At 67.3% G+C, this 57,312-nt stretch carries 48 protein-coding genes and 1 pseudogene (1 of these 49 running past the window's edge); 22 read left to right on the plus strand and 27 right to left on the minus strand.

Annotated features, from left to right (window positions below):
* Window positions 1-84 precede the first annotated feature (84 nt).
* The 3 genes from W5W_RS0101730 to W5W_RS0101740 all read right to left on the minus strand — a co-directional run bounded on the left by W5W_RS0101730 (window position 85) and on the right by W5W_RS0101740 (window position 3,259).
* Window positions 85-1,482, minus strand: a complete 1,398-nt coding sequence (locus W5W_RS0101730) for an LssY C-terminal domain-containing protein (protein WP_029574006.1) — start codon at window positions 1,480-1,482, stop codon at window positions 85-87.
* Between the two features lie 73 nt (window positions 1,483-1,555).
* Window positions 1,556-2,605: a hypothetical protein gene (locus tag W5W_RS0101735; RefSeq protein WP_081486178.1), complete on the minus strand. Its 1,050-nt coding sequence runs from the start codon at window positions 2,603-2,605 to the stop codon at window positions 1,556-1,558.
* 81 nt (window positions 2,606-2,686) lie between these two features.
* Window positions 2,687-3,259, minus strand: a complete 573-nt coding sequence (locus W5W_RS0101740; protein WP_017194095.1) for a dihydrofolate reductase family protein — start codon at window positions 3,257-3,259, stop codon at window positions 2,687-2,689.
* Window positions 3,260-3,362: 103 nt separating this feature from the next.
* On the opposite strand from W5W_RS0101740, the gene W5W_RS0101745 reads away from it, so the two are divergent.
* Window positions 3,363-3,908: a TetR/AcrR family transcriptional regulator gene (locus tag W5W_RS0101745; protein ID WP_238533220.1), complete on the plus strand. Its 546-nt coding sequence runs from the start codon at window positions 3,363-3,365 to the stop codon at window positions 3,906-3,908.
* Window positions 3,909-4,104: 196 nt separating this feature from the next.
* Here the strand turns inward: W5W_RS0101745 and W5W_RS0101750 are convergent, their stop codons facing one another.
* Genes W5W_RS0101750 through nrdF form a run of 3 tightly spaced genes read right to left on the minus strand, consistent with a single transcriptional unit; the run spans window position 4,105 to window position 5,772 of the window.
* On the minus strand, window positions 4,105-4,518 hold the full coding sequence (locus W5W_RS0101750; protein WP_017194097.1) for a type II toxin-antitoxin system VapC family toxin: 414 nt from the start codon (window positions 4,516-4,518) through the stop codon (window positions 4,105-4,107).
* Complete coding sequence (locus W5W_RS0101755; RefSeq protein ID WP_008732349.1) at window positions 4,515-4,766, minus strand: type II toxin-antitoxin system prevent-host-death family antitoxin; 252 nt, start codon at window positions 4,764-4,766, stop codon at window positions 4,515-4,517. Before W5W_RS0101755 ends, W5W_RS0101750 begins: the two co-directional genes overlap by 4 nt.
* A 31-nt stretch (window positions 4,767-4,797) precedes the next feature.
* Window positions 4,798-5,772 carry a class 1b ribonucleoside-diphosphate reductase subunit beta gene (nrdF, locus tag W5W_RS0101760; RefSeq protein ID WP_008732333.1) on the minus strand — a complete coding sequence of 325 codons (975 nt, stop codon included), beginning with the start codon at window positions 5,770-5,772 and terminating at the stop codon, window positions 4,798-4,800.
* Window positions 5,773-5,969: 197 nt separating this feature from the next.
* Here nrdF and W5W_RS0101765 point away from each other — a divergent pair, with 197 nt between their 5' ends.
* Together W5W_RS0101765 and budA are read left to right on the plus strand one after the other, a co-directional pair.
* Window positions 5,970-6,659, plus strand: a complete 690-nt coding sequence (locus tag W5W_RS0101765) for a nucleoside/nucleotide kinase family protein (protein WP_017194098.1) — start codon at window positions 5,970-5,972, stop codon at window positions 6,657-6,659.
* A gap of 59 nt (window positions 6,660-6,718) precedes the next feature.
* A complete protein-coding gene (gene budA, locus W5W_RS0101770; protein WP_017194099.1) occupies window positions 6,719-7,453 on the plus strand; it encodes an acetolactate decarboxylase in 735 nt (244 codons plus the stop codon).
* A gap of 49 nt (window positions 7,454-7,502) precedes the next feature.
* On the opposite strand, the gene W5W_RS0101775 is transcribed toward budA, so the two are convergent.
* Window positions 7,503-9,368, minus strand: coding sequence for a hypothetical protein (locus W5W_RS0101775; RefSeq protein WP_017194100.1), 1,866 nt, complete (start codon window positions 9,366-9,368; stop codon window positions 7,503-7,505).
* The gene (locus tag W5W_RS0101780; RefSeq protein ID WP_017194101.1) at window positions 9,332-10,087 is read right to left on the minus strand and encodes a hypothetical protein; all 756 of its coding nucleotides are present in this window, start codon (window positions 10,085-10,087) and stop codon (window positions 9,332-9,334) included. Before W5W_RS0101780 ends, W5W_RS0101775 begins: the two co-directional genes overlap by 37 nt.
* A gap of 226 nt (window positions 10,088-10,313) precedes the next feature.
* On the opposite strand from W5W_RS0101780, the gene W5W_RS0101785 reads away from it, so the two are divergent.
* Together W5W_RS0101785 and W5W_RS0101795 are read left to right on the plus strand one after the other, a co-directional pair.
* Window positions 10,314-11,345 (plus strand): carboxylesterase family protein, encoded by a 1,032-nt coding sequence (locus W5W_RS0101785; RefSeq protein ID WP_017194102.1) that lies wholly within the window; start codon window positions 10,314-10,316, stop codon window positions 11,343-11,345.
* A 494-nt stretch (window positions 11,346-11,839) separates the two neighbouring features.
* The gene (locus W5W_RS0101795) at window positions 11,840-13,564 is read left to right on the plus strand and encodes an ATP-binding protein (protein WP_238533221.1); all 1,725 of its coding nucleotides are present in this window, start codon (window positions 11,840-11,842) and stop codon (window positions 13,562-13,564) included.
* A 527-nt stretch (window positions 13,565-14,091) separates the two neighbouring features.
* On the opposite strand, the gene nrdE is transcribed toward W5W_RS0101795, so the two are convergent.
* From nrdE to nrdH (W5W_RS0101815), 3 genes are read right to left on the minus strand one after another with little or no spacing between them, the layout of a single operon-like run.
* Complete coding sequence (nrdE, locus tag W5W_RS0101805) at window positions 14,092-16,248, minus strand: class 1b ribonucleoside-diphosphate reductase subunit alpha (RefSeq protein WP_017194106.1); 2,157 nt, start codon at window positions 16,246-16,248, stop codon at window positions 14,092-14,094.
* The gene (gene nrdI / locus W5W_RS0101810) at window positions 16,233-16,658 is read right to left on the minus strand and encodes a class Ib ribonucleoside-diphosphate reductase assembly flavoprotein NrdI (protein ID WP_017194107.1); all 426 of its coding nucleotides are present in this window, start codon (window positions 16,656-16,658) and stop codon (window positions 16,233-16,235) included. Before nrdI (W5W_RS0101810) ends, nrdE begins: the two co-directional genes overlap by 16 nt.
* 5 nt (window positions 16,659-16,663) lie before the next feature.
* On the minus strand, window positions 16,664-16,909 hold the full coding sequence (gene nrdH / locus W5W_RS0101815; RefSeq protein ID WP_017194108.1) for a glutaredoxin-like protein NrdH: 246 nt from the start codon (window positions 16,907-16,909) through the stop codon (window positions 16,664-16,666).
* Window positions 16,910-17,555: 646 nt separating this feature from the next.
* Here nrdH (W5W_RS0101815) and W5W_RS0101820 point away from each other — a divergent pair.
* The 4 genes from W5W_RS0101820 (at window position 17,556) to W5W_RS16880 (ending at window position 20,709) form a co-directional block, all read left to right on the plus strand.
* The gene (locus W5W_RS0101820; RefSeq protein ID WP_008732358.1) at window positions 17,556-18,056 is read left to right on the plus strand and encodes a transcription repressor NadR; all 501 of its coding nucleotides are present in this window, start codon (window positions 17,556-17,558) and stop codon (window positions 18,054-18,056) included.
* A gap of 168 nt (window positions 18,057-18,224) precedes the next feature.
* Complete coding sequence (locus tag W5W_RS0101825) at window positions 18,225-19,382, plus strand: PTS sugar transporter subunit IIC (RefSeq protein ID WP_009406924.1); 1,158 nt, start codon at window positions 18,225-18,227, stop codon at window positions 19,380-19,382.
* Window positions 19,383-19,620: 238 nt separating this feature from the next.
* Entirely contained in the window at window positions 19,621-19,968 is a 348-nt protein-coding gene (locus tag W5W_RS0101830) for a helix-turn-helix domain-containing protein (RefSeq protein WP_008732320.1), read from the plus strand.
* Between the two features lie 393 nt (window positions 19,969-20,361).
* Window positions 20,362-20,709: a transposase gene (locus W5W_RS16880; RefSeq protein WP_369423551.1), complete on the plus strand. Its 348-nt coding sequence runs from the start codon at window positions 20,362-20,364 to the stop codon at window positions 20,707-20,709.
* Here W5W_RS16880 and W5W_RS0101840 read toward each other — a convergent pair.
* The 3 genes and pseudogenes from W5W_RS0101840 to nrdH (W5W_RS0101850) form a co-directional block, all read right to left on the minus strand.
* Window positions 20,702-20,899: pseudogene (locus W5W_RS0101840) on the minus strand (hypothetical protein); the annotation flags it as partial. The gene W5W_RS16880 and the pseudogene W5W_RS0101840 overlap by 8 nt on opposite strands.
* Window positions 20,884-21,309 (minus strand): class Ib ribonucleoside-diphosphate reductase assembly flavoprotein NrdI, encoded by a 426-nt coding sequence (gene nrdI, locus W5W_RS0101845; RefSeq protein ID WP_017194111.1) that lies wholly within the window; start codon window positions 21,307-21,309, stop codon window positions 20,884-20,886. The gene nrdI (W5W_RS0101845) and the pseudogene W5W_RS0101840, both read right to left, overlap by 16 nt.
* 5 nt (window positions 21,310-21,314) lie before the next feature.
* Window positions 21,315-21,560 carry a glutaredoxin-like protein NrdH gene (gene nrdH / locus W5W_RS0101850; protein ID WP_008732315.1) on the minus strand — a complete coding sequence of 82 codons (246 nt, stop codon included), beginning with the start codon at window positions 21,558-21,560 and terminating at the stop codon, window positions 21,315-21,317.
* Between the two features lie 780 nt (window positions 21,561-22,340).
* On the opposite strand from nrdH (W5W_RS0101850), the gene W5W_RS0101855 reads away from it, so the two are divergent.
* From W5W_RS0101855 to W5W_RS0101885, 6 genes are all read left to right on the plus strand, one after another.
* Window positions 22,341-23,237 carry a DUF4956 domain-containing protein gene (locus W5W_RS0101855; protein ID WP_017194113.1) on the plus strand — a complete coding sequence of 299 codons (897 nt, stop codon included), beginning with the start codon at window positions 22,341-22,343 and terminating at the stop codon, window positions 23,235-23,237.
* Between the two features lie 224 nt (window positions 23,238-23,461).
* The gene (locus tag W5W_RS0101860) at window positions 23,462-24,280 is read left to right on the plus strand and encodes a polyphosphate polymerase domain-containing protein (RefSeq protein WP_017194114.1); all 819 of its coding nucleotides are present in this window, start codon (window positions 23,462-23,464) and stop codon (window positions 24,278-24,280) included.
* 802 nt (window positions 24,281-25,082) lie between these two features.
* Window positions 25,083-25,877, plus strand: a complete 795-nt coding sequence (locus W5W_RS0101870) for an SDR family NAD(P)-dependent oxidoreductase (protein ID WP_008733033.1) — start codon at window positions 25,083-25,085, stop codon at window positions 25,875-25,877.
* Window positions 25,878-26,194: 317 nt separating this feature from the next.
* Window positions 26,195-26,929: a DUF4956 domain-containing protein gene (locus W5W_RS0101875; protein ID WP_017194116.1), complete on the plus strand. Its 735-nt coding sequence runs from the start codon at window positions 26,195-26,197 to the stop codon at window positions 26,927-26,929.
* 31 nt (window positions 26,930-26,960) lie between these two features.
* Entirely contained in the window at window positions 26,961-27,824 is an 864-nt protein-coding gene (locus W5W_RS0101880) for a polyphosphate polymerase domain-containing protein (protein ID WP_017194117.1), read from the plus strand.
* A 108-nt stretch (window positions 27,825-27,932) separates the two neighbouring features.
* Window positions 27,933-29,702 (plus strand): carbohydrate-binding domain-containing protein, encoded by a 1,770-nt coding sequence (locus W5W_RS0101885; RefSeq protein ID WP_017194118.1) that lies wholly within the window; start codon window positions 27,933-27,935, stop codon window positions 29,700-29,702.
* Window positions 29,703-29,811: 109 nt separating this feature from the next.
* On the opposite strand, the gene W5W_RS0101890 is transcribed toward W5W_RS0101885, so the two are convergent.
* The 3 genes from W5W_RS0101890 to W5W_RS0101900 form a co-directional block, all read right to left on the minus strand.
* The gene (locus W5W_RS0101890; RefSeq protein WP_017194119.1) at window positions 29,812-31,704 is read right to left on the minus strand and encodes a glycoside hydrolase family 13 protein; all 1,893 of its coding nucleotides are present in this window, start codon (window positions 31,702-31,704) and stop codon (window positions 29,812-29,814) included.
* A gap of 52 nt (window positions 31,705-31,756) precedes the next feature.
* The gene (locus W5W_RS0101895) at window positions 31,757-33,070 is read right to left on the minus strand and encodes an MFS transporter (protein WP_238533222.1); all 1,314 of its coding nucleotides are present in this window, start codon (window positions 33,068-33,070) and stop codon (window positions 31,757-31,759) included.
* Window positions 33,071-33,189: 119 nt separating this feature from the next.
* Entirely contained in the window at window positions 33,190-34,173 is a 984-nt protein-coding gene (locus tag W5W_RS0101900; RefSeq protein WP_017194121.1) for a quinone oxidoreductase family protein, read from the minus strand.
* A gap of 169 nt (window positions 34,174-34,342) precedes the next feature.
* Between W5W_RS0101900 and W5W_RS0101905 the strand changes: the two genes are divergently transcribed.
* Window positions 34,343-35,332 carry an aldo/keto reductase gene (locus W5W_RS0101905; RefSeq protein WP_238533223.1) on the plus strand — a complete coding sequence of 330 codons (990 nt, stop codon included), beginning with the start codon at window positions 34,343-34,345 and terminating at the stop codon, window positions 35,330-35,332.
* Here W5W_RS0101905 and W5W_RS0101910 read toward each other — a convergent pair.
* Entirely contained in the window at window positions 35,271-35,903 is a 633-nt protein-coding gene (locus tag W5W_RS0101910) for a MarR family winged helix-turn-helix transcriptional regulator (RefSeq protein WP_100219556.1), read from the minus strand. The two genes, W5W_RS0101905 and W5W_RS0101910, sit on opposite strands and share 62 nt — an antisense overlap.
* Before the next feature lie 106 nt (window positions 35,904-36,009).
* Here W5W_RS0101910 and W5W_RS0101915 point away from each other — a divergent pair, with 106 nt between their 5' ends.
* From W5W_RS0101915 to W5W_RS0101925, 3 genes are all read left to right on the plus strand, one after another.
* Window positions 36,010-36,588 (plus strand): TetR/AcrR family transcriptional regulator, encoded by a 579-nt coding sequence (locus tag W5W_RS0101915; RefSeq protein ID WP_017194124.1) that lies wholly within the window; start codon window positions 36,010-36,012, stop codon window positions 36,586-36,588.
* Window positions 36,585-37,184, plus strand: coding sequence for an NAD(P)H-dependent oxidoreductase (locus W5W_RS0101920; protein WP_017194125.1), 600 nt, complete (start codon window positions 36,585-36,587; stop codon window positions 37,182-37,184). The genes W5W_RS0101915 and W5W_RS0101920 overlap by 4 nt, the downstream gene beginning before the upstream one ends.
* Before the next feature lie 342 nt (window positions 37,185-37,526).
* Window positions 37,527-38,813, plus strand: coding sequence for a DUF418 domain-containing protein (locus tag W5W_RS0101925; protein ID WP_008732163.1), 1,287 nt, complete (start codon window positions 37,527-37,529; stop codon window positions 38,811-38,813).
* A gap of 324 nt (window positions 38,814-39,137) precedes the next feature.
* Here the strand turns inward: W5W_RS0101925 and W5W_RS0101930 are convergent, their stop codons facing one another.
* From W5W_RS0101930 to W5W_RS0101965, 8 genes are all read right to left on the minus strand, one after another.
* Window positions 39,138-40,376, minus strand: coding sequence for a type II toxin-antitoxin system HipA family toxin (locus tag W5W_RS0101930; protein WP_017194127.1), 1,239 nt, complete (start codon window positions 40,374-40,376; stop codon window positions 39,138-39,140).
* Window positions 40,377-40,378: 2 nt separating this feature from the next.
* Window positions 40,379-42,025: a DUF262 domain-containing protein gene (locus W5W_RS0101935; protein ID WP_017194128.1), complete on the minus strand. Its 1,647-nt coding sequence runs from the start codon at window positions 42,023-42,025 to the stop codon at window positions 40,379-40,381.
* 220 nt (window positions 42,026-42,245) lie between these two features.
* Window positions 42,246-43,910 (minus strand): L-serine ammonia-lyase, encoded by a 1,665-nt coding sequence (locus W5W_RS0101940; protein WP_420794955.1) that lies wholly within the window; start codon window positions 43,908-43,910, stop codon window positions 42,246-42,248.
* Between the two features lie 134 nt (window positions 43,911-44,044).
* On the minus strand, window positions 44,045-46,111 hold the full coding sequence (locus tag W5W_RS0101945) for an alpha-amylase family protein (protein ID WP_017194130.1): 2,067 nt from the start codon (window positions 46,109-46,111) through the stop codon (window positions 44,045-44,047).
* A 236-nt stretch (window positions 46,112-46,347) separates the two neighbouring features.
* A complete protein-coding gene (locus tag W5W_RS0101950) occupies window positions 46,348-50,166 on the minus strand; it encodes an ATP-binding protein (protein ID WP_017194131.1) in 3,819 nt (1,272 codons plus the stop codon).
* Window positions 50,163-51,017, minus strand: coding sequence for a DUF4194 domain-containing protein (locus tag W5W_RS0101955; protein WP_017194132.1), 855 nt, complete (start codon window positions 51,015-51,017; stop codon window positions 50,163-50,165). The genes W5W_RS0101950 and W5W_RS0101955 overlap by 4 nt, the downstream gene beginning before the upstream one ends.
* Window positions 51,014-52,489 carry a DUF3375 domain-containing protein gene (locus W5W_RS0101960; protein WP_017194133.1) on the minus strand — a complete coding sequence of 492 codons (1,476 nt, stop codon included), beginning with the start codon at window positions 52,487-52,489 and terminating at the stop codon, window positions 51,014-51,016. The genes W5W_RS0101955 and W5W_RS0101960 overlap by 4 nt, the downstream gene beginning before the upstream one ends.
* Window positions 52,490-52,625: 136 nt before the next feature.
* Window positions 52,626-53,030, minus strand: coding sequence for a winged helix-turn-helix transcriptional regulator (locus W5W_RS0101965; protein WP_017194134.1), 405 nt, complete (start codon window positions 53,028-53,030; stop codon window positions 52,626-52,628).
* Window positions 53,031-53,186: 156 nt separating this feature from the next.
* Between W5W_RS0101965 and W5W_RS0101970 the strand changes: the two genes are divergently transcribed.
* The 3 genes from W5W_RS0101970 (at window position 53,187) to W5W_RS0101980 (ending at window position 56,773) form a co-directional block, all read left to right on the plus strand.
* A complete protein-coding gene (locus tag W5W_RS0101970; protein WP_017194135.1) occupies window positions 53,187-53,798 on the plus strand; it encodes an NAD(P)-dependent oxidoreductase in 612 nt (203 codons plus the stop codon).
* 147 nt (window positions 53,799-53,945) lie between these two features.
* On the plus strand, window positions 53,946-54,794 hold the full coding sequence (locus tag W5W_RS0101975; RefSeq protein WP_017194136.1) for a hydroxymethylpyrimidine/phosphomethylpyrimidine kinase: 849 nt from the start codon (window positions 53,946-53,948) through the stop codon (window positions 54,792-54,794).
* Between the two features lie 245 nt (window positions 54,795-55,039).
* Window positions 55,040-56,773: a DUF5635 domain-containing protein gene (locus tag W5W_RS0101980; RefSeq protein WP_017194137.1), complete on the plus strand. Its 1,734-nt coding sequence runs from the start codon at window positions 55,040-55,042 to the stop codon at window positions 56,771-56,773.
* Window positions 56,774-56,991: 218 nt separating this feature from the next.
* On the opposite strand, the gene W5W_RS0101985 is transcribed toward W5W_RS0101980, so the two are convergent.
* A protein-coding gene (locus W5W_RS0101985) for a hypothetical protein (protein WP_017194138.1) crosses the window boundary here: on the minus strand, window positions 56,992-57,312 show its 3' end. 471 nt of this gene lie beyond the right edge of the window; 321 of the gene's 792 nt are visible here — the last part of the coding sequence; the start codon falls outside the window, past its right edge; it ends in the stop codon at window positions 56,992-56,994.

Consider the following 57,312-nt stretch of genomic DNA (forward strand, 5'->3'; position numbering starts at 1 on the left):
GAGTCCACGGAGCCCCCAAAGACACACGGCGGACTCTCGGTTGCGGGGCATTATGAGGCGCACTGCTCGCTATCGCCTCAGGCCCTAGTTCCCCGATCGCGCTGTCGCCCACGCCTGCCGCTCGGCCTTGCGCGAGCGCTCCCAGCGCTGGACCGGTCGCGCGGTCAGCGCCAGGAGAGCCAGAACCCCCAGCCCCGACGTCACGATGAGGGAGGCCGTGGCGGCCCGCACTCCGACGGCGGAGACCTGGGACATGTCTGTCAGAACGGCGAGCGTCAGCGTCGCGAGGAGGGCGATCCGGCCGCGCGGGTGCCCGCGCCAGGCCGCCAGCCCCAGTGCCGCCACAGTCGCAATCATGGCGGCCGAGAAGAAGCTGATCACCCCGTAGACGAGCCCGGTGGCCCCGGCTACGCCCTCATCGGCGAGTTCCGCCGCCACACTCCCCACATCAGGATCGCGGATGAGTTGAGCCGACTGCACCCCGACCAGCAGCATGATGAGGATCAGGGCCACGAGCAGCTGAGGAGGCCGCTGACGGTTCGCCTGGGCGTCCGCCGCTCGCGCCCGGGCCAGCTCGACGGAGTCCACCGACTCCGGAACGACGGCGTCCAGGTCCAGCACGTAGAGGTCGCCGTCGGTCTCCACCCGGTCCCCGCCGCCGTTCTTGTCGTGGTAGGCAGTGAAGAAGTCCGGCCACACCCCCAGGTCCGCCTCCGCATTGGCCCAGCGGACGTCGTCGACGACGAAGTTGCGCTCGATGTCGATATCCGCATCGATCTTGTGGGTGACCTGGAAGGTGAGGGCGCTCAGCCCCACGGAGCGGTCGTAGGTCGCGCCGGCCAGCCAATCCACGCTGCGCCCGCCGGGCAGGACCCAGCCGGCCGGGGTGTGCCAGAAGCGCACGTGGTGGCGCTGGGAGGGGTTGCCCTCGACCTCCTTCTGGTAGGCGAAGTCCTGGCCGCGCCCGAAGAGCACCAGGGTGGAGACCGGGGCCGCCGGGTAGGAGCGGCGCAGCAGGGAGGAAACGACGATGCGCAGGGCGGAGCGCGGCGTGATCGCGTCGGCGCGCACCCAGCCGGCTGCTCGCATCGCCGCATGGATATCGTCCTCGTCCCCGTGAACCGCCAGGTTGACGGGGTCGCCCAGGAGACCGTCCGGAGTGCGCGTGCGACCGATGAAGTAGTCGGGCACGTACAGCCAGGTGAGGACCTGGTGAACGCGAGGGATGGCCAAATAGGCCAGCACCGCCCAGAAGAGCACCGAGTTGAGCGCCAGCCAGGGGTCCAGGTGCCACCCCGAACCGATGAGCAGCCAGGCCAACCACAACGTGGCAGCGGCGGCAACGGCGAAGAACACCGCGTCAATGATGTCGTCCAGACCCCAGCCGCGCGCCTTGACCTCCGTGACCTTCCCGGACGCGCCGGGGCGGCGGTACACGGGCGGCGCAGTCGGCCGCGGCCGGGTCGTCACGGGATCACTCATAGGTGCCAGGCTACCGAGCGATCACACCCTCGGGCGGGAAGGCCGGGTGCCCGACGGCGGGGCGCGGCGCCCGCTAGGCGCGTGCGGCGTCGAGCAGCTCCTGAGCCAGGACGGGGTCAAGGTCCTCGTCATAGTCGGCCTCCCGGTCGACGCTCAGAGTGGAATCGGTGCAGGCGTAGGCCGCCACGCTCGTGCGGCTGGCCACGCTCCCGGTGGACAGCTCGAGGGCGCTCAGGCCATTGCAGTCGGCGACGGCGCGGATGAGGCCAGTCGTCTCGTCGGAGGTGAGCCGATGGTCCTGATCGCCGTTGAGTTCGCAGACGCTGATCCTCGTCAGGCCGCTCTCGCCACCGTAGGCCTGCAACGTGCTCCCGTACTTGCTGCGCTCCTCCGTGGCCAGGAGCGCATTGATAGGCGTGGTGTCGATCGCCTGCCCAGGCTCGAGATAGAGCTCGACGGACCGCTTCCCGCTGGAGAAGGTCTGCTTGTAGTAGAGCGTCGCCTCGCCACTGCTCTCGCCGCTCCCGCCACTCCAGCCGCTCTGCGGCGCCTGAAGGTCCTCCGGTATCTGAAGGTCCAGGTCCTCCGGGACCGTGTCGTGCTTGTCGTAGTCCACCTCGACATGCTTTCTGTCCAGGGTCACCGACCGGGCGCTGGTACCCGCACGTGTCAGCGCAAGAGTCAGGGCCGGGCGGGCCAGCTCGTGCTTGTTGTCGCCCAGCTGAGTCTCCATGCGCAGGGGGAGGCCGCCAACCTTCCAGGACAGCGCAACCGTCACGTTTGACGCGGCGGCTGCGGCGATCTCGTTTGCCAGCTCCTGCTCCGCTCCGGTGAGCAGGGTGATGACCTCCTCCGCTCCGGTCTCCGCGCGAAGATCCGCGGTCGTCATGATTCCCGTGTTGTTCCAGTACCCGGCCTGTGCGTCACAGGTGGTGACGGCCTCCTGCGCGCAGAAGTAGTCCCGGGCGGCCTGGGCGAGCGCCACGTCCTCCTGAGGAGGATCTGGCCGCGGTTTTGGAAAAGGGGCCAGCCATAGGTGCCGCGCGCAGACGACCAGCACCAGCGCTGCGACCACGAGCAGCACCAGGAGGATCCGGGCCCACACTGAAACGCGTGTGAACATAAGCCCAGCATAGAGTTGCTGGAAGGGCGGCACGAGTCTTAGCTCACATGCAGCTTCCTTCTCGGCCTCCCGAGTCGCTCGCTATTGGATCGCGCGGGCGTATTCCTCGATCACGACACCGGATTCGAAGGCGCGAGACCCCACCAGGCGGAAGCGCTGAATCGTGGCCCCGGTCGTGCCGAACAGCCGGATGCCGCTTCCGAGGACGACGGGATTGCGCTTGAGGATCAGCCGGTCGATCTCGGGCAGGAGCGCCCCGGCGAGGTCGCCGCCCCCGCAGAGGTAGATGCCCTGTCCGGGCTGCCGCTTCAGCTCGCGCACGGTGGCGAGGGCGTCGGCGGTGAAGGTCACCCCCTCCGGTGCGACGGCCTCGGATCGTGTCGCCACGTATTCGTGCAAATGTGCGTAGGGGCGATCGATGCCCGCGGCGCGCGCGACGTCGTAGCTGGCCCGACCCTGGATCACCGTGTCGAAGCGATCGAGCGGCGCCTCCACCCCGAGGGCCGTGAGCACGTGGGCGGGGAGGGCGTCGGCGAACTCGCCGAGATAGACCTCCATGTGATCGCCCTCGATGGGGAAGGCGTCATAACTGCCGTCCGGTGCGGCGATGTAGCCGTCGATCGACACCGCGACGTAATAGACCAGTTCACGCATCCTCTTCTCCAATCACTACGATTGTTGTGGTTGATTCAGAGTACCACGACAGCAGTAGTGGTCAACGGTAGGATGCGATATGGCCCGAAACACCGAGAGACGCATGCGCCTCGCCGATGCCGCCGTGCGGGTACTGGCACAGCGAGGCCCGCACGGTCTGACTCACCGCGCGATCGACGCGGAAGCCGACGTGCCCAAGGGCACCGCATCGAATTACTTCGCATCGCGTGACGAGATCATCGACGCAATCCTGCTCCGCATCAGCGAGCGCCTGCAGCCCGACCCGGGCGTTCATGCGGACCTCGCCGAAGAGTCCCCAAGCGTTGACCTATTCGCGGCATATCTGCGCGACATCGTGCACCGGCTGACCTCCGACCGAGATGCTGCGATCGCGCTCTTCGAACTGCGACTGGAAGCCACCCGACGCCCAGCCGTCGCCGACGCCCTCGCCACCTGGCGGCGCAACGGGCTGCGCGCCGACATCGAATTCAACACGAAGATGGGCCTGCCGGGCGAGCCTGCTGACATCGTGCTCTTCCACTACGCCCTCGACGGGCTGATCCTCGACCAGCTCACTGTTCCCATCGACGACGACGCCGATCCCGAAACGTTGGCAACGACCCTCGCCCACCGGATACTCCAAAGGTGAGCCGGGTGAATCGGTCGCGTTCCGGCACTTCCGCGACCTTCCCGGAAATACCGGGGCGGCGGTACACGGGCGACGCAGTCGGCCGCGGTTAAGCCGTCACGAGGTCGGCTCACTCATGCCATCACGCCAGTGGGTGCACGACGGCGGGGCGCGGCACCCGTGGGCCTGAGACGGGGACGAACGGAGGAGGTGACGATCATTCTCCCCTTCGAGGGTCGAGCAGACGTATGCCCGTCCGTTCGAAATCTTTTGTGTTATGCGTGACCAGGATCAAATCGTGGACGATAGCTGTCGCGGCGATGAGTGCGTCCATTTCCGGCATTGGGTCAGGAACGTGCAGACCAGCAGCAGTCCGCGCCACGGATACGTCGATGGGGAGAATGAGCCCGGAGAACGCCGGCATGATCTCCGCCTCGAGCCAGGCCCTCAGATGCTGTCCTGCGGACGCATCACGACGCTCAACTTGCAGGATGCCCCGCTCAATTTCCAGCAAGCTGATGATGCTGATCGTCAGATCAGCGCGAACCTGGCTGGCCAGCCAGGCATTGAGCTCCGGAAACGTCTGTCGGCGAGCATCGCTCAGAACGTTCGTGTCGAGAAGATATCTCACAGGTCAAGCCCACGCGGAGGCTCAAGCCCGCGTTCCGGCAGCGGCAGTTCGATATCGGGGTCCTGTCCCCGCCAGAGCCGATCCCCAAGCAGCTCCTTTCCTGCGGTGAGCCGGTCGAAATCCTCCACCGTCATCAGCACATGGGAACGGCGCCCGTGATCGGTGATCGTCACCGGCCCGGATTCGGCGGCCCGCTTGGCCGCCGAAACGTCCCGGTTGAACTCACGGCTCGTGATGGTCACACTCATGGAAGTTTCCTTTGAAAGGAATCAGGTCTTCCTAGAACTCCCAGTCCTCGTCCTGGGTGGCCTCGGCGGTCCCCATGACGTAGGAGGAGCCCGAGCCGGAGAAGAAGTCGTGGTTCTCGTCCGCATTAGGGCTCAGGGAGGCCAGGATCGCCGGGTTGACGTCGACGGCGTCGGCCGGGAACAGCGCCTCGTAGCCCAGGTTCATCAGCGCCTTGTTGGCGTTGTAGCGCAGGAACTTCTTGACGTCCTCGGTCAGGCCCAGCTCGTCGTAGAGGTCCTCGGTGTACTGCTCCTCGTTGTCGTAGAGCTCCATGAGGAGCTCGAAGGTGTAGTCCTTGAGCTCGTCCTGGCGGGACTGGGAGGACTCGCGCACCGCCAGCTGGTACTTGTAGCCGATGTAGTAGCCGTGCACGGCCTCGTCGCGGATGATCAGCCTGATGAGATCGGCCGTGTTGGTCAGCTTGGCGTGGCTGGACCAGTACATGGGGGCGTAGAAGCCGGAGTAGAAGAGGAAGGACTCCAGCATGGTGGAGGCCACCTTGCGCTTCTCCGGGTCGTCACCGCGGTAGTAGTCCAGAATGATGCGGGCCTTGCGCTGAAGGTTCTCGTTCTCCTCGCTCCAGCGGAAGGCCTCGTCGATCTCGGCGGTGGAGATGAGGGTGGAGAAGATGGAGGAGTAGGAGCGCGCGTGCACCGACTCCATGAAGGCGATGTTGGTGAGCACCGCCTCCTCGTGGGGGGTGCGGGCGTCGGGGATGAGGGAGACCGCGCCGACAGTGCCCTGGATGGTATCCAGCAGGGTCAGGCCGGTGAAGACGCGGGTGGTCATGTTCTTCTCGGCGTCGTTGAGGGTGGCCCACGACTGCACGTCATTGGACAACGGCACCTTCTCGGGCAGCCAGAAGTTGCCGGTGAGGCGGTCCCAGACCTCGAGGTCCTTGTCGTCGTCGAGGCGGTTCCAGTTGATGGCCTGGACGCGGTCGACCAGCTTGATGGGCTCGTGCATGGGGCTCCTCCGAGAGTGCTCGCCTGCGGCCTGCCGCAGTGCACCCATGCTAACGACGGTGCGCCCAAGGGCGCGACGGCCTCGCCGCGTCATCGCGCACACACCCGGCGCACATCAGAGTCGCACAGAGGCCGCCTTTGCCGGGACCGCGATCGCGCACCGGGCCAGACGACCGGGGCTAACGGGACAATGGGCCCATGAACGGACACGCGAGCACGCCCCCACGGCTCACCGGCGCGGCACCCGACCTCCTGAACCGGCTCATCGACGCCGCCGTGCGGCTGACGAAGCAGGCCGAGTCCGGTCGCGCCGTCGTCGGCATCACCGGGGCGCCGGGGGCTGGCAAGTCCACACTCGCCGCCGAACTGGAGACGGCACTGAGACGGCGGGGCCTGCTGGCCGGGAGCGTGCCCATGGACGGATTCCACTTCTCCAACGCGGTCCTCGACGAACTCGGCCGTCACCAGCGCAAAGGTGCACCGGACACCTTCGACGTCGACGGCTATCTGGCAATCCTGGACCGGGTGCGTCAGGCCGCTCCGGAGGGCGAACCCCGCGAGGTCCTGGCGCCGGTGTACCGGCGCGATCTGCACGAGCCGGTGGCGGCAGGCACTCGCGTCGCGGGCCGCGGGATCGTCGTGACCGAGGGCAACTACTTGGCGCTGAATTCACTGGGCTGGGAGGGTGCCCGGGAGCGGATCGATCTGCTCATCATGGTGGAGGTGGACGAGGCCGAGCTCATTCGGCGCCTGGTGGCGCGGCACATGTCCTTCGGGCGGCATCGGGCCGATGCCGGGCACTGGGTGCGCGCCGTCGATCTGCCCAACGCCCGGCTGGTGGCGGACTGCGCGAACCGCTGCGACGAGGTATGGCGGATCGGCCGATAGCGCCAGAGCCCACCTGTCAACACCGCTTCATGCCAATGCGACTGCCTTACCCTGGACGCATGACGTCTTCGCGGTCGCATACCGTCACCCGCCACCAGATCTTCCAGACCAGCCTCATCACGGCCCTGGCCCAGGGAGTCTATGAGGATGAGATGACGCTGGCCGAACTGCTGGGGCACGGCTCCTTCGGAATCGGCACCTTCAACGGACTCGACGGGGAGATGGTGATCCTGGGCGGCACCTGCTACCGGCTGCGCGGCGACGGCTCCGTGAGCGTGCCGGACCTGGGCGAGCGCACGCCGTACGCCGTCGTGACGAACTTCGTGCCGACCCTCCGCCAAGACGTGGACGGCGGACTCAGTCGCCAGGAGTTCTCAGAGATCATCGACACTCTCGTACCGAGCTCGAACTACATGTACGCACTGCGGCTGACGGGCCGCTTCGCATGGGCAAGCGCCCGGACCGTCGTCAAGCAGGAGCGCCCCTATCGGCCTCTGATCGAGGCCACCGGCGGCGAAGAGGTGGTCCGGCACGAGGACTTCGAGGGAACCGTCGCCGGTTTTCGCACGCCCCTGTATGAGCAGGGGATCTCCGTGGCCGGCTGCCACGCCCACGTCATTGACGAGGACCGCAGCTGGGGCGGCCATCTTGTGGACTTCGAACTGACCCGGGGCGTCGCGGAGCTCTGCCTGGGCACCGACTTCCGGCTGAGACTGCCACTGACCGAGGAGTTCGAAGAGGCGGATCTGAGCGAGGATATGAGCGAGGAGCTCCGGCAAGCCGAGCATCACTGAGCCGGGCCGCACCGGCGGCGTCATCCGCATCAGCACGATCACCGGGACCTCACCACCCCCGTCCCCAGCCGCCCCCTCCCATCGTCGAGGTTGGCATCCCGAGCACCCGCCAGCCCGGAATCGTCGTCGTGGTTCGCCCATCCGTCCCGGCATGCTCCTGGACCCCGGCATGCTCCTGGACATGGTCCTGCACCCGCCATTTTCCGGGCAGGCCGACCGCCAGCCGGGCGCGGTGCGCGCCCGCCGCCAGAGGCATGAGCTTGACCACGCCGACGAGCCACGCCAGCAGCGGCAGACCCATGAGAATCATCGCGGCCGCATCGGGTGCACCGCCCGTCGGCAAGAGCAGCCACCACAGGACCGCCGTCTCACCCATGATCAGGAAGAAGGACGCCGGCTTGGCGCTTCCGTCAACAGCCCACCAGGCCGCGAGCGCGCTTCCGCTGCTGTCGCCGTCCTGGCCACGGGCCCCCGGCCAGATCCAGGGACCGCATGCCTCCCGCGCCCAGCTCATCAGGGCGCGTCTCAGCCGGGCGTCATAGCCGACGTCCCGCAGGAAGGAGAGCGACCCGCCGATCATCATGAGTCCCCCCAGCACCGCCACGAGAACGCCGAGAATCCACCCTTGCCCTGCCCCGAGCCGAGTGACTGCCAGAGCGAACAGCAGCAGGCCGGCGTGGAGGGGGAGCCAACCGCCCGAGGAACTGCGATGGCGGTCGGCGGCCAGGCGGCTGAGCCGTTCAACGGCCACCCCGCACTCCCATGGCGTGACGACACCCGTCGATGCGGCAGAGGTGACCGCGGACCATGCCCCCGGTCCGGCGATGAGAGCCTCATCGGGCGCCTCCAGCACCGCCGTCGAGCCCAGCGCGGACAAGGACGATAGCGACGATAACGGAACCCCGGTATCGCCGATGACCACGAGGCCGTCAGCGCCGACGCGCGCCAGGCCATCTGCCAGAAGCTCATGCTCCAGGCGCCCGATCCGCCGCCCCCAGCGCAGACGCCCCAGCACCGTGAACGCCCAGACGCCCAGGCCGGTGGCGAGCAGGAGGCCGAGCTCGACGTACCCGAGCCCCCAGGAGCGAAGGGTGGCGACAGTCAAGAAGCGAACGGAGCGTCCCAGGCTCGCCGGCGTCTCCCCCGCCGAGCAGCCCACAATAAGGACGCCGACGGTCAGGAGGATGAGTATCCACAGCCCCATCCCCCACAGGCCCGCACGAACCGACTGATGACGGACGCGGCGCCACAGCCCTTCCCGTATCCACGCCGGCAGCGTCGAGTCATGGGCCGGGTGGAGGCGGCAGGAGTCGGCCCAGGCCCTCAGCGCCCGCAGGTGCAGCCGCTCGGCGACGGCGCCGTCGATGAATGCCGGCAGCTCCGAGCCGAGGATGGCGGTCCCCAGGAGCGCGGCTGTGGCGCTGAGGAGCACCGGCGTCGCAGTGCGCCAGGCGAGGGCGTCGCCACTGACCCAGGGCCTGGCGCCGACATAGAGGATCATGGCGGCGGTGAACAGGACGCCGACATCGAAGGCGCGCTGACCGTAACGGGCCACGGCGCGCGCCGAATCCAGCAGGTTGGCCAGTGCGGTCCTCGCCCGGATCACGTCCCCGACTGCACCTTCCCGAGACCGCCCCGCCCACGAGGTGCCGGGGCCGGCGATGTCCGCGGCGGCCTTGGGCAGGAGGGCCACCTGGGTGTCCAGGAGCGTGACATCGACGAGTCCGGAGCGGTTGGGGCGAGTCCTCGTACCGGCGAAACGGGCGCATACCGCTCCGGCACCGCCGGAGCGCGGCATCACCGGCTCATCCTTCGGCAGCACCATGGGGTCGTCGGTGAACCGCTGGGCGAGATTCCAGGGGTCGGCTTCCAGGCCCGTCAGCCCGATGAGGGAGCGGACGCGCCTGAGCCGCATTGATAGCACAATATTACTGAGCAGGCCGCCGAGGACGACGCCGAGCACCAGGACCGTCCCCACCAGGCGCGCGCTGTCCTGGAAGGGGCCGGCGCATAGGCGCGCACAAGGGACGTCACGACCGAGGGTGCCAGGACCGCCCACACCAGGCCGGGCAGGCGGCGGGGCAGTGCGGCTCGCAACCACTGGCCGATAGCGGACGGGCCGCCGCGGCGGACGGCATCGTCATCGGGAGCGCCCGTTCCGATCGAGGAGGTCCGCGGACCCCCATGATGGTCCCCGGATCGCCGGGGCATTGGGGCGCTGCGCGCCCAGACGGCGGCGGCGCGCACGTGAACGCGGCTCGACTTCCACTGCCAGTAACTGACGTAGAGGGCGATGAGGCAGGCGAGAATCAGAACAATGAGAAGCGGAAGGGAGCCGGTGGCGGGGTCGTCGTCAATCACGGCGAGGACCTGAATGCCCGTCATGAGAAGGATCAGCGGAGTGAAGACCTCGCGTATGAGCGGGAGGGCCGCTGGGCGGTGAAGGAAGGCGGCGGAGAGCATCTCGACGGCGACTTCGGCTCTCCACGGAGCGCATTCGGCTTGCTGGGTCGGGGTCGGGCCATCGAGGTACGGGGTACTCAGGGGCGTACCACCGGGATGGATGGAACCGTTGTTCGCGACAGTGGGCCGATCGACATAGGGGCGGGGAATGTCGGCGGCGGTGATGCTCATGCCCTCACGCTACTGGCCCGGTGCGACACGCAAACCCGTCACTACTACCCACACGTACCCGCGCCGCTACTCGACCCCAGCGCCTCCGCAGCCGAGAGCAGCGCCTCTTTCCACTGGAACAAACACTTGAGAGCACTGCTGTGACCAGCATAAGAGAAATTCATGAATTACCTGTCAAAAGTCTTGCACTCCACAATAGTCACTGGCATTCGCGTAGATTGCACAAATGGTTCGTTACTCAGCACATGTATCGCGTCGCTCCATCCTGGGCACCGCCTCCATCGGGATCGCGGCCTCGGGGATCGCCGCATGCTCTCAGGCGTCCTCGCCGAGCAGCGAAGGCACGCGCACCACGGAAGACGCGCAGGGAGGCAGCGGTTCAGCCGGCTCCACAGCGAGCGCTCCAGCATCGGGCGAGCCGGATGCTCCCTCTCTCGACGATCTTGTCGCGGAGGCGCAGGGCAAATTCACTCAGGAGGCGTACAGCGATCCGGATACCGGCAAAGAACTCGCTTTCAATGTATTCCTACCCGAGGGGTATTCCGGCTCGGGCTCCTATCCACTGGTGCACTACATCGCGGACGCCAGCACCGTATCCGACGACCCCACCACTCCGTTGTCGCAGTACGGCGCGCTCATTTGGGCGAGCAGCGTCACGCAGGCGACCGACCCCTGCATTGTGGTGGTGCCCTCCTACACCGAGACGGTTCTGGACGACCATGACGGTTACACGACGACCGATTGGCTCGACCTCACCGGCCGCTTCGTCACATGGCTTCAGAGCCAGTACGCCATTGATCCCGCCCGCGTCTACGGAACCGGGCAATCGATGGGGTGCATGATCCACTTGGTTCTGGCCGGTAAACAGCCCGATCTGTTCACTGCTCTCATGTTCGTCGACGGGCAGTGGGATCCCAGTCAGCTCTCCGGTCTGGGCGAGTCCACATTCATTTACCATGTCGCGGGCGGTGACGACAGGGCCCTGGAGGGTCAGACCGCCACCAAGGACATGCTGACCCAGGCGAGTGTGGATTTCGCGGTCGCCGATGAGGAGTGGGATGCGACGGCGGGCCCCTCCGCGCTTCTCCAGCAGACGCAAGCGCTATTCGGCAAGGGGAAGCAGCGGAACTTCTCCTCCTTCGTCGCGGGCACGGTGCTGGAGGCGAACCCGCAGTCGATGGAGCACATGGCCTCCTTCGAGCCCGCCTACAAGCTGACGGGCGTGCGGAACTGGCTGCTGGCCCAGCGCAGCGCCTGATCGACCCGCACCGGGCACGCCGCTAGAGGCTCGCCGGAGGAAGCCGATGGGCCGGCGGCCCCTCTCCCATGCGCATTCAGTTCCGGCAGCACTCAGAATGCCCACGCCAGCCTGGCCGGCCAGGTCGGTTGGGCCAAGACGATGGCCGTCAGAAGGATCTGCGGAATGCTGTGTCGATGACGAAGTCGGGAGTGGATCTGACTGTGCGGCATGCTCTCGACCGTACGCGAGCTAGCGCGGGTCGAGAACGGGTAGAGCTCCCCTGATAGAGGAATCGGCAGGGACGTCGGGATCCGGCCGATTCCGCCCAGCGCCGGGAGCGATGACCATAGTTGAAGGTCTTGCGACAAGACGACAGAGGCGACCCGCCCGACCCTCACCAGCATCCTCACTGTAGAAACTGAGCGCCTCACTCTACAAAGTGACGACCTCACTGTAGAAACTGAGCGCCTCACTCTACAAAGTGACGACCTCACTGAGGTACAGTGACGACCGTGAACGCCGACGAACTGCATCAGCATGTCGCACGCATGCGCCGCCAACGCAGCGACGACGCCTCCGTGGAAGCGAAGGCCGCTGTTCGCGACCTGCCGAAGAGCATCTGGGACACCGTGTCCGCCTTCGCCAATACAGATGGCGGAACCATCATCCTCGGCCTTGATGAGCGCGAGGACTTCCAGCCGGCCAAGGGGTTCACCGAGGCGGTGGCCAAACGTCGGATTGACGCCCTGATCTCAGGACTCGATGCCTCGCCGCAGGGAAGCGCCAAAGTAGCACCGGTGCCGGACTGCGTCCCAGAGCGCGACACCGTGGACGGCCGTCCCGTAGTCGTCCTCAACGTGCCATCCCTGCGCGAGCGTCTGGACATTGACATGCCATGCTATGTCATTGTTAAAGGGATTCTGAACGGCAGTTTCAAACGTATGGACGATCATGACGTCCGCCTGTCTCCTTACGAGGTGCACGTCCTGAGAACCCGTCGGATCGAGGATCCCACAGACCGTGAGCCAGTGCTTGGAACAACCATTGAGGATCTCAACCCCCAGAGCGTGGATCGCCTCCTCAGTGAGCTTCGCAGCAGCAGCTCTCACATCCTTGACCACATCAACAAGGACGACCGGGAGACGGCCCTCAAGCGGCTCAACATCCTCACGTCCGACGGTGTTCCGACCTTCGCCGGATATGCAACGCTAGCACCCTATCCGCAGCAAGAATTTCCACGGCTGGTGGTTGATGTAGCGGTCCACCCTGGCACGCAGAAAGCCCAGGACACCAGCGTGCGATTCCTCGATAGACAGGTGTGCGACGGCCCTATTCCGCTCATGGTGGAGGATGCCGTGTCCGCAGTAACGCGGAATCTGCGCCACCGACGAATTACGAAGGGAGCGTTGGCTGAAGATATTCTCGAAATTCCAGAAGATGTTTTGCGCGAGGCCATCACAAACGCAGTAATGCACCGCGACTACTCCGCGCACGCTCAAGGTCAGACAGTTGCTGTGGATATCTATCAGGACCGAGTTGAGGTCGGGAATCCCGGCGGTCTCTACGGAGGCAGGACCATCACCAACATTGACGAGGGGCTTCCCGTCTCTCGCAACAAGGTTCTTGCGAACCTTCTGCGCAGCGTCCCCAGACCTCATAGCAGGGGTATGGTCGCCGAGGCCGCCGGAACCGGCGTTCCTCGCATGATCAATGCCATGCGCCAACAAGGTCTTCCCGCTCCGGACTACGATGCGACAACGATCGACCGCGTGACGGTGAAACTCTCCCGTTTCGGTCTCCTTGACCCCGATGTGCGAGCGTGGCTCGACAGTCTTCCCGGCGGGCCGCGGAACACCGCCGCGGATTCCGTTCTGGCGCTGACCCGTAGAGACGGGAAGGTGTGGGTAGTGGATATACGGCGAAATCTCGGCCTCGACTCCGACGACGTACGGGATCTCCTCGGCGAGCTCGTAGCGGAGGGACTTCTGATCGGCATGAATGACGGCCCTTATGTACTCGCCGATCCGAAGCTGGGCATGCCGTCCACCGGAGCCAGGTGGGAGGTCCTGTCCGTTCTCGACTCCCGGGAGCCACTGAAAATTCAGGAGATCGCCGAGCAGACGGGCAAATCCCTCTCCGCCCTCCGCCCGCTTCTGCGCGAACTGGTTGGTGACGGGCTGATTACCGCAACCGCACCGCCTACCAGCCGCAACCGCGCTTACCTGCTCGCCGAGTAGGAGGCTCCAAACACTGGAAGCACTGTAAACACCGTCTGTCCATATCGGAGGTTTAGAAACATCTCCGACGCCGGCAACCGGGTCAGGTCCCGCGGAATCATGCCGTTCCTGGGCCGTGCCAGTCTTTATTCGACCTTTACTCCGAGCGCTATACCGCCGCGTTGGACAGCAGTGGACGTTACCGAGTCAGCAAACCCGGTAACGCCAGCGTTGCCAGCAATGCTGACGTATCCTGATCGTGCTCAGGGCAGTAGCCTTGCGAAGTGAGCCCGGTAGCCTTCCGGACGGTGGGTGAGCCGGGTTTCGCGTTGTCTCAGGTGATGTCGACCTTGATCGTCGTGATGTGGAGCCTCTCGACCGCCGAGCGCCAGTCACCTCCACGATGCCACGCCCACGCAACACCATCGGCAAACGACAGCAGCGGTTCCTCGTGGTCATGAAGATGATCATATGCCCCAGAGTCGCGCACATGAGCAACTACCACGTTCTACCCGCTTCCATGCGCGGCTCGAACAAGGACCAGAGCCTCACAACATGCAGGAGACGCAGCCCTCGACCTCGGTGCCGGTCAGGGCCGCCTGGCGCAGGCGGATGTAGTAGAGGGTCTTGATGCCCTTGCGCCAGGCGTAGATCTGGGCCCGGTTGACGTCGCGCGTGGTCGCGGTGTCCGGGAAGAACAGGGTGAGGCTCAGGCCCTGGTCCACGTGCTGGGTGGCCGCGGCGTAGGTGTCAATGATCTTCTCCGGGCCGATCTCGTAGGCGTCCTGGTAGTACTCCAGGTTGTCGTCCGTCATGTAGGGAGCCGGGTAGTAGACGCGCCCGATCTTGCCCTCCTTGCGGATCTCAATCTTGGCCACAATGGGGTGGATCGACGACGTCGAGTGGTTGATGTAGGAGATCGAGCCGGTCGGCGGCACCGCCTGCAGGTTGCGGTTGTAGATGCCGTCGCGCCGGATCTTCTCGGCCAGCTCCGCCCAGTCCGCGCGCGTGGGCACGTGCACGCTGGAGGACTCGAAGATCTCTCGGACGCGATCCGTCGCAGGGACGAAATCCTGAGTCGTGTACTTCTCGAAGAACTCGCCGGTGGCGTACGCGGAATCCTCGAAGCCGACGAAGGTCCGGCCACGCTCGACGGCGAGGTCGTGCGAGGCGCTCAGGGCCGCGAAGAGCACGCAGGCGAAGTAGACGTTGGTGAAGTCCAGGCCCTCCTGGCTGCCGTAGAGGATCCTCTCGCGGGCGAGGAAGCCGTGAAGGTTCATCTGCCCCAGGCCGATGGCGTGGGACTCGCGGTTGCCGCGGTCGATCGAGGGCACGCTCGGCAGGTGGGTCTGCTCCGAGACGGCGGTCAGTCCCCGCACCGCGGTCGCGATCGTCTTAGCGAAGTCTGGGGAATCCATCGTCTTGGCGATATTGAGGCTGCCCAGGTTGCAGGAGATGTCCTTGCCGACGTGCGCGTAGGACAGGTCCTCATTCAGCACGCTCGGCTCGGAGACCTGCAGGATCTCCGAGCACAGGTTGGACATGACCACCTTGCCCTTGACCGGGTTGGCGCGGTTGACCGTGTCCTCGAACACGACGTACGGGTAGCCCGACTCGAACTGGATCTCGGCCAGGGTCTGGAAGAACCTGCGCGCGTTGATCTTGGTCTTCTTGATGCGCGCGTCGTCGACCATCTCGCGGTACTTCTCGGTGACATCGAGGTCCGCGAACGGCACCCCGTGGACGCGCTCGACGTCGTAGGGGCTGAACAGGTACATGTCCTCGTCATTCCGGGCCAGCTCGAAGGTGATATCGGGAATGACGACGCCGAGCGACAGGGTCTTGATGCGGATCTTCTCATCCGCGTTCTCGCGCTTGGTGTCCAGGAACCGCATAATGTCGGGGTGGTGGGCGTGCAGGTACACGGCCCCCGCGCCCTGGCGCGCCCCCAGCTGGTTGGCGTAGGAGAAGGAGTCCTCCAGCAGCTTCATCACCGGGATGACGCCGCTGGACTGGTTCTCAATGCGCTTGATGGGCGCGCCCATCTCACGCAGGTTGCTCAGCAGCAGAGCCACTCCCCCGCCCCGCTTGGACAGCTGCAGGGCGGAGTTGATGCCCCGGGCGATCGACTCCATATTGTCCTCGATGCGCACGAGGAAGCAGGAGACGGGCTCACCGCGCTGGGCCTTGCCCTCGTTGAGGAACGTGGGCGTGGCCGGCTGGAAGCGGCCGGTCATCATCTCCTCAATGAGGTCCAGGGCCAGCCGCTCATCGCCGTCGGCCAGCGCCAGGGCCACCATGGTGACCCGGTCCTCGAAGCGCTCCAGGTAGCGCTTTCCGTCGAAGGTCTTGAGCGTGTACGAGGTGTAGTACTTGAAGGCGCCCAGGAAGGTCTCGAAGCGGAACCTGTGCGCGTAGGCGGCCTTGAAGGCGGCCTTGACGAACTCCGGGGAGTAGCGCTCCAGGACGCCCCCCTCGTAGTAGCCCTCCTCGACCAGGTAGTCGAGCTTCTCCTCGATGTCGTGGAAGAAGACCGTGTTCTGGTTGACGTGCTGGAGGAAGTACTGGCGCGCGGCCTGGCGGTCCGCGTCGAACTGGATCCTCCCGCTGGCGTCGTACAGGTTCAGCCTGGCGTTGAGAGCGTGGTAGTCGAGCTCCGGGGAGGGGGCGGGCTCCAGCCCGGTGTCCGTCAGCGTGTCTGCCAAAAGTCTTCCAATCCTTGTCTGACGCGTGCGACGTCGGTGGGCGTCCCCAGCAACTCGTAGCGGTACAGGAACGGCACCCCGAGCTTGCTCGCGATAATGTCGCCGGCGAGGCAGTACGCCTCACCGAAGTTGGTGTTCCCCGAGGCGATCACGCCCCGGCACAGGGAACGGTTGCGCGGGTCGTTGAGGAACGCGATGACCTGCTTGGGCACGGCCCCCCTTGACGGACCCCCGCCGTAGGTCGGCACGAACAGGACATACCCCTCGCCGACCGTAAGCGGCTCATCCCGACGGCGCAGCGGAATACGCGCACTGCGATAACCGAGCCTGCCCACGAAGCGATGCGTGTTCTCCGAGGCGGAGGAGAAGTACACCAGGAGCGGACCGCCCCCGGGACTCGAGGAGGGCACGCCCCTCAGACCGCGAGGGCCTCGACGGCGACGGCCAGAGCCTTGATCTTGTCCGGACGGAAACCCGACCAGTGATCCTCCCCGGCCACGACCACAGGGGCCTGGGCATAGCCGAGGGCCCTGACCTGCTCCAGGGCCTCGACATCGAGCGCGACGTCCACCGTCCGGTAGACCAGACCCGCCTTGTCCAGAGCGCGGTAGGTAGCGCTGCACTGCACGCAGTTGGGCTTGGAGTAGACGATGATCGCCATATCGGTCACTTCCTCGGGTTCCGGTGGCGAGCCGGACGTATCACCCCGCAGGGGGATCGCGCCGGTGTAACCACACATCTGTCATTCGCGGAAGGCCATGGCGGCCCCGCGAGACAAGACACTACCCCTAGGGGCCCACCGGGTCCACCACCCCAACATGCTGTGTCTGGCGCCGACCTGTGCACAATGACCTCCTCGCCTGTGGATAGCTCCGGGACCGCTTGTGGTGGGACCGTGGATAGTCGCCCCGCGCGCCTCGGAGCGCCGTCCCGGGGCTCCCGCTCCGATCCACAGAACCATGGTCCTGCGGGGGTGTGACACGAAAGAGGGCCCCTTAACCACAGCACCGCCGTCCCGCTCGGAGCACACCGGCCCCCACCCTGGGGACAAGTCCGGCAAATCTCGGTTGCGTCACACCCGCCTTCCGCGTGTCGCCACCGCCGCCAGCCCACCAACCAGCAGCCGCCAGCCCACCAGCCCTCAGCCCGCCAACCGCAAGGCGCCAGTCACCGCCGCACAGGCTCCGCCGCTCGCCCTCCCCGCAGCCCCCTCACCGCGCATAGGCTTACCGCCACGGTCCCCGCGCTGGCCACCGCAGGGCGGCCGCACCACGAGCCTGAGAGGGGCCGAGAAGAAAGGACCGCCCATGGACGCCGGGATACGCCGTCAGGAGATCCTCGACCGCCTCGCGGCCACGCGCAGGCCCCTGGCCGCCACCCGCCTGGGCGCGCAGCTGGGCGTCTCGCGCCAGGTCATCGTCGGCGACGTCGCCCTCCTGCGCGCCGAGGGCCACCCCATCCGCGCCACCAACCGCGGCTACGTGCTGGCCCGTCCCGCCACCCGGCCGCACCGCTCCATCTTCGTCCAGCACACCCGCGAGGACATCGCCATCGAGCTGAGCGCCATCATCAAGGTCGGGGGGAGCGTTCTGGACGTCTCGGTGGAGCACCGCCTCTACGGGCAGATCACCGTCGACCTGCTCATCCGCAGCCCCGAGGACCTCGCCCACTTCCTGGCGCGCCTGCCCCGGTCCACGGCCCTGTCCGAGTTGACCAACGGCTGGCACACCCACACCATCGAGGCCGACGACGAGGCCGCCCTCGATGCGGTCGAGGCCCGGATGGGGGAGCTCGGCTTCCTGCGGTAGTGCCCCGCCCGTTTCCCGCAGCGCACTCCCCCACGCCCCAGGCCACCCCTGCCTCCGTGACACGCATCCCACCCATGTGTCATGACACTGACGGCATCCGAGGGATAGGCTGCCAGGTGTCTTGACACCCATGGGCCTCGCGCCCCCCTTCGACTCCAAGGCAGCCCCGTGACCACCAACCGCACACCCGCCACCAGCGCCGCAAGCACCGCCACCACCTCCGCAGCCTCCCTGCTGCGCCACCTCCTGCCCGCACTGCGCGCCCTGGCTCACCGCGTCCTCATCGACGCCATGACCGGCATGGCCCACGGCCTGTTCGCCTCCCTCATCCTGGGAACGATCCTGGGCCAGCTCGGCAGGCTCCTGCCCGGCGCCGCCGGCACCTGGCTCACTCTCCTGGGGGCGATCGCCACCTCACTGACCGGGGCGGGCATCGGCGTCGGTGTGGCCCACCGCCTCAAGGCGCCAACCTTCGTCGTCGTGGGCGCCATGGTGGCCGGGCAGGTGGGCGCCCGCGCCGCGGCCCTGCTGTCGGGCACCGCCCTGCAGTCCGACGGCGGAGCACCGGCCCTGGTTCTCAACGGCCCCGGCGAGCCACTGGGCGCCTTCATCGCCGCCTGGGCAGCAGTGGAGGCCGGGCGCCTGGTGGCGGGCCGCACCAGCCTGGACATCCTCGTCACCCCCACCCTGTCCGTATGCGCCGGCGGCAGCGCGGGCCTGCTGGTGGGCCCGCCGATCTCGCGCCTCATGATCAGCCTGGGCCAGCTGGTCAACTGGGGTACCGAGCGCCAGCCCCTGCTCATGGGCATCATCGTCTCTGCCCTCATGGGCATCATCCTGACCCTGCCGATCTCCTCGGCGGCCCTGGGCATCATCCTGGACCTCTCGGGCCTGGCGGCCGGGGCGGCCACCATCGGCTGCACCACGCAGATGGTGGGCTTCGCCGTGGCCAGCTATCGGGAGAACCGCTTCGCCGGGCTCATCGCCCAGGGTTTGGGCACCTCCATGCTTCAGGTGCCCAATATCGTGCGCCACCCCCTCATCTGGGTGCCGCCCACCCTGGCCTCGGCGATCTTGGGCCCCATCACCACCATGGTGCTGGGCATGCAGTCCAATGCCATCGGCTCGGGCATGGGTTCGGCGGGGCTCGTGGGCCAGATCATGACCTTCCAGACAATGTCGGGCTCCACCTCCACCGGGCGGCTCATCGCCCTCATAGTCGTCTTCCAGATCCTCATCCCCGCGCTGCTGACCCTGGGGATCAGCGAGCTCATGCGGGCCCGCGGCTGGATCAAACCGGGGGACATGGCCCTGGCCGCCGGCTGAGGGCCGCCGCAGTCGCCTCCACCCGACCATGCCGCGCCAACCGCCTCAACCACTCTCAGCCCTCCCCCAGCCGAACCTCAGCCACCTCCAGCCACCCCGCTCTCCGGTATCCCACCCCCTGCCGGGGTCGGTAATTTGTCTGGGTCCCATGGCCGGAATTAAACAAAACGACATTCTGGGGCGGCTGCTGCGAGATTGCTGGCTGGTATTTACGGGGATCGCGCATGAGGATCGCCTCGTGCAGATCGACATGACAAACGAGGAGCGAGGCGTCCTCATCAGGTGGAAGAATCATTCGGACACCTACAGGCTTGTGAGAATGAAGGCGGAGGCGATTGCGTACGCCGCCCGCGGCGTCGGCCTGGATATTATCATGGAGATGGTCGAGCGGGCCGAGAAGACAGTGCGCAAGTGGCTGTCACAGTGGCGGAGGCGCAGACTGAGCTCCGTGGTAACCGGTCACGCCGTGGGCAGGAACGCGGCAAAGCTCAGGAGGGCGCAGAAGGAGGAGCGGGAGGAGATTTTTAACAAGCCGCCATCGGAGGCGGGCGCCTGGGCCGAGCTCTGGGACGTTCCGGCTCCTTGAGGATGTCGCGCCTGATCAGATTCGGCGTCGAGTACAGGTCGGAGTCCTCATACTGGCTGCTCATGCGCTTGTCGGGCATGAGCCTCTGCTCCCCGACCTGTTCGTGGAGCGCCGCGACGAGAAGGCCATCACCAGGCGGATGGCCGAGACCCGGGACCAGGTCGCCGGCCTGCTCCAGGACGGCCGGGAGCCCTGTACCGACGACGAGGTCCGCGTGGAGCACGAGGCCGAGACGAGGCGCATGTGGCTCCTCAAGGGGAAAGAGAACAAAGCTGTACGTGGACCGCAAGAAAGCGAGCCGATCGCTCTTCGGGGCACCGAGCCTGACGACCAAGAAAATGAGGATCCACCCCATCGAGGGAAACCAGAACGCCGAGCAGACCCGCCCTCATGATGGGTCGCCTGGCGCGCGAGACCGATGAGGGAAAGAAGATCGCAGTCGTCCTGGACAACGCCAGGTTCCACCACGCCAAGGCCTTGAACGATCTTTATGCCCCCGGTCAGGCTCTAGAGCGCATCACACCCATCTACATGCCCCCTACGCCCCCGACCCTGGGACCCACAGAACACATACGGGACGCCGCCAAAGCCAACATCGCCAACCCCCGCGCGCGCTCGCCCCGCAAAACACCCTCGCGGCCTTCACCACCTACATCACCAACCGCACCTTCGACTACGACTTCGAGCACCTCCCAATCACACCACCACGCACCGACCTTGTTTAATTCCAGCCATACTTGAAGGCGCCCAGGAAGGTCTCGAAGCGGAACCTGTGCGCGTAGGCGGCCTTGAAGGCGGCCTTGACGAACTCCGGGGAGTAGCGCTCCAGGACGCCCCCCTCGTAGTAGCCCTCCTCGACCATGAGAGCGTGGTAGTCGAGCTCCGGGGAGGGTACCGGCTCCAGACCGGTATCCGTCAGGGTGTCTGCCAAAAGTCTTCCAATCCTTCTTTGACGCGTACGACGTCGGTGGGTGTTCCCAGCAGCTCGTAGCGGTACAGAAGCGGCACATTCAGCTTGCTGGCGATAATGTCACCGGCGAGGCAGTACGCCTCACCGAAGTTGGTGTTGCCGGAGGAGATCACACCTCGGCACAGCGACCGGTTGTGCGAGTCATTGAGGAACTTGATGACCTGTTTGGGCACGGCCCCTTTAACAGACCCTCCGCCATAAGTCGGCACGAGGAGGACGTACTCCTCGTCGACCGCGAGCGGCGCCTCCTTCGGCCGCAGCGGTATGCGTGCGCTGCGGAATCCGAGCTTGCCCACGAAGCGATGCGTGTTCTCCGACGTGGAGGAGAAGTACACCAGGAGGGGGCCGCTCCGACGACTCGAGGTGGACACGCCCCTCAGACCGCGAGGACCTCGGCGGCGATGGCCAGAGCCTTGATCTTGTCCGGACGGAAACCCGACCAGTGATCCTCCCCGGCCATGACAACAGGAGCCTGGGCATAGCCGAGGGACTTGACCTGCTCGAGAGCCTCAACGTCGAGAGAGATGTCGACCGTCTCGTAGCGGAGTCCCGCCTTGTCCAGGGCGCGGTAGGTGGCGTTGCACTGCACGCAGTTGGGCTTGGAGTAGACGGTGATCGCCATGTAGGTCACTTCCTGGCTCTCGTGAGGGGTCGATGGGCAGGTATTCGGGTCGCAGCCAATGGCACCCTCACAAGGAGGTTCCACCGGCGTAACAACACTCGTGTAGTTCTCGGGCGGGCATACCGCCCCGCAGGGCAAGACACTACCCCTAGGGGTCCGGGCGTGCCAGCACCACTAGATAATGTGTCTGACGTGGCGCTGTGCACAATGCGCCTCCTTCCTGTGGAGAGCGGCCCGTCATCCTGTGGACGCCGGGAGACGCGGACCATCTGCAGCCTCCGACGCTGAAGACCGACGAACGACCCACGATCTGCGCAACCATGCTCCTCCAGGGGTGTGACACGAATTCTGCCCTCTTACCCACAGGCCTCCACGCACCTCTCCGCCCACTCCATCCCCATCCTGGGGACAGAGCTCGGAAAACTCACCCCCGGAAAGCGACCGCTCCGGGCGTGTCGCACTCCCGTTCATGGGTGCGGGGCGACCCAGCCACTCCTTCGCCACCTGCCCCACTTCACGCGTTCGCCACACGCCCGTTACAATATTGACATATGTCCGACATATCGCGGATATCTGTGGCGCGACACCATCACCAATCACCCACGGCTCCACCCCTCCACCCGAGTCGGAGGTCGGGACATTCCGAACATTACTCATAACTGCCGATGGTTATTCACAGGTTATTCACAGAACTGCGCGTTGGACTGACCATCTTCGGACTGAGCGACATGCTCACCGAACGGTCTTGCCCTGACAAACCGCGAAGAAAGGAATTCTGCGATGACCCTCACCGCGCTCGCCTCCACCGGCCTTGACATGGTGGCGCTGGCCGTCCTGGTCGGTGCACTTTACATACCCCGTCATGGTCGCCGAGACCTTGTGGCCGCTTATATCGGAGTCAACATCGGCGTCTTGGCCGTCACGCTCCTGCTGTCCAGCGCGCAGGAACTGGGGGCCGGTCTGGGCCTGGGACTCTTCGGCGTCCTGTCGATCATCCGCCTGCGCTCCACCGCTCTGGCCCAGGGTGAGGTCGCCTACTTCTTCGCCGCTCTGGCACTCGGCTTGATCGGAGGCATGGAGGCCAACATCGGATTGACCGCCACCCTCATGGCGCTGGTGCTCGCAGCCCTGTTCGTGGGCGACCACCCCGCGCTGATGCGGCGCAACCGCAACCAGGTGGTGACCCTCGACCGCGCCGTCAGCGATGAGCACGAGCTCACCGACCATCTCGAGCAGCTTCTCAACGCCAAGGTGCTCAACCTGGACATCCAGCGCCTCGACCTGGTCAATGACACGACCATCGTCGACGTCCGTTACAGGCTCCACCGCCCCCAGCCTCAGACGGAGGCTCTGCAGGTCTCACAGGCCGCACAGGCCTCGCCGCAGCCTCTTCAGACCCAGCAGTCGGCGCCATTGGTTCACGAGGTGTCCACGACCACGCCCCTCCCTCGGGATGGCCAGGCGGTGCAGCCCCAGGGAATCGCGACATCGACCTTCTCGCCTCAGCAGCCGGCATCCACACGGCGGGGCCGGCGAAGCCAGCAGAGCCCGAATATTCAGCAGGAGTACCAGAGCGCACCCGCACCGCAGCAGAGCCAGCCCGCCGCCCCTGCGCAGGACCCCTGGACCAACTCTTCCTGGCCCGCGCCGCCCTCACACCCCAACAACGCCCACTGACAGCCCTGACAGCCCTGACTGCGCTGACGGCCCTGACCGCCCAGCGAGGTCGGCAAGGTCGGGCAACAGATCAACCAGTCGCAGAACCGGCGGCTCCGGCGAGGCGCGCCGCCCCATCGGCACAGCCGATTGCAGCCGATTCGCGGCACCACCGATTCCAACCACTCACTGTACTCACCGCCTGATTCACCGCCCGGAAGGACCGGAAGGAAAGGAGGGGCGACATGCCACGCACCGAGCACCTCAACACCATCACCCTCGCCGAGCTCAATGCCGAAGCGGGCCTGCTCACCCGCATGGACCGCAAGTACCTGGTGCCGCCGGACGACGTCCAGGACATCATCGACATCCTCGCTCCGCGGGCACAGGTCCTGCAGATCGACGGACTGCGCAACTTCCAGTACGCCTCCACCTACTTCGACACCTCCGCTCTGGACGCCTTCTTCCTGGCCGCCTACAAGCGCCGTCGTCGCTACAAGATCCGCACCCGCACCTACCTGGACTCCGACCTGTGCTTCCTGGAGGTCAAGACCAACGGTTCGCGCGAGGCAACGGTCAAGGACCGGCTGAAGTACAGTCCCGACGACGCCGACCGCATCACCGAAGAGGGCAAGGAATTCATCGTCGAGCGCCTGGTGGAGTCCGAGACCTGCGCCCTCGAGGAGGCCCGCGACATCGCGGAGGCGCTGGTGCCCGTCATGGACAGCACTTACCAGCGCACCACGCTCCACCTGCCCAACGACAACGCCCGCGCCACCTTCGACAAGGCCCTGACCTGGGAGCTGTTCAACTCCGATGGCGTCCGCACCGACCGCCGCGTGCTCATCGACAAGCGGATGGTGGTGGAGACCAAGAACCCCTCCACGGCTTCGCCCACGGATCGGCTCCTGTGGGGACGCGGCCATCGGCCGACCCGTTTGTCCAAGTACGCCACCGGAATGGCGGTGCTCCACGAGAGCCTGCCCACCAACAGGTGGCACCGAACCATCAACCGCGACCTGGGCCGTTACCAGTACGACGCCCCGACGCGCCGGGGTCTTTAAGGCCCGTCCAGCCGTTGCCCGGTCCGACCTGGAAACTAGAACAAGGCCAGAACAGGCAACGGCTGGACGGCTGGGTTCGACCCACAAGTCAGGAACCCGCGGCTTCCCCTCATGGGCAGACCGCGGAGTCTCAACGAGCAGGCGATGATCGAGCACGCCATGGAGGAGTTCTGGGCCAACAGCGACAGCTGTTGCCTCACCGCTGCCTCACCGGCGCGCCCGGCCGAGGCAACCGGCCTGACCAAGGGCAGCCTGTGCGCCTTCTCCGACAGGCGCGCACTGCTCGATACATGCCTGGCATGTACCAGCAGGTCGCCGAGACCGGGCCGCAATCGGGCAGTAATTGCTCGATCTCCAGTAGCAACTGCTCGATCTCGAGCCGCAACTGCTGGAGGCCTCCGAGAACTGCCGCCGCGCGCATCCGGCGCAACATGTCCAAAACGGAGGAGATCAAGACCTTCTCCCTCGCAGTTTCACTCAGCAACCCGCTCCAACCTGCGGGTTTCTGTTTCAGCTGTGCAGGGGCAGTGCGTTGATCTCCTCCGTTTTGGACATCCGAGCCTCTGGAGCTCTCCACCAGGCGATCGACGTGGCGCTATCCGGCCTGCGAGTCTGGCTCGGCCAGGACGGGTGACCGCGCCCCGGCCGAGCCGGCCGGCCGCTGATCGCCGGCCTATGCACAGCCGGCCGGCCGCTGATCGCCGACCGATGCGCAGCACACCCGCGACCCGCCCCATCCAGGGGAAACGTCCGTCCACGTCTTTGACCGATAGTTCAAACCGATAGCTCAAGAAGGAGAACTATGAATCTGCATCTCGAGGGGAAGACCGCCCTGGTCACCGGGGCCGGCCGTGGAATCGGCCTAGCAGTCGCGCAACGGCTGGCGCAGGAGGGCGCGCAGGTCGTCGGCACCGCGCGCACCATCACCCCAGAACTGGAAAAGACAGCCATAGCAGCCATCCCAGCCGACCTGGCAACACCTGGGGGCGCCACCGGTGCGGTGCAGTCCGCCCTGGATGGGCTCGGCGGTATTGACATCCTCATCAACAACGTCGGCGGTGGCGACGCGGACACCCTCAAGCTCGGTGGTTTCCTCGAGCTGGATGCGGATGATGCCCAGTGGCAGAACATGTTCAACCTCAACCTCTTCAGCGCCGTGTGGACAAGCCATGCCGCTCTCCCAAGCCTTATTGAGCGCAAGGGCTCCATCGTCAGCGTCTCATCCATCAACGCCCTCATCCCCACCCCGAGCCCCGTGGGCTACAGCGAGGCCAAGGCCGCACTCCTTGCTTTCAACAAGCGGCTGAGCGAGGAGTTCGGGCCGCGCGGCGTACGCGTCAACACAGTCTCCCCGGGCACCGTGGGAACCGGACGTTTACGCGATCCAGACGGCTACGGCGCACGAGTCGCTGCAGCCCGGGGCATGAAGCATGAAGAGCTCCTAGCCGCCCTGCCCTCGATCTTCAAGATCGCTTCCGGGCGCCTCACCGAGCCCGAGGAGATCGCCGACTTGGTCGTCTTCCTCGCATCACCTGCTGCCAGCAGTGTTGTCGGCGCCAACATCGTCGCCGACGGCGGCACTGTGAAAACCGTCTAAGAGGCCCTGATCCCGCACGCGCATCCGGCGCAACATGTCCAAAACGGAGGAGATCAAGACCTTCTCCCTCGCAGTTTCACTCAGCAACCCGCTCCAACCCGCGGGTTTCTGTTTCAGCTGTGCAGGGGGAGTGCGTTGATCTCCTCCGTTTTGGACATCCGAGCCTCCCCACCGCCCGCATCTCCCGGACTTCCCGGACCTCCCGGACGACTCATGCCCTGCCCATGCCCGATTCACAGCGGGCTCATTGAAACCGCTCCTTGACTATCCACCAACGGGCCGACCAGCCCGGGACATCAGATCCAAGGAGCCTCACCATGACCCTCGCATCGATCGCCGCCATCGGCGCCGACCTGATCGCTCTGATCGCGCTCGTCGGCGGACTGTACGTTCGGCGCCACAGCCGCAAGGACCTCATGGCCGCCTACATCGGCGTCAACGTGGGCGTGCTGGCGGTGACTCTCCTACTGGCGACCTCCAGTGTCGGAGCCGGCCTGGGTCTGGGCCTCTTCGGCGTCCTGTCGATCATCCGCCTGCGCTCCACCGAGCTCGCCCAGCACGAGGTCGCCTACTTCTTCGCCGCCCTGGCACTCGGCCTGCTCGGCGGCATCGGCGCCTCCATCGCAACGACGGCCGTACTCATGGCGCTCGTCGTCGCCTCCCTGTGGATCGGCGACCACCCGTCCATGCTGCGCCGCAACCGCCACCAGGTGGTCATGGTCGACCGCGCCATCTCCGATGAGACCGCCCTGACCGACCACCTCTCCCGCCTGCTCAACGCCCGGATCCACTCGATCGAGGTCCAGCGCCTCGACCTGGTCAACGACACCACGCTGGTCGATGTGCGCTACCAGCTCCACCGGCCCCGCCCCCAGGCGGCGACCAGTGCGCCCGCCCCGGCGGCTCCGGAGAGCCTCGAGAGCCCCGTCGCCACGCTGCCGCCCGCACTCTCCCCAGCAGAAGTCTGGAACCCGGTCGTGCAGGAGGCTCCCTCCTACCGCCCGCAGCGCGAGCCGCGGAACACCACGGCAGTCCACGCGGTCGTCCGCTGACTCACCACTGGATATCGGATAGGAGCCACCCATGCCCGCGGCCGCGCCCACCACCACCGCCCTCGACACCGAGCGCCTGACCGCCACGACCCTGGAGGACCTCAACGCCTCCGCCGGCCTGCTCACCCGCGTCGACCGCAAGTACCTCGTCGCCTCCGACACCGCCCAGGGCGTCATCGACGCCCTGGCCGAGCGGGCCCTCGTCCTCGACATCGACGGTCGGCGCTGCTTCTCCTACGCCTCGACCTACTTCGACACCCCCGAACTCGGCTCCTACTTCCAGGCCGCTCACAAGCGCCGTCGCCGCTTCAAGATCCGCACCCGCTCCTACCTGGATTCGGGACTGACCTTCCTGGAGGTCAAGACCCGCGGTCCTCGGGGCGCCACGATCAAGCAGCGCATAGACTACCGAGCCGCGGACGCCGACCACCTGACTCCCGAGGGCCTCGGCTTCATCGCCGACTGCCTCGCGCCACTGAGCGGGTCCGTACGGGATGCCCGCCGCGTCGCGCGAAGCCTCAAGCCGGTGATGAGCACGACCTACCGCCGCACCACGCTGCACCTGCCCGACGACGGCGCCCGCGCCACCATCGACACCGACCTGACGTGGACCGCATTCGCGTCCGGCGAGGACGGCGAGGGCGAGGAGCGCGGGTCCGGCACGCGCGCCACCCGCCGCGGCGCGCCCCGACCCGCGGGGCCGCTCGCCGTCGTCGAGACGAAGAATCCGGCTCGATGCTCTCCCACGGACCGCTACCTGTGGGCCAGCGGCCACCGGCCCTCGCGGATATCGAAGTACGCCACCGGCATGGCCGTACTCCACCCCGAGCTGCCGGCCAACAAATGGCATCGGCTCCTGACCCGCGAACTCGGCAGTACCGCTCGTGCCGCCTGAGCCGGGGATTCCGGCTATCACCCCCACTGACCATCTGCCCCATCGACCGGCCGCCGCCCACCAGCAGCCAGGCCCCGAGCGCCGGGACACCGGCACCAGGAGACACACATGTTGAACCCGCTCAAGCACGTCACCGCCCGCCCCATCGGACGCCATGCCGCAGCCCCGCGCGGCCGCAGGATGCAGCGCGTCGGTGGCGCGATCGCCGCCCTGGCCTCGGTCGCGCTCGTCACCGCCTGCGGGATGACGTCGGCGACCGCCACTGATGCGGCCACGGGCTCGACCAGCATCAGCACCGCCGTCAGGCAGGCCTCCGTCGGTGCGAGCGCATCCGATGTCCTGTCCGCGAACGCAGATACCTCCGAGGCAACCGCGGTCGCCTCGGATGCCGACAAGACCGGCGCCTACGACGCCTCCGCCACCACGACCATCACGGCCTCGGGCGGCTCCGCCGAGGTCTCGGGCGCCGACGCCGGCAATGTCACTGTCGATGGCGGGACCGTCACCATCACCGGCTCCGGCACCTACGTGGTGAGCGGCACTCTCGACGGCCAGGTGGTCGTCAACGCGGATAAGGCCGACGTCCGCCTCGTTCTGGCGGGCGCCTCGATCACCAACACCGGCGGGCCCGCGATCGACATCCAGGACGCCGGGAGCGCCGTGATGGTCCTGGCGGAGGGCACCACGAACACACTAGCCGACGGCTCCGCCTACGCCGATACCAGTGAGGACGCCGCCACCGCCGCCCTGTTCTCCTCGGACACGCTCACCATCACGGGCACTGGCTCCCTGAACGTGACCGGCTCCTACAACGACGGCATCTCATCGAAGAACGGCCTGGTCATCACGGGCGAGCCAACGATCACGGTCGACGCCGTCGATGACGGCGTGCGCGGCAAGGACTACCTGCTCGTCTCGTCGGGGAGTCTGACGGTGAGCGCGGGCGGCGATGGCCTGAAGTCCTCCGAGGACAACGACGAGGCCAAGGGGTTCGTCGTGCTCGGGGACGCCACGGTGAACGTCACCTCCGGCGACGACGGCGTGTCCGCGACCACCGACGTCACCGTGGACGGCACGACGCTGTCGATCGCCGCCGGGGGCGGGCAGGCCAATGCCACCGTCTCGGAGGAGCAGGGACCGGGTCAGGGCGCGCCCGATCAGGGTGCGCCGGGTCAGGACCAGGGCGCCGGCGGCCAGTCCGATGAGAGCCAGTCCGAGAGCACCACCGCCTCCCCCAAGGGGATCAACGCCGGCGTGACCTACGCCCAGGACACGGGCAGTGTCACCATTGACGCCGCCGATGAGGGCCTGCAGGCGGCCTTCGTCAATGTGAATGGCGGAAGCCTCGATATCGCCTCGGGCGACGACGGCATCAATGCCTCCAACGGCGATTACACGATCGAGGGCTACGAGAGCGCCGACTCCGAGTCCGATGACGGCTCGGTGCTCACGATCTCAGGCGGGCAGGTGCAGATCGATTACGCCAACTCCGACGGGATCGACTCCAACGGGTCGGCCCATGTCACCGGCGGCGAGGTCGTCGTGGGCGGTGCAGCGGGATCGATGGACGGATCGGTGGACGCCAATGGCGAGACGACGCTGGTGGGCGTATCCGCCTCCATTCCGGTGGCCGAGGGCGACACGATCACCGTCACGGGTGCGGACGGCACGAGCTGGACACTGACCAGTACGGTCTCCGCCGATGCGGTGACGGTGCTCGGCCTGAGCGAGGGCGGCGAGTACACGGTGGCGACGACGTCGGGCGGTTCGACGACCGCGACGGCCGGCGCGCTGAGCGCCGGCATGGGCGGAGGCCCGGGAGGCCCCGGGGGCGGGGACCAGGGCCCGGGGCAGGGCGGTCCCGGGCGCAAGGGCTGAGCGCGCTCCCCCACACTCCCCCGTCGAGATCGGTTGTATTCCGGCTCGAGATCGGTCCGATGGACCGATCTCGAGCCGGAATACAACCGATCTCGGCATTTAGTGGGGATCAGCCGGGGATGCGGATCCAGGCAGTCGTGTCGGCGGGCAGGACACTCGCGGCGCCACCGGCCGCTCCGGAACCACCATCGGACTCGACGACGCCGAGCGGGGCCGAGACCAGCAGGACCTCCCCGGCCGGCAGCTCGGTATCGGCACCGAAGGCTGTCCAGCACTGCACGTCGCCACGGGCGAAGGCCAGAACGTCCTCGTCACGTCGCACCCACCGAAACGGCCCGGCCGACGGATGCGCCGCGCCCCAGATCTCGCGACGCAGTCGTAGGCCCTCGCAATACAGGTGAAGCATCGAGCCCGGGTCGGCCTCCTCGAGCTCGACGGCATGCTCCCCCCAGTCCGCCGGCTGGGGCAGGTGCGGCTCGGCGCCGTCGTCGGGTCCGAAGCCGAATGAACGGCCGGTCGCCGTCCACGGCAGCGGCACGCGGCAACCGTCGCGCCCCTTCTCCTGGCCGCGCATGCGGCGGGCGATGGGGTCCTGCAGGCGGTCCTCGGGGATGTCGGGGACCTCGGGCAGGCCGAGCTCGTCGCCCTGGTAGAGGTACATGGCTCCCGGCAGCGCCATCACGACCATGGCTGCGGCTCGCGCCCGGTGCTCACCGCGCGCGGGGTCGCATGCGGGTGCCGCACCCTCAGTGCCCTCAGTGCCCTCAGCGCCCTCAGCGCCCTCAAGGCCATCGGCTCTGATCCACCGGCGCGCCAGTCGTTGGGCGATGCCCGCGGGATACTCGGGGTCGGGCTCCTCCGGAGAATCGTCATCGGCGAGGTCGAAGCCGTAGCGGGTGGCGACCCGCGGGGTGTCATGACAGCCGAGGACCCAGGTGGTCGAGCCGCAGGCGGCCTGGTCCGCGATGCCGGCGTCGATCGCCCAGGCGACGGAGCGGGCGGTCCAGTCGGCATCCTGCATCTGGAAGTTGAAGGCCTGCCCCAGGCTCGCCGCGTAGGCGGGACGGCGCGAGGCGACGACGCCCGCCTCGGCCACGGCGAAGCGCGGCGGATCGTAGGAGTCGAGGGCGGCGCGCCAGTGGCGGTAGATGTCGTGGACCTCGTCGCGGTCGAACAGGGGGTGAGAGCCGTCGTCGGGCAGAGGCCACCAGGGGATCTCCGCCATCGGACGGTGCGGCTCGGACATGTCCTTGGCCATCCCGGGGGCCATGTCGATGCGGAAGCCGTCCACGCCGCGGTCGGACCAGAAGCGCAAAGTGGCCAGGAAGTCCTGGCGCACCGCCGGATCGTCCCAGTTGAGGTCGGGCTGCTCGGGGGCGAAGATGTGGAGGTACCACTGGTAGGGGCGGGATGTTCCGGGACCGGTGAGCGGGGCGCCGTCGGGGCCGACGTCGTCGATGCGCTCCCAGGCGGAGCCGCCGAACATGGAGCGCCAGTCATTGGGCGGCTCGGTGCCGCCAGAGCCGGTGCCGGGGCGGACGTGGTAGAGGGCGCGCTCGGGGGCGTCGGGGCCGCCGGCCAGAGCGGCTCGGAACCACGGGTGCCGGTTGGAGGAGTGGTTGGGGACGATGTCCACCATCACCTTGATGCCGACGGCGTGAAGGGCGGCAACCATGCGGTCGAAATCGGCCAGCGTGCCGATCTCGGGGGCGACGTCGCGGTAGTCATCGACGTCGTAGCCGCCGTCGGCCAGGGCCGAGGGGTAGAACGGGGAGAGCCAGACGGCGTCCACGCCGAGGGCGGCGAGGTAGGGGACGCGGCTGATAATGCCGGCGAGATCGCCGATGCCGTTGCCGTCGGAGTCGGCGAAGGAGCGCGGGTAGATCTGGTAGACGACGGCGTCCTTCCACCACTGGCGGACCGGGGCGGGCGCGCTGGGGCGGTGGTCTCGGTGGGCTTGATGGGCTGGGCGGGCTTGGCGGTCTTGCTGGTCTGCGGTCACGGCCGCATTCTGTCAATCCTGTCAATTCTGTCAGATTTTCGCGCCGAGCCCCTCAGCCCTTCCCCCGCCTGTCCGCCACACGAGCGCCGAGCGCGGTGTAGCTCAATGCGACGACGAGAAAGATCGTCCCCACCCATAGGAATCCGGCGCCCATGCTGGCGCTGGCGGAGATCCCCATGAACACCGCCCCCAGAGCGGCCACCCCCACCGCCAGAGCACTTTGTTGAACGGTCGTGATCAAGCCGCTTCCCAGACCGATCTTATGACCAGGAATGGTAGACAGAATAGTACGATAAGTACTTGGCACGTAAAGACCGTTGCCGATACCGATCAGGAACATTCCGGCAGCCACATGATAGAATTCGAGATAAGGCCAGAATAGAACAACTGGCAGCATGATGGCCGCAATTCCCGTCGCCTGCGCCAGCCCTCCGATCTGGATGGATCGAATCCCATATCGCTTAATTATTTGTGGTGCCCGCATGGCCGATAAGAACTGCCCCAGCGCCATCGGGGCCATAGACATCCCGGATTCAAGCGCGCTCATGGAATTCCCCTCCTGCATGGCCAGCGCAAAGGCGAACAGGTAGCCGCCGAACACCAGGAATCCACTCCCCAGCACCAGCAGTCCTCGCCGCATCGTCGAGATCGCCAGAAGGGAGGGCGGGATGAGGGGAGCCCGCCCTGAGGCCTCGATGCGCGATTCGTAGAGCCGCAGTGCGGCGAACGCCGCGGCACTGCCGACGCAGAGGGCCCACGCCCACGCCGGCCAGCCCGTCTGCCTGCCCACGCTGAGGGGAATGAGCAGGCCGAGAATCGCCGCCCCGAAGAGGAGAGTCCCGCCGATATCCGTGGAATCAGGGTCATCCGCCCTCGTCTCCGGAACCCAGGCCCTGATCCCCAGGGCCGCCACAACCCCCAGAGGAAGATTGATCAGGAATATGAGCCGCCACCCCAGGCCGCCCAGGTCGGCCCATACAATGACCCCTCCCAGCAATCGACCCACTGCCGCGGACAGGCCACCAATAGCGGCGTAATAACTGAGCAGACGCGTCTTGGCGGGCTCTTTCAGAGCGGCTTGAATAGTGGACATGACTTGAGGGAGCAGCAAGGCGGCGAAAGCCCCTTGAACCACCCTGGCAGCAATCAGTATTTCCATCGAGGCGGCCACTCCGCAGAACAGCGACGCCGCAGTGAATCCCAGTGTGCCGAATACGAGAACTCGCCTGCGCCCGTATCTATCCCCAGAACGCCCACTGAAGACCAGAAGCAGGGCGTAGACGATCGAGTATCCACTGATGACGAACTGCGATTCGACGGTGTCCGCCCCCAGCGAGGACTGGATGGACGGAAGCGATACGTTCACGATGAATGAATCGATCGACGTCAGAACAGCAGCCAGCAGAATAGCGGCCCGCCCAGCGGGCGGGAATTCTTTCGCGTCGGATATCGATTCCCGCGCCGCAATCGCACCGGATTCTCTCATCACGCCTGCGATCCGGTGGGGCGCTCGTGGACGAAGACGGTCTTGCCGATGGTCCTGCCGTCGCGCAGCGCGGTCAGCACGCGGGGCGCGTCCTGAATCGGAGCCCGCTCCGCAATCTGCACAGTCACCTCACCAGAAGCCACCAGCGCCAGCGCCCGGCGCAGATAAGTGCCGACGATGCGCGGATACGCAGCGGACATGGCCCCGAGATTGAAGCCGTGAACACCGATCCCCTTTAACCAGAGCGTATTGCTGCTGACCACCTGGTCACCGGCCTGGGAGGCATCGCCGACGGCGAGCAGACGGCCGCCGAGTCGGAGCAGCTCGAGGCTGGTGATCCTGCCGGGCCCGGCCACCGGATCAGCGATCACATCGAACTGTCCCGGTTCCGCATTCTCAAGATCAGCACGCAGCCATACCTCGTCGTATCCGAGATCGAGCGCGGCCCGCTTCTTCTCCTCGCCGCCGACGACGCCGACAACACGGCCGGCTCCGAGCGTGCGAGCGATCTGCCCGAACTGGGAACCCAGCCCACCCGCGGCGGCATGCACGAGCACATGCTCTCCCGGCCGAAGATGCGCAACCCGCTCGAGCGAGATCAGCGCGGTGGTCGTATTCGACGGCACCACCGACGCCAGGGAGGGATCCATGCCCGCAGGGATCGGGGCGACGAGCTGGGCGTGCGTGACAGCGACCTGCCCGTAGGCGCCGCCCGCATTGATCGTCAGCGCGGCAACCCGATCGCCGACCGCGAGGCCCTCCACTCGCTCGCCGAGTGCCCGAATCCTGCCCGCGGCCTCGATGCCGGGCACCCACGGCAGCGGTTTGGGCACGAACCCGCCCGCGAACAGGGCTTCAACATAGTTCGCCCCCGCGAACTCCACATTCAGCGCCACTTGCTCCGGGGCGGGCTCGGGTTCGGGGAGCGTGTCGTAGGTCAGCCCTCGAGGACCGTCGTAGCTGGTGATCTGGATGGCTTTCATCTCGACTCTCCTCATATAGTGTCAGTAAGCTGAACAGAATCAGGAACCTGATAGATATGACAGTATCAGACACCTGACACAGATCGGAAGCGAGAGGTGAGCCACGATGCAGCGCGAACTTGGACGTACAGGGCGGAAGGTGTTCCCATTGGGCCTCGGCTGCATGGGCATGAGCTGGATCTATGCGGAGAGCCGCCGCGATGACGAGCACTCCATCGCCGTCATCCGACAGGCCCGGGACGCCGGCGTGCAGCTGATCGACACCGCGGGCCTGTACGGCGACGGCCATAACGAGGAGCTCGTCGGCCGCGCGCTGCGCGGGCAGCGCGACGACGTTGTCATCGCCACGAAGGGCGGACTGGTGGTCGACGACCTCGCGGCGAGGCGGGTGCACCGCGACGGACGGCCCGAGACCCTGAGGCGACAGGTCGACGAGAGCCTGCGGCGCCTCGACGTCGAGCAGATCGACTTGTTCTACCTCCACCGGGTCGACCCGGCAGTGCCTATCGGCGAGAGCTGGGAGGCCCTGTCGGCCGTCGTCGACGCCGGCAAAGTGCGCTGGCTCGGGCTGTCCGAAGTCACCATCGCCCAGGCCGAGAGCGCACATGCGATTCACCCGGTGACGGCGATTCAGTCCGAACTCTCGCTATGGACGCGCGACCCTCTCGGACGCGGCGCCGAACAGGGCACGGGCCGGGAGCAGGCCGAGCCCACGAGCCGCGGCGGCTCGGCCGAAACCTCCAACGGCACCTCGAACAGCACCTCCGACGGCGACCTGCTCGCCTGGACACGAGACCATGGAGTCTCGTTCGTACCGTTCGCACCGCTGGGGCGGGGCTATCTGACCGGCACGCTCACGCCGGACGGATTCGAGGACGGCGACTTCCGCGCCACGAACCCGCGCTTCACACCGGAGGCATTCGCCCGCAACCGGGACATCACCGACGAGATCTCGCGGGTCGCCAGCGCCCACGATGCGACATCCGCACAGGTCTGCCTGGCGTGGCTGCTCGGTCTATCGGAGAACATCATCCCGATTCCCGGCACCCGCAGCAGTACTCACCTGCGGCAGAACCTCCGCGCCACACAGCTCGCCCTCACCGACGACGAGATGCGGACTCTCGACGGGCTGCCCGCCCCCTCAGGGGCTCGCTACTGAGCTCCGCCCCGGCCGACGACGATGCAGTGCCGGCACCGGCGACAGCATCGTCGTCGGCATCGGCGTCATCAGCGCCGTCGCCACCGCGCAGCACCGCCGCGATTCGACTCAGGAGGTCGCGAGCCGCAGCGTGCTCCTCCGCGGTGAACGCACCGGCCAGGCGCTCCTCGACCGCGCGTGCGCACTCGTCGGCGCGCAGCAATAACGCCTCGCCGGCCTGCGTCAGCTCAGTGACCAGCACCTTGCGGTGCACCTTCGACGGCGTGCGCTCGATCAGCTTCTTGCCCTCAAGCCTGGCCAGGATCGTCGTCATCGTCTGCGGCGTCACCGCCGCGTTCCGCGCCAACTGCGCCGAGGACTGCCCCGGCGAGTAGTAGAGGACCAGCATCGCCGCGTACTGCGCCACGGTGAGGTCGAAGGGCCGCAGCGCCTCCGACTTCGCAGCCATCAGCGCCTGCTCCGCCTGCTTCACATAGGTGCCCAGGCGGGCATGCACATCCTCCACAAGCGCGTCCTCCCCCCGACGGGGCGGGCATGGTCGCGGAATGGCGGCAGGCCGCGTATCAGTCATCTGACAATGATAGCCCGGCCGAGAACCGGTCCGCCGCCTCCGCACAGCGCCCCACCGATCCGCAGTACCTCTTGACACATAGGTAAATGGGATTAACCTATTTTCCATGACGCCCCCCACAGACCGACCGGACCGCCGCGTCACCGACACCCGGCAGCGCCTCATCGACACGACCCTGGAACTCATCGACGCCCATGGACGGCAGGAGGTGACGCTGACCGGCGTCGCCCGCGCCTGCGGGGTCACCACGCCCGCCTGCTACAAGCACTTCCCGTCCAAAACCAGCCTCTTCAACGCCGCCGTACGCCGGCTCTCCAGCAACCTGGGCGAGCAGGCCGAGCAACAGCTCCAGGACGATCCCGTCGAATCGCTCCTGGCCATCGGGATGATCCTGATCAACCTCGCCGCGGACCACCCCCACCTCTTCGAGTTCAACCAGCTCAGCCCCGAGGCCGTCGCCGCCCTGGACGACCCGGTCGAGGAGCACCCCCTGCTGGCCACCACCCGCCACGAGGTCGAGCGCCTGGCCGCACGCGAAAGGGCGGACCCCGAGCGCCTCCAGCTCATCATCTGGTCCTGCCTTCAGGGCTACACCCGACTCATCGCCGTCGGCGCCGCCAGTGCCGACCCCGACTTCATACGCGCCGCACTGCACACCGTCATCACGATAGGAGACCACTCATGACCCGCACCAACCGCACCCTCGTCATCTACGCCCACCCCTACACCGGCTCCTTCAACCACGCGGTCCTGGAGGCCACCACCACCGCCCTGGACAAGGCGAACCGCCCCTACGACGTCATCGACCTCTACGCCGACGGCTTCGACCCCCGCTACACCGTCGAGGAACTGGCCCTGTTCAGCGACGGAGGCACCCTGGACCCGTTGGTCACCCGCTACCAGGAGCTGATCAAGGGTGCCGCCCGCCTCATCGTCATCACGCCGATCTGGTGGAATGACCTGCCGGGCATGCTCAAGGGCTTCTTCGACAAGGTCATGAAGCAGAAATGGGCCTACGACCCCACCCCCTCGGGCGTGAAGGGGCGCCTGACCCACATCGAGCAGATGCTGGTGCTCACCACCTCGACCTCACCGACCTGGTACATGCGCTACCTGGCAGGCAATGCGATGGGCTCGGTATTCCTGGGCGCAACCGCCAAGCAGCTGGGCATACAGGGGCGTCGCTGGATCAACTTCGGCCAAGTGGGCAAGGACGGCGAAGCCGGCGACCGGCGCCGCGCCGACCACCTCCAGAAGGTCGGCCACCTGGTGGCGGCGTGAGTCGGCAGTGAGTCGATAAGAAGCGCCGACGCCGGAACAGCTCAGGAGGACCCGGCACACCATCGTCGCGAGTACCGCTATCACGTATTCACGGGCGGTACCCGCGACGAGGCGGTCGAGGGCACTTTCGCCCCCGCGTTGCGACCGATCTCGATGCGGGTTGCGACCGATCTCGCGGCGGAAGCGGACCGATCTCGGCGCGGAGTACGACCGATCTCGAGGCGGAAGGAGGCGGGCGGGGGAGAACCCGGATCTTGGCCTCCCTCCCGAGGATGATCTGCGAAACTCCTTCTCCTTCCTCAGGCGGACTTTCGAGGAGACGATTCCCCTTAATCTAGTCGAATGCCAATGACGACATCCTTCACCCGCGGCGTGCGCTACCCGGCGCCGGATGTGTCCCGCGGCTTCATGCTGCTACTCGTCGCGGTGGCGAACGTGCCCGCCTGGACCGGAGCAGACGGGCGCTTGACCCAGGGCGGTCTCCAGGCGCTGTCCGCGCACCTGTCGACGGCGGACTCCGTATGGATCTTCATCCGCACCCTCCTGGTGGACGAGCGAGCCATTCCGCTGTTCGCCATGCTCTTCGGCTTCGGTCTGGCCACCATGATCAACCGGCGCATCAAAACCGGCACGCAGACATATCTGCAAACGCTGCCGGGCACCGCGGAGGGGCGCGAACCGACGCCGGCAGAACTGGCCTGGGCACGCGAGCAGGCCACGGTCGACGCCCGCCGCCTGGTGCGCCGTCGCGGCTGGTGGATGATCCTGTTCGGCGCCGTGCACGGCATCTTCTTCCCCGGTGACATCATCGGCGCCTACGGAGTGGTCGCGGTCGTCTTCGCGGGCTGGTTGGCCCGCAAGCACCGCAAACGCATTCTCGCCGCAGGCATCACCTTCGCAATCCTGGCCACGCTCTTCATGTACTCGTTCGGCCTATGGCAAACCGGCGCGATGAGCCGTACTCCGGGAGCGGACTCGTCCACCTCAGGCAGTCTGCCCTGGTTCATCGGCAACCTGACCGGCTGGGTATTCACCCTCATGATCACGCTGCTCTCAATGGTCATCCCCGCCATGTTCATCGGGGCTCGTCTGGCCGACACCGACCTACTGGCCCACCCCGAGCAGCACCGCCGCCTCCTGATACCCGTCGCCGTGGCCGGACTGGGAATCGGCATCCTGGGCGGACTCCACGCCGGACTCGCATATGCTGGATGGGGAGTCCCCATGTCCTCCCTGGACCCGGCCGCCACCGCAATAACCGGTCTAGCGGCCGGCTGCGGCTGGCTGGCACTCCTCGCCCTCTACGCCGGCGGACCCGCACCAGACGGACAACTCACCGGGCTGCGCCGCCTCGCCTCCGCCGTCGGACGCCGCTCCATGACCGCCTATCTCAGCCAAACCATCCTCTTCGGACTCACCTTCACCGTCGTCCCCGGACTCCTCGGCACCGCCCTCGCAGTCAACGAAGCCCCAGCAGCCGCCATCGCCGTCGGAGTGTGGACCCTCGCCGCCGCCTTCTGCATCACCCTCGAACACGGCGGGCACGCCGGTCCCTTCGAAACCCTCCTACGCACCGCCGTCGCCCGCAGCCAACGCAACCACCCCCACCCACCACCGCCCCAGGCATAGGAGTAGACCTCCGAGAGCACCACGGCGAGAACCAGAACGGTGCGCGGAGGTACGAGTTATGCACACGGGAGCATCGTTCCGCTCAGCACCAAGGTCTTATTTCCGCATGATTCCAAGGTTATACGCGGAGCTGATCGCATACGAGTGTGCAACATCCGCCAGATGCCGTTCACGAACTCTCGACCGGTTCCCGCGACGGCGCCTCACTCATCCCTCCCCCACCATGCCGACACCGATCACGGCTGAAAACAAGTCCCGGAACGAGTTCACGGCGCCAGGGCGCCCTGCGGGCGCGGCAGCCGCACCGGCTGCCGCCCTCCTCACTCAGGCGGAAGGCTGGAGCTGCCGTCGTGTCCCGTCCACATGCGTCCCGATCCACTCAGCGACAGGTGACGGCATGCGATCCCCCGCACCATCGCCCCAGGCATCGCCAAAACGTTCAAGGACCTCATCGACAACGTCGAGAACATCCTCGTCTCCAACGCGAAGCAGGTCCTGGAGTCGTGCGAAATGCTCGCGCGAAACCTCGGAGAGCCTCGTGGCACCAAGGAAGGGCAGCCCGAGTTCAAGGTTGTCTGAATGAGGCAGATATACGGCGGTGCATACGAGATCGTATGCGGGCGAGAGCCGGGCCCGCATACGGTCGGGGTAGATGAACGACCAATTCTTGAGATGGGCGTCGCCATTTCCGACAAGCAGGTTGAAGACGGTGCGCCTCACCATCTCCCGCAGGGAGTCGTGGTCCTGTCCACGGTAGGCGAGGGCCGCGAGGGTCTTGACCGTGGACTTGTACTTGCCGTCCCCAGAGCCGAAGCGCCCGAGGACCTGCGCGAAGTCCTCAATGTGTACCCGGCCTCTCGCTTGACCTCCCGCCGTCCGGTCAAAGCGTCGCACCATGTAGGCCTCGGTCTCATCGGAGGGCCAGGCGCCTTCTCCGAGATCACCTACCTGATCGCGCTGCACCATCCGAGTTTCAGGCACCTCAATGCCGACCTCATGCGCCAGTCTCATCACGGCGAGCTCGTTGGCCGGCAGCCCCGGGAAAGCGGCGTCGGGAATCTTGACAATCCAGTCACCGCCCTCACCGTGCGCGGGGAGCACGATCCTGTCCCCATCCTGCCGCATAGAGAATTTCATTCCCATTCCGGCCAGGGAGAAGCGCATGCGACCAGCCGCTCTCGACACGGGTGCCGACGCTTCGACTGAGGCACTGAAATCCGCCTCAACATGTGCGTGCTGATCCGGAACGACCTCAACCGCCCCGGGTAGATCATTTCCTATTCGCACGAGAAGCTCGATCTCCCGGTATATGCTCACTCCTTGCTCGCGAGCAATAAGGTCCCGTAGCCGCCCCTCGGGAAGCAGATTGGAGAACCAGGCGGGCACATGATTCGTCGCATGTGGCTGCCTGCGCGGATGATCCTCGAACCACCTGCCGAGAACGGCCCTGTCAGGACGATCCCAGTAGTCACTGTCGAAGATGAATTTTGTGAAGGCGTCTCGACGATGGATAGCGCCGACGTGCTCGCCGTAGAGTAGAACCGCATAGACCGCCTCGATCATGGTCAGGCACCTTTTAGCGTCTCTACATCGCCACCATCGAAGATCCAATCATCAAGCGGGGGAGAGTCCTCATGTCCGCAGGCGGTGCGAGCCTTAATGAAGTCGATGAGGTAGTGGCGCAGCACCTCGGCCCTGAGTTCAATCGCCTCGTCGTAACGATTGCCCTGCAGAAGGCTCAGGATCTCCCGGTTCAGAAGCAGGGAGTCGAGGTCGAAGTCGTCATCCAGAAGCGGGAGCAGCTGGCGCCGATCCAGAACGGAGATCACTTTGTTCGCAGCGACGAAGGCATCCGCACCCAGCGCAGTGGGCGGGACAAGATCGGCGGCTACGGCTCGTGGAGTCGTCTCCCCCTCCAGCTGCGCGGCCAGCGCCTCCACCGTCATCGGCTCCCCCGTATCGGGATCGACCGGCTTCCGGTTCCACATCGCGGTGAGAATAACCTTACTGTCCGAGCGCGTCGCTCTGAACACACTGAGGTCGGGCACCTGCGGCCCGTGTGTCAAGGTCGCCTCGCTGAGAAGCCTTTGGACCGACTCCGACTCCTCACCGGGGACGATGCGTGCCGCCATATCGCGCAGATCGGTCTGAGACCCATTGATGCCGAGCTCGTCAGCACCGATACTCGTACGCCAGAACCAGCGGCGAAGCAGCTCGAGATTACGGTCATGAGGCTCGGGGAAGAAAGCGAAGAGTCTCGCCAGGACGAGCAGCTGGAAGCGGAAGGGCAGGAAGGTCATGTGCGGAACGCCGCACTGCTGCTGAAGGAAGCGCACGGCGGCCACGAGCGCCCGCTCTGTGGCCATATAGGCCTCCTTCTCGCTCTCACCGGGGAAGTCACTCACAAGACTGCGGCTAGGAGAGAATTCCCCATGAACATCTCGACTAATATCCGTATGGCGACGCACCAAGAGCGCTTGTACGACGACCTTGTCCGCGAGTGCGCCGAAATGGGTCTGCTCATCCACGTGCGCAGCGATCCCCGACATCGTCAAAGCCGCATCCGGACCGCCATGAATGGCGTCGAATATTTCTGCGGCATTGAGCTTCTTACCGCGATTATTTATCCTGTCGAAGACCTCGCGGAGAACCTGCTCGTCGGCGTCCTCCATAATCGTGGCGGGTACCGAGACGCCTGCGAGTCGACCCGTGACCTTCTGGATATGAGGGGCGAACCCAGCCCCATCAGGATTATCCCCCAGCCACGCCAGCGCCCGCCCGAGATCGAACAGATCGGGCAAGGGAATAACGAGGGGCGGGTCGGGCTCACGGAGCGGCACGACCTTCTGCTCCCTGAGGGAGTAGCCGAGAGCGAATCGAGGGTCGCGCACGCCTTCAGGATCAACAACATTGACGAGGCTCGTAATCCGCTGCTGGCCATCCACAACCCACAGAGCATCCGGCATCTGCCCCGCCTCGATGTCCAACGTCCCGATCCTCAGGCGCGCGGCCCCGGCTTCACGCTTCCAGAGGAGCAGACTGCCAATTGGATACCCGCGAAGTACCGAGTCAACAAGATTGAGAACGTCCCGCCTCTCCCATCGAAACGATCGCTGGAACTGCGGCACTCGCAGCTGCCCAGCCTTTACAAGTGCCCGCAATCCCGCGATGCTGTAGCTCTGACTGGTCGAGAGTGCCTGCGGTTCGTCCATATGCCGATTATGCCCGTCTTACCGAGTATTCGAGTATTACCGAGCCTTACCGTGTACCACCGTGTACTAGCGACACGATCGATGGACACTCCTAAGGCACGACCGACCGCTATCGGCGCTACGGCGCCGACGGCCGAACCAGGGGACCCAGAGCACAGGGCCGATGTGAACAGCGACCGTACAACCGTGAGTCACGGCCGCGGCCTCCGCCGCCCGCCCCTCAGCACTCCACGACGTTGACGGCCAGGCCGCCGCGGGAGGTCTCCTTGTACTTGGCGAGCATGTCCTCACCGGTCTGACGCATAGTCTCGATGACGGTGTCCAGGGACACCGCGTGACGCCCCTCGCCCCACAGCGCCATGCGAGCAGCATTGATCGCCTTGACGGCCGCCACCGCATTGCGCTCGATGCAGGGGATCTGCACGAGCCCGCCGACCGGGTCGCACGTCAGCCCCAGGTTGTGCTCCATGGCGATCTCGGCGGCGTTCTCCACCTGCGCAGGCGTCCCGCCCAGGGCCTCCGCCAGCCCGGCCGCCGCCATGGACGACGCCGCCCCCACCTCCCCCTGGCAGCCCACCTCCGCCCCGGCGATCGAGGCATTGGTCTTGATGAGAGACCCCACCGCGGTGGCGGCCAGCAGGAAGCGGCGCACCCCGTCGTCGTCGGCCCCGGGGATGAAGCGCTCGTAGTAGGCCATAACGGCGGGGACGATCCCCGCGGCCCCGTTGGTCGGGGCGGTGACCACCCGCCGACCGGCGGCGTTCTCCTCGTTGACGGCCAGGGCGAACAGGTCCACCCAGTCCATGCCGCGCAGCGGGTCGGCCATGGCGAAGGCGGCGGCCGGTCCTGACTGCGCGAGCAGCCGCTCATGCAGCGCCTTGGCCCGCCGCCGCACCCCCAGTCCCCCGGGAAGCGTGCCCTCAGCCGCCATACCGGCCTCGATGCAGGCGTTCATGGTGTCGCGCAGGCGGTCGAGATAGGCGAGCACCTCCTCGCGGGGCCGAGCAGAGATCTCATTGGCCATGACCACCTCCGAGACTCGACGCCCCTCGCACGCGCACACCGCCAGAAGGTCGGCCCCCGAGGAGAAGGGGTAGGGCGCCGGCGTGGCGTGCATTTCAGCCGAGGCCGCAGTCGCCAGAGCGCGGATCGACGGCGCGCCGGGAGCCCCGACGTCCTCCATGACGAAGCCGCCTCCCACAGAGTAGTAGGTGCGGCGCAGCACCTCCGCGCCGGTGGCGCAGTAGGCGGTGATGGTCAACGCGTTCGGGTGGTAAGGCAGAACCCGCCCGGGCAGGAAGAGGATGTCCGTGGTCGGGTTGAAGGGCAGCGCCCCGACGCCGTCGACCACGAGCTCTCCGGCCGCGGTCACCTTCTCGTGCAGGCCCTCGCATACCTCCGCCGGGACGGTCTCGGGCTCGTAGCCGGCCAGGCCCATGACGACGGCGCGATCGGTGGCGTGACCGCGACCGGTCGCCCCCAGCGAGCCGTAGAGCTCGACGGTCAGGCGGGTGACGGGCGCAGTGCCCCCAGCATGGTCATGCTGGTCAGGGCGCGCCGCGACGGCGATGACGTCGGCCAGCGCACCGGCGAAGGCGCCCCCGGCCCGCATGGGTCCGACCGTATGGGATGACGACGGCCCGATGCCGATGCGCATGAGGTCGAAGACGCTCAACGGCCGCGATGCCCGCCGCGCGGTGACCTCACCGGCCATCAGGGCCGCAGGGGTTGCGGAATCCAGAGCAGCGGAGATGAGCGTCGTGTCTCCGTCATCGGCGGCGGCCACGGCTGAGATCCCTGATATCCCAGACGACGTCGGCGGCTCGGCCGACCGGCCGCGCGCAGTCCCGACCGGCCCGGCTTCCGCGAGATCACGAATGGTCATGACGCCATGATGCACCGGTTCGGGTCATGAATCCCACAGACCGCGCACAATCCGTCCCGTCGCCGTCTGCACCGTCTGCGGCTCCCGGCCGGGCCCTGAGGAGCCGCAGCCGGGAACCGGAGACTATTGACAGGTCAGTCGGTCGAGCGCACCAGCCACCAGGCGGCGTAGGGCGGCACGGGCACCTGCCCATCGCCGGCCCCCTCGAGCGTGGTCGAGTCGGAGGGAACCGTGTCGGTCAGCGCATCGACCGCGCCCAGCACCCCGTACTCGGCGAGCCGCCAGGCCGGCACGCTGCGCCAGTCGGGCGTCACGTTGTACACGCCGACGAAGGAGCCGCGCGGGTGGTCGCGGTAGGTGACCAGCACACCCTCATCGTCCACGGGGGCCACCACCGTGCGCACGTCGGCGCTCAGCTGCGGCAAGCCGGCCCGCACCTCGCCCAGGTGCGCCAAGTCGCTGAAGACGCGCCCCTCGACCGTGGAGCGGTCGTGGCGGCGCTCCACGCGGCCCTTGTCCAGGACGGGGCGCCCGGACCACCGCGAGTCGGACTCATGACCCGGCTCCGTGTCCCAGTTCGGGTCATTGAACTGGCCGAGCTCATCACCGCTCCAGATGACCGGCACGCCGCCCCAGCCGTAGATGATGGCGTTGGCCAGCCGCAGGGCGTTGAAGCGCTCCTCGAGCCAGGTGCGCAGCTCCTCCTCCTTCCAGGCCGGTGTGGACTCGTCAATGCCCTCGACCGCCTCGGCGGCGGTCTCGATGCCGATCAGGCTCGCAGCGGTGCCGGCGATGCGGCGGTCGTTGGTGACCGGGTTGTACTGGAAGACCAGGCCGCGGGCGTCGCTCATGGGGTAGGCGGCGCGGTACCAGTCCGCCAGGAAGACGCGATGCCAGTAGCCGTTGAGGCCGACCGCATCGGCGTCGGCATCGCCAATGGCCCAGCCGATGTCGTCATGGCAGCGGATGTAGGTGATCCAGGTGGCGGTGTTCGGCTCGACCGGCAGGGCGCCCAGGGCGTGGGCGGCGAGCGTGACATTGCGGGTGGCGAGCATGGACCAGATCTGGACCATGAGGGAGTTGTGGTAGGCGAGGTCGGAGACCTTGCCCGTGTACTTGCCCTGGCCGAGGTACTGGAGAAGCTCGGTGGGGGCGACGATCGCCTCGGCCTTGAGATCCACCGCCGGGGTCGCGATGCGGGTGATGGCCCGCAGCACCTCGGTGATGGCGTGGACCTCGGGCTGGCCCTGGCAGTCGGTGCCCTTGCGCTTGATGGTGAAGGCGATGGCGTCCAGGCGCAGGACCTCCACGCCCTTGTTGGCCAGGTTCATGATGATGGAGACGAACTCCTCCATGATGCGCGGATTGCGCCAGTTGAGGTCCCACTGGAAGGAGTTGAAGGTCGTCCAGACCCAGCCGCCCATCTCGTCGTTCCAGGTGAAGTTGCCCGGGGCGAAGTCGGGGAAGATCTCCGGCAGAGTCTTCTCGTACTCGTCGGGCTCGGTGCGGTCCGGGTAGATGAAGAAGTAGTCGCGGTAGCGCTGCTCGCCCGCGCGGGCGCGCTCGGCCCACTCGTGCTCGGCGGCGACATGGTTGAGGACGAGGTCGATGACCAGGCTGATGCCGTCCCGGCGCAGCTCCGCGGTCAGATCGGCGAGGTCGTCCATATCGCCCAGGTCGGGGCGCACGGAGCGGTAGTCGGCCACCGCGTACCCGCCGTCGGAGTCCCCCGGGCGGGGAGTGAGCAGGGGCATGAGGTGGAGGTAGGACACGCCCAGCTCGCGCAGGTATGGAATGCGGTCGATGACGCCGCGCAGGTCGCCGGCGAAGCGCTCGGTGTAGCCGGCGTAGCCGATGCGCGAGGGGTCCTGGATCCAGGTGGGGTCGAGCGTGCGCGCCAGGTCGAGGTGGCGCAGCTCCGGGTCGCGCTCGGCGTAGGTCCGGGCGGCGTCGGCGAGCAGGACGGCGGCGGTGCGCGTGGCGATCGGCTCGCCGTAGAGCGTCACGAGGCCGTCGCTGACGTCGGGGTACCAGCGTTCGATCCGGGTGGTGAGGATCTCGCGCTCGGAGCGGGTGAGTTGAGAATCGGCCAGGACGGCGTCAACGGCGTCGCGGACCTCGTCGGGGATCTCGACAGCGGTGTCGCGACCAGTGGACCAAGTGGAGTCGGATGCGGAGGGGGCGGGCTTGGAGGCGCTCATGGTCCTATAGTGACCGATCTGACCATCGTTTGGCAGGCGTTCAGGCGCCGAATTGGTCCGGTCGCCCATCCTGGCGCTGCGCAGTGGCTGCGCGCACCGGCTACGCGGCCGGGCATGAACGGGCATCCTGGAGAGCTGGAGAATGTGAACGGCGCCTGCCGTGCGCCCGGCTCGCGCTCGCGCAAGCCGGGCGCCGAAACCGGCCCCGGGGATTAGGGGATTAGGGGGTTATTCGCCTAGGCGCTCGTATCGCCGGAGCCGTCAGGACGACTGCCCTGACCGCCGAGATCGGGTGCGCCTTCAGCAGCGTGCCGGGCACGAGAGACCCGAGTAACCGACCCGGTCGCCTCGGGCTCGGCAACCCGAACCCCAGTCCCAGTCGTGACCTCAGGCTCAGCCACCCGTCTCCCGGCCCCAGTCGTCGCCCTCGGCTCTGCAGCTACGCGCCTCCCGGCCCCAGTGGCCGTCCCAGGCTCGGCGACCCGCCTCCCGGCCCCGGTCGTGGCCATGGGCTCAGCCACCCGAACCCCAGTCCCAGTCGTGACCTCAGGCTCAGCGACCCGCCTCCCGGCCCCAGTGGTCGCCTCGGGCTCGACGGCCGCCCTGACGGCCCTGGCCCTCCGGGACGGCCGATCGCCGTCGAACAGGACGACGGCCAGCTGGGAGTCGTCACCGGCCGGGGAGTTGGTCACCATGGCGGCGCCCCCGACATGCTCCTCGAGAGTCTGGAGCATCTTCATGGGGGTGGCCAGGAGGAGCTGGAAGCCGAAGCCGCGGAAGACATCCAGGCCGGCGCGCGTGAACTCGGCGTCCGTCTTGTCGAAGGCCTCGTCGAGGACGACCAGCGCGTAACCGGGAACCGCCTGTCCCGGCTCGGTGAGCTGGTAGCGCAATGCGGCCGCCAGGCAGAAGACGACGAGTTTCTGGCGCTGCCCGCCCGACAGCCCTGCGGCGCCCTCGTAATAGTCGACGGCGACGCCGGAGGCATCGCGCTCCACGGCGGTGAAGGAGACGTGCAGGCGGGTGTCGAGGCACTGACGCCTCCACGACTCGTCGCGGGGGTCGGAAGAGCCCAGGCGCGTCATGACGGAGTTGAGGACGGCGAAGCGCTCCTCGGCCTCCTCGGTGGTCTCGTCGGCCAGATCGAGGCTCCCGGCGGCGATGGTGGCCAGGTCCGACAGGAAGTCGTGGACGATGGGCAGCCGCCGCTCGGCCACCTCGATATGCAGGTGATGACCGGGCGAGTACTCGGTGGCGCGCAGGGCGTCGTTGACCGGGCCGATACGGCTCCTGACCTGGCTGACGGCGCGGCGCACCTCACCGGCGAGCCGGCCGATGTTCTGACGGGACTGGTTGTGCAGGAGCTCGGCGAAACGGCGCTCGAACCGGGGCAGGCTATCCGTCTGAAGGCGGTTCAACAGCTCGAGGTAGTCGCCCAGGAAGGCGGCCTCCGGACGCACCCCGCTGCTCGGGATGGGCCAGCGCTCGGAGAATCGCACCATGATGGCGCGGGCCTCGCCCAGTCCGCGGCTCTCGGCCTGCGAGGCGCGCTGGTTGTCGTAGGCGATCTGCTGCTCGACCTCGCGGGCGGCGATGTCCACCTCCGCCAGCCCCGCGTGACGACGCCGCGTCCGGAATCGCTGCTCCAGCTCGGCGAAGAGAGCCTCCCGCTCGGCCTCGCCCAGGGCGAGCCAGCGGGAACCGTGCTCGGATGCGCCGGCATCGCCGGGACCGAGCCCGTCAGTCCCGTCCGCGCCGTCGCGCACGCGGCCCTCATCAGCCCTCTCCTGGCGCCGACGGGCGATCCCGGCCAGTGCGGCCTCGGCATCCTCCAGCCGCGAGCGCTGGACCTGCTCCTCCCCCGCGAGCCGGAGAACCGCATCCCGGGCCTTGTCCTCGGCCAGGCCCGCGGCCGCGGCGCGCGATTCGAGCTCGGCCAGCCCCGGCAGCGCATGCGCAGCGCGCTCCCGCTGCGCAGCCAGATCGGCCTCACGAGCCCTGGCGCCATCGACGTCGAGCTCCTCCCACGAGGTCTCCAGAATGCGCAGGCACGCGTCACGACGCTCCCGGCCGACGGCGCGGGCACGGTCCAGTGCGGCGAGCTCGCCGCCGATGTCCTCCAGACGGGCGGTCACCTCCCGGCCCTCGGCGATGACCTGCTCGAGGCGCTCGGCCGGGTCGACGCCGACCGTCCAGTTGCGCGAGTCGGTCAAGTCCCGACGATCGTCCTTGAGGTGACTGGTGCGCGAGGACTTGACCTGCCCGGCACGGGTGACCCCCCGGTCCAGGCCGACCAGGTCGCGCGCATCCTCGACGCAGTCGTGATCGAAACGGCGCATGATCTCGGCGTCGAGCCACGCGGCGTGCTCCGAGCCCGGTTTGGGGCGGATGCGACGGGCCAGCGCATCGGCGGTCACGGGGCGGGCGGAGCGCGGCGCGGCGGCCATCCGCTCGTAGGCGAGGCGGGCGCGCAGACGCTTGGCATCGACGGCGTCGGCGACCTTCCGGTAGAGGTGCTCCGGAACGAGCATGGTGCGGGCGAAGGGGGCCACGACAGTCTCGACGGCGACCCGCCACTCCTCCTGCCCGGGGACGAGCTCGAGAACCTCCCCGGCGAAGGGCAGGGCGGCAGGCGCCTGCCCGACGGCGTGGGCGATGGAGTCCCGGGCCCGCAGCAGATCCGTGCTCATGGCCGAGCGCGAGGCGGTGATCTGCTCGGCGCGCTCGCGCAGCTCACGGCTGCGCTCCTCCAGGGCGATCTGCTCGGCGCGCAGCGCACTGCGGGCCTGATCCTGCTCGTCCTCGGCGCGCTCGGCGCGCTCGATCTCCTGCTCCGCCGTGCGCCGCAGCTCGGCGAAGGCGGCGCCCTCACTGGGCGTGGAGGCGCCCAGGACTCCCAGCTGGGAGTCGAGGAGTTCCCGCGCCCGCGCAATGCGCTCGGCGGTCCGGCGGGCCGCCTCCAGGCGGGCGTCGAGAGCGGGCAGGCTCTCACCGATGCCCCCCGCCAGAGCCAGGCGCGCGGCCTCCCGCTCACGGCGAGCGTCCTCCTCGACCCGACGGGCGGCTGCGAGCTCATCGGCGAGACGATCCAGGGCGCGCCGGGCCGTGTCGGCGGTCTGCTCGTGAAGGGTCGTCTTGAGCTGTTCGAGATAGGGGTCGATGGCGGCGCGCAGCTGTTCAGTGCGCTCCTGGTCGCGGCGGGCCGCGGTGATGCGCTCCTCCAGGCGGCGCAGCGGGGAGAGCAGGGCCTCCTGATTGCGCGCCTCGACGACGGAGGAGTGAGCCTCGCGCAGTTCGGCGAACTGCTCGACGGCCGCCGCCGCCATGGCGAAGGTTTCCGGCTCATCGAGCATGAAGTCGCGCAGGAGGGTATCGAGGCTCGTGAGGTTCTTGGCGGACTGGGTCCGGTGGAGCAGGCGCTGGGCGACCTCACCGGACAGGCCGAGGCGCCGTCGGAAGCGGGCCGCGAAGGCCTCGTAGCGCTCGAAGCGGGTGGCGCGCCCCTTCAGATCGCGGCTGAGGGCGCGCTTGTCGATGCCGTTGACCAGATACTCCATGAGCTCGGTCAGGGCGATATCCCCCTCCACGAGGAGCTGGGTCTGGGTAATGGAGTCGTCCGACGTCGAGCCCTGCCTGGCGTGATAGAGCGTGACGAGGGTGATCGTCTCCTCGGGGCGCAGGCGCGTGAAGGTCAGGGCGATGCCGCTGCGGGTGGCGCGCGGACGGAGGTAGTCGGTGACGACCTCTCCGGTGATCTCGTCCGCGCTGCGCCGGTAGGCGCCGCGCACATAGCTCAGCACGGAGCGGGAGCGGTCGGCCGTGGAGGATGATTCTTGGGCCGCCGCGTTGAAGCGCAGGCTCTTGGCCGGCACGAGGACGGCGGACAGGGCGTCCAGCAGCGAGGACTTCCCCGAGCCCGAGGGTCCGGTGAGCAGGAGCCCGCTGCGCGGAACCGGCAGATCGTGGTGACCGGAGAACGTGCCCCAGTTGTAGACCTGGATGCGGGCCAGGCGGTGCTGGGAGGCGGTCTGCGGCGCGGTCGCCGAACTGGTCATGACTCGTCCCTCTCCTCCGATGAGTTGGCCACCGGATCACTGGCCGCCTCCGGAGAGGCCGGCCGCTCCTCCGCAGGCGCCCCCGCAGGTGCCCCGCCCTTTCCGGCATCGGCAGGCGCCCCGCCGCCGAGGAGTCCGCCCTCGGGGGCGCCGTTGCTCTCACTGCCCCCGCTGCTCTCACTGCCCTCACTGCTGTCACTACTGTCTCGGCCGTCCTCGCCGAGCAGACGGCGGTACTCAGCGGTCACTGCGGCGACCTCGTCGGCGGTGAAGACCAGGGCGAGCACCGGGGAGACCTCGTAGCGCTCGGCCACGTCGGTGTCGCGCAGAAGGGCGGCCCGCTTGAGCTTGTCAACCGAGGAGCTCACGCGGCGCATGAACCCCGTGTGATCGGTGGAGGTGTGCGGCCGGTAGACGGACAGGTGGTCGTCGATCTCGCTGCGATCGACGAAGACGCGCTCGCCCGGCGTGTTCGCGCGCAGCAGCAGAGTGCGCAGGTGGAGCAGGAGGACGGTGTCGACGAGGGTCAGCCGCATGGCGCGCATGACGGAGGGGGCCGCGCCGGTGGGGTCCGAGGCGTTGCGGGTGAAGGCCAGGCCCGCCGCGCGGTCGATGACGAGCTCGAGGAAGAGGTCGCCCAGCCGGCGGCGAATGTCGGCCTCGTCCTTCAGCAGGGCATTCCACAGCTCGGGGTGGAGCTCGGTGGTGAGGTAGGGCCCCTGGAGGAGGCGCACGAGGGTGCGCCGGGTGTCCCGGGGCAGCGAGCCCGGGTCTCCGTCCCACAGCGCGCCGGGATTGGCGCCTCCGGTGTGATCCAGTCCGTCCTGAGCCGGTGCGGCATGGGAGCTCATGCGTCTCCTGACTTCTCGGTGCGGTTGGTGAACAGGAACCGCGGTATGCGGGCCGAGCGCTCGGCTCCGCCGGCGGTCCTCCAGGTGACGGTCTCGTCGCCGGGGACCTCCTGGCCACGACGACGGGCGAGGAGCAGCAGGCCCACGACGCTGGCCAGCCCCTGAGTGGCAGGATGCGCGGCCAGGACCTCGGCGACAGTCGCCGCTCCCCGCTCCTCCAGGACCGCATCGACGGCGTCGATGAGCTCGACCAGGTCGATCTCGCTGGCGCGCACGACCCGGCGCACCTCCTCCAAGTCGAGGCGCGCGACCTCGCGGCTGTGGATCTTCTCGGTGACGACCGCGTCAGCGGGGTTGCGCATGCGCCAGGAGCCGATGGAGGCCATGTGGACGCCGGTGAGTGCAAGACCGAGGTCCATCTGCGTCTGCGGAGGCGTGCGCGCGGCGAGACGGGCGGCGAGACGCTGGGCCTCTGCGAGCTCGGCGCCCAGCCGGCGCTGGTCCTCGAAGGCGCGCGACCTCACGAAGTGCCTCAACGATCGGGACAGATCGTCCATGGTGCTGCGCACCGAGGTCGACTCCTGCGCGACAGCGGAGCGCCAGCGGCGCAGGAAGCGCAGCTCGGCGTCCTCCAGGCGGGTGGCGAATGCGCGGGCGAGGATCGTCTCCAAGTTCTCATCCAGGCGAGCGGAGGACTCGGAGTCCATGAGCAGCTCATGGAAACCGAGGAAGGAGCGGCCGGTCTCCGAGCTCTCGATGCGATCGACCCCGCGGAAGATGTCGTCGAGCACATCACCACGGGTGGCGTCCAAGGAGACGACATGCTCGCGCAGGGAGCGGTTGAGCGCCGCGATCTCGTTGCGGATTCGAGTGAAGTCCCCGGGGACCTGTTCGGCCAGGGCGAGGATCTCGGCGAGGCGCTCGGCGGCCTCCGGCCCGTCGAGCGGGACGAAGTCGCCGGCCTCGACCCGCGCGATCTCGGCGTCGAGAGCGTCGCGCTCGGCGCGCAGAGCCTCCAGACGCCCCGTGGCGGTGGGATCCGAGTCCCGGGCCAGGCGACTGACCTGCGTGGAGATGGTGTCCAGGCGCGACTGCGTGGCGACGGGACGAGGGCGCCCGCTGCGCACCAGGAAGCGGATGGCGGCCTCGGCCGGAGCGGACAGCTCGTAGGTCTCCCGTCGGGATCCCGGCGTCGTGGCGCGCACGAGGACACCGGCTCTGCGCCACTGGTCGCAGTAGGCCCGACCCGCGCGCGATGCCGCTACGCCCGCATCACGCAGCGCCGCGAGGTCTTCGTCGACCAGCTCGTGAAGCTCGGCGACGGGACGGCGACGCACCTCTCCTCCCAGGTGCTCGGCGAGAATCGCTGCGGCCATCGGACCCAGATCGGCCCGGAGAAGAGCCAGCCCAGGATCCTTGCGCACCAGTCGCGTGAGCCTGAGCGCATCTGCAACGACTCTGCGGGTTCCCACCGCTCACCTCCTCGTCCTGTCCTCATCCTGAATACGGCCGGCTCGGGACGCGTACCCGTTGCCGAATCGTTAACCGGTACGAGAGTAGCGACTACCACCGACACGAGGGGAGGGAGTTGCACGACATCCTGTCGGCTCACCGAGCACTGTCGAGTACGACTGCGTCGTACCGGACGCGATTGTCCAGGATCTCCTCGGCATGCCCTTCGGCCCAGATGCGCAAGGCATTCATGGGCTCGGCCAGGGTCGAGCCGAGCGGGGTGAGCGCGTAGTCGACCCGGGGCGGGACGCCGGGCGCCTGGTCACGGGTGATAAGTCCGTCACGCTCCATGGACCGCAGGGTGTCGGTGAGCACCTTGGGAGTGATGCCGCCGATGGCGGCGCGCAGCTCGCCGAAACGGTGGGAGCCGCGAGACAGAACGGCGACGACGAGGGGCGTCCACCGATCGACGACGTGCCGCAGCACCGTGCGCGAGGGACAGGCCGGAGACAGGATGTCGTACCCACCGGCCCGCTCCGGACTCCGCACGTTCTGTGACATACCGCTCTCCTTAGTTACTTTGAAGTACTTGGTATATGAAACATACCGTGTCCGGTATTGCGGGCGCTCCGGCCATCGCCCTCGCGATTGCCCGCACACTCGCACGCACCCGCGCAGACCCGCGCTCAACCGCGCTCAGGAGAATCAGGAGAACCCATGAGGATCACCGTCATCGGAGGAAGCGGCACCACCGGATCGGCCGCCGTCGCCGAGGCCGCCCGCCGCGGCCACACCGTCACCTCGGTCACCCGCTCGGGCAGGCACGTCGAGGGCGCGGCCGCCGACGTCATCGCCGAGCTGGCCGACGCCGCCGCCGTCGAGCTCATCAACGACTCCGACGCCACCATCATCGCCATCTCCCCCGACCGCACGGGCGGCTCCACTCAGCCCGTGATCGACGCCTTCAAGGCGCTCATCGCCGCGCAGCCCGCGGGTCGCGTCATCGTCGTCGGCGGGGCCGGATCGCTGCTCGACGCCGATGGGCGCCGCCTGGTCGACAGCCCCGACTTCCCCGAGGACTACCGCGGCGAGGCGCTGGCCTTCGCCGACGTCCTCGAGCTCTTCCGCGCCGCCGGCGATGCCGTGGCGTGGACCCTGGTCTCGCCCGCGCCGGGCTACCCGGTACCGGAGTCGAGCGGTGCCTATGTCAGCGGCTCGGACTCACCGGTCGGCGACACGCTCTCCGCCGCCGACATGGCCCTCGCCCTGATCGATGAGGCGGAGAAGGACGCTCATCGAGGGATCCGCTTCACTGTCGCCAGCGCCTGAGCGCGCTCGCGTCGAGGTCGACTTCTTCGCACGAGATCGACGGTGACACCGTCGATCTCGTGCAGGAATGTCGATCTCGTGCGAGGAGGCGGAGGCGGCAGGACCACTCGATTGGCCGCGGGACGCCGCCGGAGGCACGCTAGTGGCATGACAGCCGCTACTGACATTACTGACATTACCGACGCCCCCGAGCGGGCCGTTCCCCCCATCGCCCTGGCCATCGCCGGATCGGAGGCCTCCGGCGGCGCCGGCGCCCAGACGGACCTCAAGACCTTCCACCAGTTGGGCGTCTTCGGGTGCACGGCCCTGACCTGCATCGTCTCCATGGACCCGAAGGCAGGGTGGGACCATCGCTTCGTACCGGTGGACCCGCAGGTCATCCACGACCAGATCGAGGCCTGCGCGACCGTCCATACAGCGATCGACGCCGTCAAGGTCGGCATGCTCGGCACCGCCGCCACGATCGACGTCGTCGATGCCGCCCTGGAGGAGTACCGGTTCCCCAACGTGGTCCTCGACCCGGTGCTCATCTGCAAGGGCCAGGAGTTCGGCACCGCACTGGAGGTGGACAACGCCCTGCGCTCCAAGATCCTGCCGCGCGCCACCATGACCACCCCCAATCTCTTCGAGTCGGCCACACTGGCGGGCATGGAGGAGATCACGAGCGTCGCCCAGCTCAAGGATGCCGCCAAGCGCATCCACGACCACGGCGTCCCCAATGTCCTGGCCAAGGCGGGCCCGAGTCTGGGAACCGGCACGGCACTGGACGTCTTCTACGACGGCGAGGTTCTCGAGGTCCTCGAGGTCCCGGCCGTCGGGACCAAGCGGGTCCACGGCGCAGGCTGCACGCTCGCCGCCGCCGTGACCGCCGAGCTGGCGAAGGGCGCGACGCCGCTGCAGGCCGCCATCACGGCGAAGGAGGTCGTCTCCGCCTCCATCGGCATGCGAGGCAACATCCCCTTCACCTACGTCTACCAGGGCTGGTACCAGGGCTGACGGAGGCCCGCGTCGAGATCGGTCCGCTTCCGCGCCGAGATCGGTCGTACTCCGGCTCGAGATCGGTCCGCTTCCGCATCGAGATCGGTCCAGCACGAATACGACCACCCGACACGGGCTCGGAACAGGACCGGGGCCGCAGGACCCGCCGACCGGAAATCATCACGGATCCGCCCACATCGCAGAACCGTGTTGATTTAGCACCCCCCTAAATCAACATTCGGCAAGATCACGGGGAGAATCAGATGCGCCCAACCGGCCTGGACCGACGAGACCAGCTGCGCAGCGCCGTCGACGCCATCCTCGCCTCAGAGCGGGACGGCGCCATCACGAGGACCAATGAGACCGCCTCCATCGACTTCAAGGAGGAGGCCGGACGGCGCAACGGCCCGAATCTCGAGCCGGGAAGCACGGAGAACCCCCATGCCGCCACCAAGCTCGCCAACGAGGTCGCCTGCATGGCGAACTCGCCGGGAGGCGGCGCCCTCATCTACGGCGTCGAGGACGGCACCGGCGCGGTCCTGGGAACCGAGCTGAATATTGACTGGCTCTGCCAGCGCATCAACCAGGCGATCGATGTCGCCCCGGACATAGAGGAGCGGCGCGTAGGAGGTCAGCGCGTCCTCATCCTGTACGTGGCCGAGTCCCGCGAACCAGTGCCGGACACCTCTGGCCGCCTGCGATGGCGCGTCGGAGACTCGTGCAAGCCCGTGGATCGCTCCGAGTGGTGGCTCCACCGCGAGCAGGCACGAGAGCACGACTCGATGGCGGACCGCTCCACCCTCACCACAGACGCCGTGACCGCTGGCGCCATGGCCCTCGTGCGCACCGACCTCCAGGCCGACGATTCCGAGACGAATGCGGACATCCTGCGCCGGATCGCAGCACTCCGTTCGGACGGCCACCTCTCGCAGGCGGCGCGTCTGACCCTCACACCGGCACGAGCAACGCTCATCGACCTCACGGTCCTGGACGTCCACGGAGGCGCCGTCACCAACCGGATCGAGCCCACCCCCTCACTGTCGCTACTCGAGCAGATCGACGACGTCGAGCAAGCTCTGACCGCGCTCAACACCTACTCGACACAGCCCTCTGACCGATTCGCCCTATCCCCGCAGCGCCTGGTCCCGCAGACGGCGGTGCGCGAGGCGATCCTCAACGGAGTCATTCACCGCGACTGGAATTCGTCCGAGCCGACCGAGGTCCGCTGGATCTCAATGGACTCCACGCTCGTGGTGCGCAGTCCCGGCGGGTTCACCGGCGGGATCAGCGCCTCGAACGTCCTGAGCAACCGGCATGCGCGCTACCCCGCACTGGCGGATCTTTTCCGCGCCCTGTCGCTGGTCGAGAAGCAGGGGCTCGGAGTCGACCGCATGTACACGGCCATGATTCCCCTCGGACACAGGCCGCCCACCATTGTCGAGGAGGCCGGCCCGCACGTGACGTGCACGCTCGTCGGCGGAGACCCCATCCTGCCAATTGCAGACCTGTTCAACCAGATCCGTCCGCTGCCTCGACGCCGGGACACACGCGTGGCCGTCATCGTCGATCTCCTCCTGCACTCCCCCTTCACCACGCCGGAGGCTGTCGCCATGGCCCTGCAGACGGATGTCAAGGGAACGCATGCGGCACTGCGGGCAACTGCGCAGTGCACCGTGGCGGACACCCCGCTCATCGAGAGGTACACCGCCGATGCCTGGCTTCTGGAGGAAGAGCCGCGCAGGATCGCCATGCCCGCCCGCAAGGCCCCCTGGTTCGCCGACGTCGTCGGGTACGCGTCAACAGATACCGATGAGTGCCGGACGACCATCCGCCTGTGGTGCCGCGCCTTCAAGAAGATCAGCACCGGCGACCTCATGCGGCTGACGGGGGTCTCGCGCGGCACTGCGCAGAAGATCCTAACGACGATGAGCGATCAGCAGGAGCTGCATCGCACCGGCTCGGGTCGAGCCACCTCCTACCAGCTTGCAGGAGCATGAGACGTGCAGGGCCCGCCGACCGGAAATCATCATGGATCCGCCCATATCGCAAAACCGTGTTGATTTAGCGCCCCCCTAAATCAACATTCGGCGAGATCGACTTTTTGGGACGAGATCGACGGTGTCACCGTCGATCTCGTCCCAAAAAGTCGATCTCGAGGTGGGCCCACCAGGCGCGCGCCAGACGCACGACAGGCCACGACAGGCCAGGCGCGGACTTACCTGAGGAAGCTCCAAATGATGAAGAACAGGAGAAGGATGAGCCACCCGAAGTAGGAGCCGGATTTGTTCTTCTCGGGAGGCCTGGCGAACTGCGGGGGTCGAACACCGGCCTGGCCGCCCCGAACACCCTGACCGTAAGACCCCACCGGCGCATACGGGTTGGCACCCGCGGGCGTCACCGGCCAGGCGGGAGCGCCCGACCACTGCGGCCCGCGACCGTAGGCGGCCGACCGACCTGGGGCACTTCCGTAGGGCGTCTGCGGTACCGGTCCGCGACCGTAGGCGGCCGACCGACCCGATGCACTTCCGTAAGGCAT

The organism is Actinomyces massiliensis 4401292, assembly GCF_000269805.1.
GTDB lineage: Bacteria > Actinomycetota > Actinomycetes > Actinomycetales > Actinomycetaceae > Actinomyces > Actinomyces massiliensis.

Bases quoted from the DNA above. Each gene is read 5' to 3' on its own strand.
- W5W_RS0101975 (WP_017194136.1), top strand. From the start codon at position 53,946: ATGACAGCCGCTACTGACATTACTGACATTACCGACGCCCCCGAGCGG.
- W5W_RS0101765 (WP_017194098.1), top strand. From the start codon at position 5,970: ATGAACGGACACGCGAGCACGCCCCCACGGCTCACCGGCGCGGCACCC.
- W5W_RS0101730 (WP_029574006.1), bottom strand. From the start codon at position 1,482: ATGAGTGATCCCGTGACGACCCGGCCGCGGCCGACTGCGCCGCCCGTG.
- W5W_RS0101780 (WP_017194101.1), bottom strand. From the start codon at position 10,087: ATGAGCATCACCGCCGCCGACATTCCCCGCCCCTATGTCGATCGGCCC.
- W5W_RS0101785 (WP_017194102.1), top strand. From the start codon at position 10,314: ATGGTTCGTTACTCAGCACATGTATCGCGTCGCTCCATCCTGGGCACC.
- W5W_RS0101920 (WP_017194125.1), top strand. From the start codon at position 36,585: ATGACCCGCACCAACCGCACCCTCGTCATCTACGCCCACCCCTACACC.
- W5W_RS0101755 (WP_008732349.1), bottom strand. From the start codon at position 4,766: ATGAGTGTGACCATCACGAGCCGTGAGTTCAACCGGGACGTTTCGGCG.
- W5W_RS0101970 (WP_017194135.1), top strand. From the start codon at position 53,187: ATGAGGATCACCGTCATCGGAGGAAGCGGCACCACCGGATCGGCCGCC.
- W5W_RS0101900 (WP_017194121.1), bottom strand. From the start codon at position 34,173: ATGAAAGCCATCCAGATCACCAGCTACGACGGTCCTCGAGGGCTGACC.
- W5W_RS0101940 (WP_420794955.1), bottom strand. From the start codon at position 43,910: ATGACCATTCGTGATCTCGCGGAAGCCGGGCCGGTCGGGACTGCGCGC.
- W5W_RS0101735 (WP_081486178.1), bottom strand. From the start codon at position 2,605: ATGTTCACACGCGTTTCAGTGTGGGCCCGGATCCTCCTGGTGCTGCTC.
- W5W_RS0101860 (WP_017194114.1), top strand. From the start codon at position 23,462: ATGCCACGCACCGAGCACCTCAACACCATCACCCTCGCCGAGCTCAAT.
- W5W_RS0101965 (WP_017194134.1), bottom strand. From the start codon at position 53,030: ATGTCACAGAACGTGCGGAGTCCGGAGCGGGCCGGTGGGTACGACATC.
- W5W_RS0101880 (WP_017194117.1), top strand. From the start codon at position 26,961: ATGCCCGCGGCCGCGCCCACCACCACCGCCCTCGACACCGAGCGCCTG.
- W5W_RS0101980 (WP_017194137.1), top strand. From the start codon at position 55,040: ATGCGCCCAACCGGCCTGGACCGACGAGACCAGCTGCGCAGCGCCGTC.
- W5W_RS0101875 (WP_017194116.1), top strand. From the start codon at position 26,195: ATGACCCTCGCATCGATCGCCGCCATCGGCGCCGACCTGATCGCTCTG.
- W5W_RS0101870 (WP_008733033.1), top strand. From the start codon at position 25,083: ATGAATCTGCATCTCGAGGGGAAGACCGCCCTGGTCACCGGGGCCGGC.
- W5W_RS0101915 (WP_017194124.1), top strand. From the start codon at position 36,010: ATGACGCCCCCCACAGACCGACCGGACCGCCGCGTCACCGACACCCGG.
- nrdH (WP_017194108.1), bottom strand. From the start codon at position 16,909: ATGGCGATCATCGTCTACTCCAAGCCCAACTGCGTGCAGTGCAGCGCT.
- W5W_RS16880 (WP_369423551.1), top strand. From the start codon at position 20,362: ATGGGTCGCCTGGCGCGCGAGACCGATGAGGGAAAGAAGATCGCAGTC.
- nrdH (WP_008732315.1), bottom strand. From the start codon at position 21,560: ATGGCGATCACCGTCTACTCCAAGCCCAACTGCGTGCAGTGCAACGCC.
- W5W_RS0101930 (WP_017194127.1), bottom strand. From the start codon at position 40,376: ATGATCGAGGCGGTCTATGCGGTTCTACTCTACGGCGAGCACGTCGGC.
- W5W_RS0101935 (WP_017194128.1), bottom strand. From the start codon at position 42,025: ATGGACGAACCGCAGGCACTCTCGACCAGTCAGAGCTACAGCATCGCG.
- W5W_RS0101855 (WP_017194113.1), top strand. From the start codon at position 22,341: ATGACCCTCACCGCGCTCGCCTCCACCGGCCTTGACATGGTGGCGCTG.
- W5W_RS0101945 (WP_017194130.1), bottom strand. From the start codon at position 46,111: ATGAGCGCCTCCAAGCCCGCCCCCTCCGCATCCGACTCCACTTGGTCC.
- nrdF (WP_008732333.1), bottom strand. From the start codon at position 5,772: ATGCACGAGCCCATCAAGCTGGTCGACCGCGTCCAGGCCATCAACTGG.
- W5W_RS0101910 (WP_100219556.1), bottom strand. From the start codon at position 35,903: ATGACTGATACGCGGCCTGCCGCCATTCCGCGACCATGCCCGCCCCGT.
- W5W_RS0101740 (WP_017194095.1), bottom strand. From the start codon at position 3,259: ATGCGTGAACTGGTCTATTACGTCGCGGTGTCGATCGACGGCTACATC.
- W5W_RS0101885 (WP_017194118.1), top strand. From the start codon at position 27,933: ATGTTGAACCCGCTCAAGCACGTCACCGCCCGCCCCATCGGACGCCAT.
- W5W_RS0101925 (WP_008732163.1), top strand. From the start codon at position 37,527: ATGCCAATGACGACATCCTTCACCCGCGGCGTGCGCTACCCGGCGCCG.
- W5W_RS0101950 (WP_017194131.1), bottom strand. From the start codon at position 50,166: ATGACCAGTTCGGCGACCGCGCCGCAGACCGCCTCCCAGCACCGCCTG.
- W5W_RS0101820 (WP_008732358.1), top strand. From the start codon at position 17,556: ATGGACGCCGGGATACGCCGTCAGGAGATCCTCGACCGCCTCGCGGCC.
- W5W_RS0101775 (WP_017194100.1), bottom strand. From the start codon at position 9,368: ATGCGGCTCAGGCGCGTCCGCTCCCTCATCGGGCTGACGGGCCTGGAA.
- W5W_RS0101745 (WP_238533220.1), top strand. From the start codon at position 3,363: ATGCGCCTCGCCGATGCCGCCGTGCGGGTACTGGCACAGCGAGGCCCG.
- W5W_RS0101955 (WP_017194132.1), bottom strand. From the start codon at position 51,017: ATGAGCTCCCATGCCGCACCGGCTCAGGACGGACTGGATCACACCGGA.
- W5W_RS0101905 (WP_238533223.1), top strand. From the start codon at position 34,343: ATGAGCTGGATCTATGCGGAGAGCCGCCGCGATGACGAGCACTCCATC.
- budA (WP_017194099.1), top strand. From the start codon at position 6,719: ATGACGTCTTCGCGGTCGCATACCGTCACCCGCCACCAGATCTTCCAG.